Source organism: Treponema sp., assembly GCF_052169735.1.
Lineage (GTDB): Bacteria > Spirochaetota > Spirochaetia > Treponematales > Treponemataceae > Treponema.
Map to the genome: position 1 here is coordinate 1 of NZ_JBQNBW010000016.1, position 41,615 is coordinate 41,615.

Here is a 41,615-nt window from a genome sequence, read left to right on the forward strand (position 1 = left end):
GCAATAATCTGTACAGACCTTCATTTTCCACGTACGGAAATTTTAATACTTCGAATTGGTTACTTTCGTGACATCCCCGACGAGTTTAAAATTAAGTCTTTATACAGCAATGACTTAATTTTAAACATCACATCTAAATCTAAGGGAACTGCCCAAAACTGAAGTTTTTGGACAGCCCCTATGTAATCGTATCAAGGAAATGAAAGCAACGATTGGTCTGCTGCTAGAGCTTAGAACGGGCGGTCAGCAAGGTATTTATACTCTTGCCAGCGCCGTTTTGCCTTTGCAACAGCCTTATCAAGCAGCATTTGTGCACGTTCCGGATTTGCATTCTTTAATGACTTGAAGCGTACTTCTTTGTACATAAAGTCTGCAAGGTTAAAGTCCGGCTCTTTGCTGTCAAGCTGGAAGGGGTTTTTGCCCTGTTCAACCAACCGCGGATCATAGCGGTACAGCGGCCATAGACCGCAAGAGACAACCTCTTTCTGGTTGCTCATACCCTTGGTCATATTGATACCATGGTTGATACAATGGCTGTATGCAATGATAATCGAAGGGCCGTCATAGCATTCCGCTTCACGGAATGCCTTAATAACCTGCGACATATTTGCACCCATAGAAACTTGCGCAACATAGACATAGCCGTAGCTCATCGCCATCATACCGAGGTCTTTTTTGCTGATTTCCTTACCGGATGCTGCAAACTTCGCAATAGCACCGATCTGAGTTGCCTTTGACATCTGTCCGCCGGTATTGGAGTATACTTCCGTATCCAGTACCAATACATTGATATTTCTACCGGATGCTAAGACATGATCCAAACCGCCGTACCCGATATCATAAGCCCATCCGTCACCGCCGAGTATCCATACCGACCGTTTAATGAGGTGATCGGTAAGAGATAACAGCTCTTTTGCAAGCGGATCGGAAGCCTTTTCAAGCTCTTTCTTGAGCTCATCCACAAATTCGCGCTGCTGTTCGATTGCTGCGTCATCAGCTTGAGCATTACCGAGGACTTTTTCGATTGCTGCTGCTGCAATACCTTTTGCTTTGAGCTGGACGGCAACTTCCCGTGCATATTCTGCAAGTTTATCGCTGGTAAGACGCATACCGTAGCCGAATTCCGCTGCATCTTCAAACAGGGAGTTTGACCATACCGGTCCGCGTCCGTCCGCGCGTTTTGCATAAGGGGTAGTGGGGAGGTTTCCGCCGTAGATTGAAGAACAACCAGTTGCGTTTGCAATAACAGCACGGTCGCCGAACAGCTGTGAGAGAATACCGATATAGGGTGTCTCACCGCATCCTGCACAAGCACCGGAGAACTCAAAGAGCGGGCGGCGCATACCAAGCCCTTTCGGCTGGCTTAAATTTACTTTCTTGGTGTCAGGATCGGGTAAGTTCATAAAGAACTTCCAGTTTTCGGATTCTACTGCGCGGTGTTCAACAAAGCTTTCCATATTGATTGCTTTAATCGCAGGATTTTCTTTCGATTTTGCAGGACACTGCTCAACACAAACACCGCATCCAGTACAGTCTTCGGGAGAAACCTGAATCGTAAACAACGAATTATCAAATTCCTTGCCTTTGTACGGGATGGAGCGGAATGCCGACGGTGCATGATCAGCATGGGATTTATCATACGCCTTCATTCTGATAACAGCATGGGGGCATACAACAGTACACTGTCCGCACTGGATACAAAGCTCGCTCTTCCAAATCGGGATGCGCTCTGCAATAGCACGCTTTTCATACTGTGTAGTTGCGGTCGGGAAGGTCCCGTCTGCGGGTATTTCGCTTACCTTGACATCATCGCCTTCGTTAATAGCAATTTTTCCGAGTATCTTACGCACAAATTCCGGCGCATCGGCACTCATTGCTGCGTGCCGCGAAAGTTTGCTGGTCGCTTCTTTCGGATAGGCAACCTGTTCAACGCCTTCAAGCGCCATATCGATGGTCTTGATGTTCTTCTGAACAATTTCTGGTCCCTTCTTTCCATAAGACTTTTCGATGAACTTCTTAATCAGCTGTACTGCTTCCTCTTCGGGTAAAATACCGAAAATTTTGAAGAATGCGGTCTGCATAACAACGTTGATACGGTTGCCCATACCTGCTTTTTCTGCAATTTTCACACCGTCGATAACGTAGAACTTTGCTTCTTTTTCAATCAAGTCCTTTTGAACTTCAACCGGCAAGTGTTCCCATACCTCATCCTTGTTCCAGTGGCTGTTCAAGAGGAAGGTTCCGCCCTTGCGGAGGCTCTTGAGCATATCGTAGGTTTCGAGGAAGGTGAATTTATGACACGCAATAAAGTCAGCCTGTCCGACAAGGTAGGGCTTGCGTATCTTCTTTTTACCGAACCGCAGGTGTGATGTGGTGATTGAACCGGATTTTTTAGAGTCGTATACAAAATACGCCTGTGCGTTATTGTCCGTTGCCTCCCCGATAATTTTGATGGAGTTCTTATTTGCACCAACGGTACCGTCAGAACCGAGACCGTAGAACATTGCCTGGTGCATACCGGTGTCGTCAACATGAAAGTGTTTGTCGTAGGCAAGGCTGATGTGAGTAACATCGTCATCAATACCGATTGCAAAGTTGCTCTTCTTTTCCCCTTCCATATTATCGAACACTGCTTTGACCATTGCCGGGGTAAATTCTTTTGAACCCATGCCGTAGCGTCCGCCGAGAATAACCGGATAACTGGTGAAGGGGCATTTTTTTGCCGCTTGCATTTCGCCGATTGCGGTGCGGACATCTTCGTAAAGTGCTTCACCGAGCGAGCCTGGCTCTTTTGAGCGGTCTAGTACGGTAATATTCTTTACAGATGTAGGCAGTGCTTTTACAAAGGCTTCTGCATTGAAGGGGCGGTACAAGCGTACCTTTAACAAGCCGTATTTCTTGCCTTTGCTGTTCAAATAGTCAACGGTTTCTTCAACAGTGTCTGCGCCGGAACCCATCAGTATAATGACGGATTCTGCATTGGGGTCTCCATAGTAGTCGAAGAGGTGATATGCACGACCTGTCAGGCTTGCATACTTATCCATAACACGCTGAACAATTTCAGGTGTTGCAAGGTAGTATTTATTTACTGCTTCACGTGCTTGGAAGTAAACGTCGGGGTTTTGTGCGGTTCCGCGGATCATCGGTTTTTCCGGAGTTAAACCGCGGAGACGGTGTGCGCGGACAAGCTCGTTGCTTACCATTTGCCGCATTACCTCATGAGATACTTCTTCAATTTTTTGAATTTCATGGGATGTTCTAAATCCGTCAAAGAAGTGAAGGAAGGGTACCCGTGCTTCAAGGGTCGCCGTATGAGCAATAACCGCCATATCCATAACTTCCTGCACGGAGTTTGACGCCAGCATTGCCCAGCCTGTTTGGCGGCATGCCATAACATCCTGATGATCACCGAAAATAGAGAGTGCACTGGTTGCGAGTGCTCGGGCAGCAACGTGGAAAACGGTGCTGGTCAATTCACCGGCAATCTTGTACATATTGGGGATCATTAATAGGAGTCCCTGCGATGCGGTGAATGTTGAAGAAAGCGCTCCTGTTGTCAGTGCACCGTGGACTGCTCCCGAAGCTCCTCCTTCGGATTGGAGCTCAACAACCTGCGGTACGGTTCCCCAAATATTGGTTTTTCCATGAGCGGAATACTCATCGGCAACTTCTCCCATTGGGCTTGATGGCGTAATAGGATAAATTGCGATAACTTCGCTCAAGGCGTGCGCAACGTGACCGGCGGCAGTATTGCCGTCAATCATTACAAGATTTTTTTCAGGCATAACATCGTCCTTCTAAAGTATGGTGTGAATTTGGTGAGTATATTATGCAATATACTTTTTCCGATTTACTACTATATAGAATAATATTTTACTGCAAAAAGTGCAAGAGAGAAAAATATTTTATCGAATTAACGTGAATGGAACGGCTGCGGAAGAAACCGGCATCTGAACTGAGCGGTTAGAGTGGGTAAGTTCAGCACCTGTAAGGCTGCCCTCAAAATATGTTTTGTAGCGTTTTTCGATTGAAAAAAACTGAAATAATGGGAAACCTCTTAAAAACTGATTAGCAGGCGCAAAGCGGACTCGTAATGTATTCCCTTACAGAACAAGCCGATAGGCTTACAGTTAGCGGTTCCTACAAGGATGTAAAGGATGTATATTTTTGACGAGGCTATTGATTTTGTGCTTTTGAAACAAAGCGGGTACAGTCGCTGATAAATTCAAGATTTACCGTAGCGATAGGACCATTACGCTGTTTTGCAACAATCAGCTCTGTGTCAGGATTTTCACGTTGTGCACGGTGCAAAAACATAACGACATCGGCATCTTGCTCAATAGCTCCAGATTCCCGCAAATTGGCGAGTGTTGGAGCAGTTCCTTCAGCATCACGGCCAACCTGAGAAAGTGCTACAACAGGTATGTTGAGCTCACGGGCAAGGCTTTTGAGAGATTGTGATATTTCTGCAAAACGTTCATGCCGCGGAATAAGATTGTTTTCTGAGGAAATCAAGCCAAGATAGTCGATAAAAATGATTTTTACCCCTGCTTGCAAGGAAAGCTGCCGTGCCATTGACCGTAAATCAAGCAGCTTCATATTCGGCATATCAACCATATAAAGCGGCGCTTCATACAGTCTACCCGAAGCATCTTGAATTTTTTCAAAATCTGCATACCGTAAATTGCCGGAGCGTATTTTGGAAGAAGATACTCGTGATTCCAATGAAAGCAAACGCAATACAAGCTGCATATTTGACATTTCAAGCGAAAAAAACGCAACAGGAATTTTTTTTACCACTGCAATATAATCGGCAATAGTCAGCGCTAAGGCTGTTTTTCCAATTGACGGACGTGCACCGATAATAATCAGCTCCGAATTTTGAAAGCCGCTTGTTATGCTATCTAAAAATTCAAAACCGGATGGTATTCCTGCAAATTCATCCCGGTGTTTAGAGCGGGCTTCGATAATTTCAATTGCTTCAGGAATAATAGCTCTTGGCGTATAATAAGTTGCAGTCTGACCGGCATCGGTTAATTCAAAAATATTTTTTTGAGCTTGCTCTAATACCGAAGAATAAGGAACTGTTTCATCAAAGACATCGGCAGAAATTTGATGTGATACTTTCAATAAAGACCTACGAACTGCCGCATCAAGAACAATTTTCGCGTAATAGGCAACGTTAGCGGTACTGGGAACCCTATCAGTCAACGAGGCAATATACGCAGTGCCTCCTACAGAATCAAGAAGCCCTTCTTGCCGTAAATGCTCGCTAATAACAAGCAGGTCAACTCTTTGTCCTGTATTATAAAGATCAACAATCGCTTGAAAAATTTTTTGATGTGCAAGGGAGTAAAAACTTTCAGCCCGGATATATTGTAAGACGGCACCGATAGCGTCAGCTTCAAGGAGCATTGCACCAAGTATTGCCTGTTCAGCTTCCGGATTATTTGGAGGTACTTTATCCTTTAATGAAGACAGCGGTCTTGCCATGTCCGACATTTATCATACTCCTTATAAAAAACAAGAGAGAAGCTCCGAATGAGAACTTCTCTCTTTGTAAGCCGTTATTTTGTAACCAAAAACAATTTTCTGGTAAATAAACACCCCCGACACGGCACGTGGATATCATCCCTTTGCACGAACAAACAATGTCCAAAGATATAAAGGACAGCTCACATCATAGAGCTGTCCTTTAACACTGTTTGCGGACAACTAACTTGTTACGCCTCAGGAGTTGTTTCTGACTTTCCTTCTTCTGTTTCTTCAGCAGCTGACTCTGACGGCTGTTCATCTGCCGCTTGTTCTGTTTCTTCATGGCGGCGGCGTGAACGTTTTTCCGGCTTTGCTTCAGTTGTTTTTTCTGCTTCAGGCTGAGCTTCTACCACTACTGCAACCGACGCAACGGCGGACTCGTATAACTTAAGTGTAGCAGAATAATTACCAACGCTTTTGAAGGTTAAACCGGGCAGTTCAATACGCTTTCGCTCAATTTCAAAACCGAGTTTCTGCAGTTCATCAGAGATAGTCTGATTGGTAACAGCACCATACAGTTTTCCATTGGGACCGGCAGGCATAACAATAGTGATAGTCAAAGCTTCAAGCCGTTCTTTTAAGCCGGCTGCATTCTGCCGCTTGACAGCTTTCTTCTGTTCAATTTCTTCTTTACGGCTTTCAAAATGAGCCAACGTAAAGGGATTGCAGGGAACTGCTAAATTACGGGGAAACAAGTAATTACGTGCATAACCTTTTGCTACGTCTTTTATATCGCCCTCTTCGCCGAGGTGTTTTACATCTTCGTTTAAGATTACTTTCATTTCAAGCTCCTTAGATTAAAAACGATAAAGCCGGGCTATTTCCAGGAGTTGGAATCCGGCTTGCAATAGCGCGATTCCGCTAAAAACACTGTTTCCAGCGGATTGTATCAGTCTACTACGTAAGGCAGCAGCGCAAGTGCACGGGCTCGCTTAATTTCCAGTGCTAATTTGCGTTGATGCTTTGCACAGGTACCGGTAATACGGCGAGGCAATATCTTTCCCCGTTCGGTAATAAACCGGCGCAGTGAATCGGGATCTTTATAGTCAATCTTTGCCTTTTGTGAACAGAACCGGCAAACTTTCTTACGGTAGAACGTTTTACCTTTTTTATTATTCTGCCGTTCTTCGCTGTCCCGCGGATTATCCTGTATATTTGTATCTACTTCAACAGTATTCAATGTTTCTTCAGACATCTTGCATTCTCCTTAAAATGGAATAGTATCAAAATTGGCATTATCAAAGTCAGGATCATATCCATCATCTTGTTGCTGCGGAATATTTTGCCGTGCCTGATATGCCGAGGGAGCATTTGACCGCTGATATGAACCCTGAATGCCGCTCTTTGCCTGCTGACCATTACCGGAACCACTCCCTAAAAGCTGAATATTGTTTGCAACTATTTCTACTTTGCTGCGGGATTGTCCGTCTTGTTCCCAACGATTCTGCCGTAGTTCACCCTCTATCGCTACCTGCTTTCCTTTTATAAGATATTGATTGAGAGCTTCCCCTTGCTTTCCCCAGAGAACTATATCGAAATAGTGAGCCTCTTCACCCCACTCTTCGCCGTTTTTACGCCGCCGATTGATCGCAAGCGAAAATTTACATACAGGGGAACCACCTTGGGTATACTTTAGTTCAGCATCGCGAGTAAGTCTACCGACCAGTACGACATGGTTTATATCTGCCATCAGTATCTCCCTGAATTATTCATCGATCCTGATAAATAAAAAAGTCAAAAGGTTCTGGTTGAGTTTAAACTTACGGTCAATTTCGACAATTTTTTCCGGTTCAGCATGGATGTTAAACAACACGTAGCGTCCCTTTGTCTTTTTTTTGATTTCATACGTCAACTGACGGTCACCGAACGGATCTTCGGAATCGATCTGAACATTGAAGTCTGCGAGAACAGAACGCACTTCTTCAATACCGGATTTGAACTGATCTTCCTCAATAGGGAAAACTGTCATCAATTCATACTTTCTCATGTGCCCTCCTCATGGCCATTATGTCCCATATTTTCTACGGGATGGAGTTGATATCGGTACTACCGATTATTTCTTCATGATTTTATATATAGCGCATATACAAACCGGAAAAAACAATAAGTCAATATAATATAAGCTGACTCGTTAGTCAACATTGCTATTGTTTTTTTCGTTTTTTATGAAAGCTGTAGTCTATCGTGCAAGAAGGGGTGAGTTTCGCATTGTTTAAACCGCAAAGCCGGTATTACTAACGGTAACATTGGCACGAAAGCTGCATAGACAGTTAGTTTCCGCACCAAGGGGGAATTTATGAAAACTGTGTTAGGGAACTCTAAAAATCTATAACCTGAGTTTTCTTAGAGGTTCCCATCTGTATCGTTGTGAGCTATTGTTTTTGATTTATTACAAGAATTTAATAAGAACCAACAAGTCATTACTATAAAAATAAGTGTTTTGCATGTTGCCGTGATTCTACCTCACTCATCTTATTTTCCCCGCTGAACCTCTTCGTCCTGCTGTATTGCTGCCAGCCGCGAAACATAGTGTGCAACATGAGTTTGCACAATGTCTGTGATTGGGGCGGTGTAAAAGCCATCGTTATTACAGTCAGCAGTAAGGATTCTTTCTGCGGCGGCGGAGAGCGGCAGAAACCACACTTCGCCGATAGCGGTGTCGTCATACTTTTCGCCCTTATACACGCCTCGAACAGTCATGCGGTAATTGCCTTTCGGAAGGATGAGCGGGTTTTTCACGGCGTTCAGCGCTATCCATTGGTCTGAAAAATCGTTCATAGTGGCGGGGAAGATGTCTGCAAGTTCGAGCGCAATCGGCTTTTGAAGCGCGGAGGAAGTGAGCATCATCGACTTTACGCGGTTGTTCTCTTGCCATGTAGCCCCCGCATAGCCCGATTTCGTGAAGACGGTAAAATCCGGATCGCCCGAGCCATAATTGCTGTATAGTCTCCCTGCGAATCGGGCGAGTCCGTTTGAGGCGAAAGGACCAAGCGCGGCTTTTGTTAGTGTAAACTCAATCCATTCGCCGATCCCGTCACCTGCACTCCCTTCGACCCAGCCGTTGAAAAGGATTCCATCGAACGAAGTTTCCACACCATAACCTGATGTGCGAAGGTAAGTGTCTTCGTTTTGATAGGAGATGTTGGTATGTTTGCCATCTCCCGCGATTTTGTACGAACCTTTGTAGGCGGAAGATGAGCGGACATCCTTGACGAATGTCTGCCCACCTTCTTGCCCCTCCCACTCTATGGAAGGACCGTCGCGGTACGGCGTTTTGGTTTTGAACACGAGGCGTTCGCCTTTCTGAGGTTTGTAGTTCTCTACTGTATACAGATTAAAGCCACCCCCATTTATCGAAAACTCTCCGAATTCCGTTTCTTCGAAATGTGCTTGAGAGCCGTGCGCAGTCATTGTGCCGTCGGAAAGCACCACAAAGCTTTTCATCGCCCCTTTCCATGTGCCTCCTGTGGAGATGTCGTAGGTCAGCGCATAGGTGTCCCCACGGTAACTTTTCTTTACCGAATCGATGTCATATTTGACCGAAAGTTTTGACCGTGCTGTCGGCGGAAAGTGCAGCTCATGATAGAAGTGAAGCACGAGCGTGAGTGTGTAGAGTTCTTTCACATCATGCCAGTTATCTTCCGAAATATAGTTCGTACCTTCTTCGTCCTTTTCCACCGTTGTTTCGATTCCCACGGTCAGGATCGGAACACTGTTCCCTTCCTGCTCTATGGAGCACGGTCTCATGACTGAATCGAAACGCTCCGTGCGTGAAAGCTCTGCGAGGTAGTCCTTTGCCGAAAGTGTACGAAGTTTTTTGTTGAGCGAGAGAAGTGCCTCCTTTGCAGCGCCCTCGATACCGCTTTTTCCGAATGCTATTGCCATCACCGTCTCATTCGCCATGTAGCCATTTCCTACAGGCACTTCGGCGGAAACAGTACCATCTTTTTTTACGCTGACCTGCGTCTTTACCACCACAGGGAATGCACACGGCACGGTGACGCGCTCCCGCGTGGTGTTCAGAAAATCAAAGCGTGCGGTTACTTCGCGCCCACTGGTTTTATGAAACGTGTCGCTCTCTCTGTCATATTTACCGATAGCCGTATGCTCTACAACCAGAAGCTCTCGCTCCAGCGCGATTTTGTCGTTCGGCTCCTTGACATAGATGTTCCCGTAAGTCCAGTCCTCCGGCTTGTATGAGCCGCCGTCGTCAGTAAATGCCGCAAATGATGCGAACAAAAGTGCTATGATTAAAAGTGATTTTTTCATTTTATCTCCAAGCTGCTCAGTAAGCTATCCGTTGAACGGACACCGAGCATGCGTTCTATAATAGACCGGTTCAGAAACTCTAATATGTCTTGTTGTGGGGTAGAATAATAGGATAGAGTTTTACGTCCTGCTTTTTTGCTGCTTCTATAACCGACTCTTTCGTGATTGAACCTTGCGGGCGCGGGTGGGGAGGGGCATCACCGATGAGGATGATTTTCCGATCGGTTTCCGTATCAGGGCGCCATTCAAGATCAAGACCGGCATCCAAGCCTTCGTATACGGCTTCCGGAATATCTCTTCCTCCGAATACACTAAAGCTGTGGAGAGCTGCAGAGAAACGGTTCAGGTCTGATGTAAAATCACAAGCTGTTTTTGTTAAAAAATCATCATAATAGTCTTTATACAAAACAAGACCAAGCCGGTACGAATCGTATTTAGATAGTACTTTTTTGAGTGAAGGTAGTAAGAGTTCCCGGAGTTTGTGGACATCATCCTTCATACTTTCTGTCGCATCAATAACAAACACTGCGTCAAGGTTTTTATGTTTTTGCCGTGTCAGGATAACCTCAATGGAAGGCATTAACCCGTCTACGCTATCGGAATACATCAGTTTATTGTTGCTTACCTGTGCAAGTTCGGTAAACGCATCAATTGCAGGCTCACTAAATGACGGATCGTGCGTTTCTTTAATTGTTTTTTGCGTAACGCGCAGCACAAAAGGATTGTCGCTAAAGCCGCCGGTATAATCGGCAAAGGGCTTTTCAAATGCCCGTATATTAAAAAAAGTACCGTCCAATACTTCTACTTCGCCATTCCGCGTCCATTCATACCCATAATATATGATATACGGTACCCAAACATGAAAGGCTTCTCCCAGCGGGGTATTTTTTTCCGGCGTAGAGTCTACCAAACTGTAGAGCCGTTTACCGCGGGTATCAAGCTCCTTACCGTTCAAAATCCGCTTTTCATCTCCGTTTATACTATTATACACGCTATCACGGTAGGCAAAATTATCAAGCTTTTTAAGCGGATCCTTTGTGGTTTCCGTCATCAAAATGGATGCTATTTCAGGTTTTTTTCTAATATAGAAGTGATACCCTGCACCTTTTGGGTCTTGAATAACGGCAAGATCACTTTGATCCAGTTCCAAATCCGCTGCAAAAAGGGATGAAAGACAGCCTGCGAGCATAATAACTATAAAGATACCGTTCTTTTTCATATCTTTAATATCGAACGGATTGCCGAGAGCAATGAATCTTTTTCGGCAATTTTATGATTCTTCTGCGATGTAAGGCTCAAACGGTTCCTTTAGCGTGCTGCTTACCGGTTTGATTTTCCTTTTGCAGCAGCCTCTTTCGGCTTTTTACTTTGTTTTACATCCCATTTCACATCGATAAGCCGGTTTTCTAGGTCGGGAATATGCTTTAAATTCCGGCAATCTTTCTTGTGAATGATAATTCCTCTTCCGTTCGCAACATAGCCGCAGATGGCAGCATCAAGTGTAGGCTTGCAGCAGCCCGCAAACCGTACCGGAAAATTGGTGGAGTTGCCGATTCGTATCCGTACTGCGGAATTTCTGGTAGGATCCTTTTGAGCTTGCTCCAGATCGCGGCGTATTTTTTCAGTTTCTTCTGCGGTTTCTTTTGCAGGGCGGACAGGCGCTTCTTCTTGCAACTCTCCCTGCTGTCCTTTTTCTTCTTTTTCGGTGTTCAAAAGATTTTCATGCGCCTGCAGCCATGCCCTGATTTTTTGCCGTGCCCGTGTTGTGTGGGCATTTTCGTAATGGTTATGCGTCGGGTGAGCATTCGGGTTTGTGATGATCTCTACTTTCTGGGTGTTTTTCAAGGGGCGGGACAGCGGAATAATAACACCGTCCGCCTTGGCTGCTACCAGCTTTTCTCCTATGGAAGAATGGATTCTATATGCAAAATCCACCGCTGTAGCACCGGCGGGCAGTTCAATAATATCACCGCCGGGAGTAAAGACAAAGATCGAATCGCTTAAAAGATCGCTTTTGAGTTCTGCAAGGAACTCTTCATTATTAAAGCGTTGCTGTTTGGCAAGCGATTTTACCTGCTGCACAAAGGAAAGCTCTTGCTCATTCGCTGTTTTGTTTTTGCTCCGCTTTTTGTAGAGCCAATGACTTGCAACCCCCCGTTCTGCAATTTCGTGCATCTCGTGCGTACGGATCTGTATTTCCAGGGTTTGTCCTCCCTGACATATCACCGTTGTATGGAGGCTTTTATATCCGTTTGCCTTGGGCATAGCGATATAATCCTTAAAGCGCCCTTCAAGCGGCTTCCATATTGTGTGTACAAGACCCAGAATTGTGTAACACTCGTTGACAGTGTTACATAAAATCCGTACAGCGAGCAAATCAAACAATTCATCCGCTGCCTTGTTCCGCTTTTTCATTTTTTGATAGATAGACCAAAAGTGTTTTGCGCGGCTTTGTACCGTAACTTTGATTCCGGTTTTCTGTATCGCCTCATACAGTGTTTTTTCAGTTTCTTTGAGAAAGGCTTCCCGCTCTTTCTTTTTGGAGGCAACTACTTCCTTAATTTGATCAAAGGCTTCCCGGTTAATGTATTTGAGGCTTAAATCTTCAAGCTCATTTTGTACAGTGGAAATACCCATGCGCTGTGCCAGCGGAGCCCATATTTCGATAATTTCCCCGGCAATGCGGCGCTGCCTCTCTTCAGGATATTCACGGATATAGCGTATCTTGTCGAGCCGGTCTGCAAGCTGAACAATCATAACCCGCAGGTCGCTCACCATAGAAAAAAACATTTTGCAGACGGTGTCGGTGTGTTCCTTACCGGTAATGTAGAGCTTTACATCCGAAAATTTTGCAGCAGCATCAAGAATTTCTGCCGTTGTGTTCCCAAATTCCTTCCGTAGACGGTCTTCCGGGAGTTTGAAACTGCCGTTTTCGCTGTAGAGCAGGGCACAGACAATACTTTCGCTATCCATTTCTAAGGCGGCAAGGCTGTGAGCCATGCGCAGTGAATGGGCTATATCATGCGGTATACCGTCATCCGATGTAATGGGTGCAGCTTGCTGATCTGTAGGTGCATGATCGGAAGCCGGTACGGTTGGTACGTTTTCTGCACTGCCGTTCTGTACCTGCGGCATACGTTCTTTCAGCAGAATGTTCCATGCAGCGCTAATCCGTGCAGCATCCTCTGCATTTTCGGATTCTGCGTAATCAGGATATCGTTCAAAAAAATGCTTTAAACTGGCTAGGTTTTCAACTTTTTGTATCATTGTGTATGTCCTTGTGTTAAACATATCAGGGCATCTTTTAAAAACTCAGGTAGAAGATGCCTCATCAGCATAGCTGATAAAGGGTATTTAAAGGTATGCTGTCTCATTTAACCGTGTAATACGCCTTCAATCAACCGATCGCGGTTTGTCCAATCTTGATGAATGCGTACAGCAGAAAAACCTGTGGTTTCAAAGAGCCGACCGGCAGCTTGGGCATGGTATTCTCCTACCTCGCTTAAAAGGACTCCGCAATCATGTAATACCATAGGAGTATTATTTGTCAAAATCCGTATAAAATCAAGACCATCGGAACCGCCATCAAGGGCTAGAACCGGTTCGCTGCGTCCGTCCTGCAGAAGTTCTTGTGTGAGTGCGGAAGGCACGTAGGGGGGATTTGCTGCGATAAGATCAAAGCGGGTTTGCAATGCGGGCAGTGTACGCATATCACCCTCCCGGATGCAGAGCCGCTCTTGTGCTTCCGGGGAAAGAATGTTTTGAGCATTGGTTCTGGCAATGGTCAATGCTGCGGGAGAAATATCAGCGGCGGTGCAGTACACGTTCTTGATACCCTCCGCATCAAGGGTGTGCAGGATGGAAATAATGATACAGCCGGAGCCGGTACAGGGGTCAAGGATGGAAATAGGGGCTGTTGCGTCAGCTGCCTTTTCTCTGATGATAGTAAGGCTGCGTTCAACCAGCAGCTCCGTATCGGGCTTTGGAATTAGTACGTCCGGGGTTACATGAAAGGGCAGTCCCCAAAATTCCTGTGTGCCGGTGAGATAGGCAATGGGAAGACCGGTACATCGCTGTTCTACTGCTGCGCAAAACAGCTGCCATATATCGGAAATATCGGTAGTATCATGGGCAAAAAGCCATGCCCGCGGCTTGTGCAGGAAGTGCTGCAGCAGCACATCTGCATCGAGCAGCAGTAATGAGCGGTTATGGCTTTTGAGTGCCGCAGACTGCGCAAAGCGGTCAAGTGCAAAGCGGCGGGCATCGGCAACGGAAGGCATTCAGTTAGGCTTGTGCCTTCATCATCTCTTCGCGTGCAGCAATACACAGCGCATCGATAATTTCAGTAAGATCGCCCTGCATAATTGCATCGAGCTTATAGAGCGTGAGGTTGATCCGGTGGTCGGTAACACGGTTTTGCGGATAGTTGTAGGTGCGTATACGCTCCGACCGGTCTCCCGAACCGACTTGGTTTTTCCGGTTTTCTGCCCGCTCCGACTGTTTTTTAGCCTCTTCCATATCATAAAGGCGGCTCCGCAACACGCGCATTGCCTTTGCCTTGTTTTTAATCTGGCTTTTTTCGTCTTGGCAGATAACCACAAGACCGGTCGGAATATGGGTAAGCCGCACGGCAGAGTCGGTAGTGTTGACGCACTGACCGCCCGGTCCTCCTGCACGCATAACATCAATACGGAGGTCTTCCTGCTTAATCACTATTTCCGTTTCTTCTGCTTCCGGTAATACGGCAACCGTTACTGCACTGGTGTGGATGCGTCCTGAGCCTTCCGTTTCCGGTACACGCTGCACCCGGTGTACGCCGGATTCATAGCGGAGACTGCCGTAGACATATTTTCCGGAAATAGAGAGTGTAACCTCCTTGAATCCGCCTAATTCAGTTTCATTAGAGGAAAGCAGCTCATACTTCCAGTTTTTTGCTTCTGCATAGTGGGTATACATTTTGAGCAAATCTGCTGCAAAGAGGGCAGCCTCTTCTCCGCCGGTACCGCCGCGGATTTCCATAATAATATTCTTTTCCTCCAAAGGATCCGGCGGAATCAGCAAAACCTTCAAATTGTTTTCGCTTTGTTCCAACTGAGCTTCCAGCTCATGCAGTTCTTCCCGCGCCATTTCCTTGAGTTCATGGTCTGTTTCATCCTGTATCATCGTACGGGTTTGCATAATCTGCTCTTCTAACCGCGTATATTGTTCGTATTCTTCCATCAATTTTGAAAGATACGAATGTTCCCGCATAACTTCCTTGTAGCGGCTTTGATTTTTAATGAGTGTAGGATCCTGTATTTCTTGTTCCAGTTCCTTCCAGCGGACTGATAAACTTTCAAGTTTTTCTTTCATAATAATTCATCCTTTGCCGAATACAAGCGGCGGATTGTTTGTTTTAGAAAATGATTAAGAGGTAAGCAAGGAAAGGCTTAACATAAACCGGCATTGCATTACCATTGTTTTGTAGTGCAGCACCGGTTCCGTTCCGATACGCTAGGTATCCGGTATAAAGGCGAGGATTCTGCTATTGCGAAAAAGTTTTGCATAAGCGAGGGCAGACATCCCAAGGCTGTCTGCAAGTAGCCAGTCTGCATGGTGTTCGCTCAACAGCTGTACCATCGGGATATCCTGCCTACCCACTGCAAGGATGAGCGCAGTTTGTCCATCCTTGCTTTGTATATTGGTATCAGCATGTTTTTCCAACAACAAAGCTGCTGTTTTCAGGTCACCGAGTTGAGCTGCTTCCATCAACGCAGAATATGAGCGGTCTTCAGCGCAACTGTCAATTGCTGCACCACTCGCAATGAGTAAGGCCGCGACATCGTACTGAGCGTTTCTGATTGCAAGCGAGAGTACCGGTGTGCCGCGTGTATCGCGTAACGAGGCATTAAAGCCTGCAGCAAGAAAAAGCCGCACGATTTCGTATTGCCCGTCTTGCACCGCTGCAACAAAATTAGTATTCACACATGGAAAACCTTTATCCATGAGTTCCTTTCGGGCGAGTTTTTTTTCTTCTATGCATAAAAAGCTTTTTTGCTCATCTATAAAATAATCTTCAAATACATCAAGGGGAAGCGGTGTAACCAGCTGCTTCAGATTGTCAGGCAGTGGAATATTTTTACCTTGCAGCAGCGCTAAAATCGGTACATTCATTCCAATTCCCATTCCTATGAAAAAGAGAAAGGGCGCTGCCGCAGCTACCGCATTTGCATCGAAGATCAAAAGGATATGTGTCGCGTTCTGCAATAAAACCGTTGGCTTGTCATAAGCTGCGTTGTTCCAAACAGCGTCAGTTTGATAACAGGTAACTTTGCAATCATAAGCATCAATAATTGCAGCAATAGTTTCAGCAATAGTTTGTTCTGTTTTCTCATAAAAAATAACAAATTTCATATCTGTCCTGTAGTATAGCTCAAAAATCCAATACGTGCAATTCTTCTTCTGAATTATTCCTGCGTTCTGAAAGTCTGAGCCTTCCCTAATTCGGAAAATTGATGTATGATAGAACTAGTATGCTATCAACAGAGAGATGGAGTATTTACAGTATGAAAAAATATATGTCCGGCATTTTTTTAACAGAAAAAAATGATGTAAAAATATCCGGCAGTCAGATGTCCGTATCTCAATGGGCTGTTATAGCATGTCAGCTGTGCGGACGAACTTCCCGTAAAAAGCATTATTTTACTATAGCATCCATATTGTTGCTATGGATACTGCTTGGCAGTGCAGCGTATGCAAATACTCTGCCAAAGGTTAATAATGCCGTTATTGATTTAAGAAATTGGAACTTTAATACGCAAGGCAAGGTAAATCTGTCAGGCAACTACGGTTTTTTTTGGAATGAACTGCTCGATACATGGAAGGAACCCAATAATTATATTACCGTACCAGGATCGTGGACTAATACCAAGGTAACAAATGGGAAATCATATTCTGCAGACGGCTATGCAACATATAGTTTACGGATACTACTGCCTCAAGACCATGAGCAGCTTTCGCTCTATGTAACAAATCATTTAGTGAGTGTGAGAGTTTTTACTCATGGCAGTGAGCTCATTGGTTATAGGGATAGCAGTAAAAGCACTGCCGGTGTTAAAATACCATGCTTTGCGCTGCCGCAGGGAGAAACGCAGGTAGATGTGCTATTTCAGGTACAGGGGCGGTCGCATAAAGATCAAGGACTCTATAGCGCTATCACCTTAGATAGGACCGTTATTACCGAAGCTGAAATCACACGGCGTGAAATTATCACAGCGATGATCTTCAGTTTTGCATTGGCGTTGGGACTATATCACCTGATTTTGTTTATTTTTAGACCGAAAGAAATGAGTATTTTGTATTTTTCTTTGCTGGTTTTTATCATAATCCTCAGGATTTTATCGACGGATTCCTTACTCGGCTGTGATCTTCTCGGCTTTTCGTGGCTGGTTACGATCCGTTTTGAGTACTTTACCTTTGCAACTATCTCTGTACCTTTGGTTTTGTACTTGCGTGAATTGTACCGTAAATATATCAATAAAATTATTATGATAGTCTGGGTTGGTGAAGGTATTCTTTTCGGATTCGTTACGTTTATTACCAGTCCTGCATTTTTTACCTCTTTAGTGCGGTTTCAGCAAATTGTAAGCCTACTGCAAGCCTGTTATCTGTTTTATATCATTATCATGCTGGTATATAAAAAAGAAAAAGAAGCGTGGTTCATTGCAATCGGCTTTATCGGGTTGATTATTACGGCTGTTATCGACATACTTTCAGGGATGGATATTCTCATGCTTCCCAGTACTATCCCGTTCGGATTGCTGTTCTGTCTGCTGATACAGGCTATTTCTTTTGCACGGATATTCAATTATGAAAAGCGGGAAAGCGATGTAATGCAGGATAAACTCATTGAATCTGCTAACCGGCTTAATACTTTCTTTGAAGGAATAAAGAAAGTGATTAAAGATTTAGCTAGGGAAGATGCCGTGCTTACTTCCAATATGCAAAATGCCCGCTCGTATGTTGATAAAATTTCAAGTTATATTCAGTTTGTGTTGCAGGAAATTGCTTCTCAAAAAACGAGCCTCATTGAAACTGAAGATAATACAACCTATCTGAACAGCTTCCTTGAAAATTTGGATTCTCAGATTACACGGCAAAGTGAAAAGTCTCAGGCGGCAATGGATAAGCTTGCCGAGTTGATTCAAAATACCAAGCTCTTAACGGAAAAGTTCAAGGTTATTCAAGATAACTTTGTGAATATCTTTAAGGCAAACGAAGTAGGAAAGACGAATTTTTCTAAGATGACACGAACCATATCCGACATAACCGCACGCTCTGCCGTATTGCTGGAAACGAACCAGCTCATAACGCAGGTTGCCGAGCAAACGGATATGCTAGCTATGAATGCTGCTATTGAGGCAGCTCATGCAGGGGATGCCGGCAAAGGTTTTGCTGTTGTTGCTGAAGAAATCCGGAACCTTGCAGAAAAAACTTCCTCAGAATCGGATTCTACAGGCAAAATTATTAAGCAGATTACTACGTCGATTGATGAAACCTCCTCTGCTGCGGATATTTTGGCACAGAGCTTTGCCGATATTAGTGAAAAGGTAACGGGTTTTGAACACTTGCTTGCAGAAATTGCTACCTTTATAGGGCATATGAATGCTCATACTACTCGCATGGAAGAAACGCTCGCAGAGGCGCTGCAGGAAATGACCGCTCTCAAAAATGAAAACAGCCGCATTATTGAAACACGGGAGAATACCGTGGCAAGTTTCGGACATCTGACAGCCGCTACGGAAAAAGTAAATGCGGAAATAGATTCGATGGTTGATAATATCACTAATCTTATTCGGCTCTTCCATAAAACGGCAGAATCCCAGGAAGAAACCCGGGAGATAATAGTCAGACTTAATCAATTATCATCTGAAAAAGCTGATGCATAAATTTAAGGGCGCCCTTTCAATCGGGAAACGATGAAAGAGTCCTAGATAGTTATTATAGGAAAAGAATATGGCTCAAAACAGTAAAATTACCCCAGAGGTATTCGACAATTTACTCTATCTTTCGCGGCTTTCTCCGGAAGACCGTGATATAGTGTCTATTGCCGGACAGGTTAGTCAGATTGTCGAGTATTTTGATATTCTGAAGCGGTATGACACTTCTCTTGACACCGGCAGTGCAGCAGTGTTATCTGACCGGTCATTGCGTCAAGATACTATTGTTCCCGGTATTGCGCAATCTGATCTAAAAAAGATGTCAACTGAATATATGGACAGTTATTTTCGGGTTCCGAAAGTATTGGGAAGCGGGGTGTAATGATGAAAGATATTTGTACCGCTACGCTGAACGAATTAAAAGCAATGCTCGAGGAAGGGGCGGTAACTTCTGCCGAAGTGATCCGTGCTTTAAAATCGGCATATCAGGCGGACTCGCAGCAGCCGCTTCCTTTGCAGGGCTTTATCGAATTTTTTGATGATGCGGAAGAGCTTGCAGCAAAGGCTGATGCGATGAGGAAAGAGGGTAAGGCTGCAAATATGCCCTTACTCGGTTTGCCGTTTGCTGTAAAAGACAATATTTCGATGCGCGGAAGGCTCTGCACCTGCTGCAGTAAAATACTGGAGGGCTATGTTGCGCCGTACAACGCAACCGTGATTGACCGACTGATAAGTGCCGGTGCAATCCCCATCGGCAGAACGAATATGGATGAGTTTGCAATGGGGTCTTCCACTGAATACTCGGTGTATGGACCTTCGAGAAACCCGATTGACCGGATGCTGACTCCCGGAGGAAGTTCCGGCGGGTCTGCAGCGGCGGTTGCCGGATTCCAGGTGCCCTTTGCGCTTGGTACTGAAACAGGCGGTTCCGTGCGGCTGCCTGCGTCGTATTGCGGCATCTACGGGCTTAAACCAACGTATGGCGCTATCAGCCGCTATGGTGTTGTCGCGTTCGGCTCTTCGCTGGATCAAGTAGGACTCTTTGCCCGCACGGTCGATGATATAGGGCTGGGGCTTGCCGTAACCGGCGGGCGTGATGCTCATGATGAAACAAGTGCAGACCAATGCTTCAATTCTTGCACTAAACTTGTCCCCTATTCCGATGGGGAACTGAAAAAGATCCGCATCGCACTGCCGGTAGAGTTTACCAAGACACAGGGCTTAGATGCTGATGTTTCTGCAGTGTTTGAAAAGTTCTGTGCATGGTTTTCTGCTCAAGGCATTACGGTTGAACCTGTTTCGATACCGGTGCTTGAATCTGCGATCGCTATGTATTATGTTATTGCCCTTTCAGAGGCAGCAAGCAATCTAGCCCGTTTTGACGGTATCCGCTACGGGTTACGGAAAGATACCGGCAAGGGATACGATGAGCTGTACTGTGCAACCCGTTCCGAGGGATTCGGTAAGGAAGTAAAGCGCCGTATTATCACCGGAAACTATGTGTTGTCTCATCACTTTTCCGGCGATTGCTACGAAAGTGCGCTCCGTGTCCGCAACCGTATGGAAAAGGAAGTGGGTGAAGTGCTTGGGCAGTATGATTTTATTTTCTGTCCTACTGCTCCGACACCGGCATTTAAGCTTGGCGAGCGTGTTGATAATCCCATGGCAATGTATCTTTCAGACTTATTTACCACATTTGTCAACCTTGCTCATATTCCTGCATTATCGGTTCCTGCCGGCACGGCACAGGATGGCCGCCCGATTGGAATGCAGATAGTGGGAGCAAAGTTCTCCGAAGAGAAAATTTTACGTTTAGCAAAAACACTGGAGGCAGTACGGGTATGAGTTCCGAATTATCATACGAGGTCATTATCGGTTGTGAAATCCACTGCCAGCTTTTAACAAAAACCAAGGCTTTTTGTTCCTGTGAAAACCGCTATGGCGGTATGCCTAATTCCCATGTTTGTCCGGTATGTCTTGGACTGCCGGGGGCTTTGCCGGTTATCGGTTCTGAGTATGTACGCTTAGGTATTAAAGCAGGCTTTGCACTTGGCTGTACCATAAATGCATTCAGTAAATTTGACCGTAAGCATTATTTTTATCCCGATCTTGTAAAGGGGTATCAAATTACCCAATACGACAAGCCGATATGTGAAAACGGTGCTGTTGAAATCAACATGGCTCCGCCGAATGAGCCTCCCCGTATGCGTACCATACGGATAGAGCGCATTCACCTGGAAGAAGATGCGGGAAAGAGCCTCCATATTGAAGGTGCACATAGCTATATTGATTATAACCGCTGCGGTGTTCCGCTGATCGAAATTGTTTCCAAGCCCGATATGAAAAGTCCGGAAGAAGCCGCGCAATATATGCAGACTGTCCGTGAAATTTTGAAGTTTATCGGGGTTACCGATGGTAATTTGGAAGAAGGAGCGATGCGCTGCGATGCCAATATCAACCTAAAAGTATTTGAGAATGGCAAAGAGTACCGGACACCTATTTCCGAAATTAAGAATATGAACTCGTTTAGGACAGTGCGTGATGCCTGTGCCTATGAGGTACAGCGGCAGCTGGAAGAATTTAAAACGGATCGGCAAGAGTATTCGCCTGATTTTAAACGCACAATGGGATGGGATGAACCGAGCGGAAAGACGGTTATTCAGCGGACGAAAAACTCTGCGATTGATTACCGCTTTATGCCGGAGCCGGATCTTTTACCCCTTATGCTGTCACAGGAGTATATCGATTCTGTGCGTGAAACGGTTGGAGAATTACCGGCTGCAAAGCGCGCCCGGTTTAAAAAAGACTATGGGCTTTCCGATTTTGATGTAGAGACCTTAACCGCTGAACGGAGTTTAGCAGAATGGTTCGAAGCTGCTGCTGTTAAAGCAAAAGATGCAAAGAAAGTTGCTAACTGGGTGCTTGCTGAGCTGCTTGCTGTCTTAAATGACAAGCACATTGGACTGGATCAGCTGCCTATTACTCCTGAGCATATTGCAGAATTAGTCAATGCCCTTGAAGCTCAAACGATTACGAGTAAACAGGCAAAGGATGTGTTTGCCGAGATGATGGAAAACGGAAAGACTCCGCAGGAAATTATTAAAGAAAAAGGGCTGACACAGGTAAGCGATGCGAGTGCTATTGAAAAGCTAGTTGATGAGGTGTTTGCTGCCAATCCGCAAGCTATTGCCGACTGGAAAAAAGGAAAAACCAATGTTGCCGGTTGGCTGATGGGGCAGGTGATGAAAAAGTCACAAGGAAAGGCAAATCCTAATCAGACAACGGAGTTGGTGCAGAAAAAACTTGCAGCATTATAAAAGCGGTTGTTCTACGCAGTAGCAATGGTGTGACAGAGCTGCACCATTGCAGTCAAAACTATACACGGATGTATAGTTTTGACGAACGCCCGCGTTGGGGTTGTTGATTGGAAAAGTCCAATACAAAAATCAGTTTTCCTTCCGAATTTCTTTAATCCGTTCCCAATAAAAATCCAGTTCATCAGCTTTTAAAAGCGGCTCAGGCGGTTTTCGTCTAAGACTATTGTGTTTTTTTACTTCGCTCTGCAAGTTTGTTACTGCCGACCGTGTTAAAAAAGGAGTTCCAAATGCAAATATAGTGCCGTCTGTCTCGCAGTGGAACGGGAGGTCTTTAATCTGCGGATATTGATGATGTGGATAGGTATCTCCAACAGCATGGGACCCAGGGCCTCCGCCTTCCGGCACTATGCTTAAACGGTACACAGCGGTATCTGTTTTAAGAGTAACGGTACCCTGTTCATAATTTTTCAGCTTTGAGCCGTTATCGGTGATGCAGCGGTACACCGTATCTGCGTACTTGATCATTTTGGGAACAGCTATCTGCTGTCCGTCTCCGGCGGTAAACCGGGCTTGCTGCTCCTTGTAGGCAAACTCACCCTTCCAGTATCGAAATTTGATATAGCGGCTGCCGAGGAAAAAAAAGGCGTCAAAAAATTCAGGCGTTTCTTGCGGATAGATGAGAATACCGTTACGGAATCCCTGCTCAATCCAGAAACCCTCTATAAGCTGTGCTGTATCCGAATGTGTGTATTCAGTACCGCCATCAGAAGACACAGTTTGAGCTGTTTCCTGGCTCTCGGTATTGGTTTGGGCGCTTTCTGCCGCAGCTGAGCTACGCTTCTCTGCCCCAACCGTATACGGTATTCTCCGATAGAACGAGGTAAAAAGGCTATCCTTGTAGACCCATACAGCGGTTTTTGCAGGCTGTTTGCAATGCGGATACCATATAGCACAGTCATAGACATTGGGGTGTCCTTCTTGCGGTACAACCGTTACGGGATAGCTGCCCATGTCCTCATAGACAAAGCGGTAATACGTTTTCAGCGCCATATTGAAAACACCGGTCTCTGTACCGCTCTTTTCCTCCTGATTCTCCATGTCTTCAGCATATTCGATAAACCGTTCTGTATTTTCCCAGATGCCGGATAACGATTGCGCAGAGCAGGGGAGGGTAAATGCAAAAAATAAGGTGCAATAATAGATAATATACTTCACAACGGGAGTGAGTGTAGCATATTTTCTGATCTTTGTTTAGCCAGTCATTATTCGTGCAGAGGGATAATACTCACAAGCCGCGTCGGGGGTGTTGATTGTGTATTAGAAAAAACGGATGGGTACTTCTAAAAATCTATCGAGTTTTTTAAAGATGCCCGAATATAATCAGAGCCGCTGGCTGCAAGAGGGGGCTAGTCCTGTTTATCCGCATCCCCCTTGTTGCAGCTTGAATTCTATAGACTATTTTTAGATCGTGGTGTTGTTCGGAATAATTGCGTTTTTCGTGATAACGTATATTTGATCAACGATATGATAGAAGCCGTAATCTCCATCCGGAGGAATTTCTCCCATACCGATTGAAACGTTATCACCAATACGAGCATTCTTGTCGATAATTGCTTTTCTAATATGGCAATTTTTTCCTATTCCTACGCAGGGAATATCAGCTTGTTTATCGCCTTGCTTGTTGCTGTCGGATTCATAATAGTCTGCCCCCATACAGACTACTCCTTCCAGCACGCTGCCCGATTCGATGATAGTTCTAACACCGATAACTGATCGTGTAATATCAGCGTAGGTAATAACACAGCCTTCGCTACACGTTACGCGGTCAAGTTTCGCTCCGTTAATCTTTGACGCAGGCAGGTTTCGGTAGTGGGTATAAATCGGAGCTTCTGCATCGTAGAAGTCAAATTGCGGTGTAATTTCCGTCAAATTGAGGTTTGCTTCGTAGAAACTGCGAATAGTTCCGATGTCTTCCCAATAGCCGTTATGGACAAATGCGGTAACCTTGTATTTTGTAATTGCTTCCGGAATAATTTCTTTCCCAAAGTCTGTCATGTTGTTATCCAAACATTCTTCCATCGCTTTGGCATTGAAAATATAAATACCCATCGATGCAAGGTATTCTTTGCTTGGATCAGCAACCTGACTATCAGACTGAGCAGGGATTTTCCATTCGTCAATATTTTTATCTGGTCCCGGTTTTTCCATAAATGCAGTGATATTGGATTGTTTATCAATCTGCATAATACCGAAGCCCGAAGCATCACGGCGGTTTACGGCGGTACAGGCAATGGTTATATCAGCGCCGGATGCTTCATGCTTTGCTAAGAACTCTTTTAAGTTCATGCGGTATAGCTGATCACCTGATAGGATGATATAATATTTCGGTTCCTGTGTTTTAAAATGAGGAAAGTTTTTCCGTACTGCGTCTGCCGTACCTTCATACCAGCCGGAATGCTCGAATGTTTGTTCTGCCGCAAGAATTTCAACAAATCCGTTGGAAAAACTGTCAAAACGGTATGCCCGTGCAATATGCAGGTGCAATGAGGCAGAGTTAAACTGCGTTAATACATATATTTGCCGTAGCCCGGAGTTAATACAATTAGAAATCGGGATATCTACAATACGGTGCTTTCCGCCGAACGGAACAGCAGGCTTTGAGCGGGATTGCGTAAGCGGGTATAAGCGGGTTCCCTTTCCGCCGCCCAAGATAATTGATAATACTTTTGGCATATCTCCTCCTATTTTGAGACTTTTTGAGAAAAACAGTAGTTCATCTGAACTCAGTCCTGCTTTAATTACTCTCTCTTTCAGTATAAACGAGGTTTTTATTTTTTTCCAGAAAAAAATAAAAATAAATTACAAAAATATATGAGTTGTACAAAATCCTTTACTTCATAGCTACATTGATTGAAACATTTTATAAACAGTGTATTTTATCTCATTTGCATTTTGCAAAAAAACTCTTTGTCGGTTATACTATAGTAAACCTGTTTGGAAACTTCTTTTTCAGGACAGGTTATCTTGAAATGCAATGTTCAAAAGTTGTACTATTTGTGTGATTTTGAACTCGTTGATCAGTTCGAAAGCGAAGGTACCGAACTGGTCTCGTATATGCAGCGTATTATGCCCTGCATACGTGCCGAATTGCGTACAGTGATATATGTGGTATTTGGGACGAATCTATTTTGGAGGAAGAACATGCAGTTGAATAGTGTGGTTATCAGAACCGAAAACATGGAACAGTCGCTTGAATTTTATGAGAAGATTCTCGGTTTAACATTTGAAACAATGATGTCTGCCGCGCCGGGAAAGCAAATCGCTTTTTTGTATGATGCTCAATCGAACGGCAGGCTGGAACTTATTCATAACGACCTTTCAAAAGTAAAAAAAGAAAATTCTATTTCGCTTACCTTTATCGTAGATCAGATCAGCGAAACGGAAAAGTATCTCCGTTCTAAAAATGTCCGTATTATTATGCAGCCCCGCACTGTAAAAGACGGAAAGAAAATGCTGACAGCAGTTGATCCCAATGGTATCGAAATAGACTTTATTGAGTTATAGTAACGTTAAATGTACAGGAGAATAAAATCCATCCGGCAACATGATCGGAGGATAAATATTCCTCACTAATCAATAAGCCCGCATAAATCGAAGAATAGTTTGTGTGGGCATTCAGTGTTACGCATCCGGGGCTAATGTGAATATTTTCAACTGCTCCGTTTTTGTATACCACAGGGCATCTGTAAAAAACTCGGTTAGATTTTTACAGATGCCCTGTGAGTATTTTTATAAATTTTTATACTGCAATATTAGGAATATCGAATATTTTACTTCTTCTGATCCGAATTTCCGTTTACATTTGAAATATTGCGCATTACTTCATGAGCGCGGGTTCTAACAGGCGTTACATAGCTGTAGTTGTTTGCAATACGCATGATAGTTTCAAACATATCTTTTTTGTTTGCGATTGAACCGGACATCTTTTCAAATGTATTGAGAATTTCAAGTGCGAGTGAACTCGTGGGATTAACAGTATCGAATTTACGTGCAATCCAGTTAATCATCGTGAATACTTCGTCATTATCGTTCTTTCCGATTGTTCCGAGCGATTTAACGGCTGCGGTAATAACCGACGGTTCATTGTCGGTGTACATAACGGTAACGAGTACATCCTTCGCTTGGTCAGTACCCATCTGTCCCAGCAGTTCGCAGGCTTTGCGTCTGATTTCAGGGTAATTGTTGATTACTCTGCCATCCTCACGCACAACAGTCGAAAGACCTGTTGTTGCCAACGAGCTTAACGCTGTTTGCATTTCTTCGGTTTTACGGCCTTCGTTTAAGGCTTCTTCAATGTATTGCAATGCCACGAGCTTTGAATCGCGTCCTTCTGCTGCAACCATCTCTTTAATCATAACCCCTTCGATAGAATTAAGGTATGCCTGCTCAACAGTAATCATGCTGTCAGATTCGCCGCTCTTACTGCCTTTGTTTGCTGCGTCTTTATTTTGAGCGCAGATAAACGGAGCAGTCAGTAAACCGAAAGCCAGTGAGAGTAGTAATAATTTGTGCCGCATGGTAACGACCCCCTTTCATTGTCTAAAGTTGGGAACCTCTAAAAACTCCTGTTTTCAGTGATGCCCTGTTTGTGTGTATCCATTAAGACGGCTTCATTTTTAGCTATTTTTCTGTAAGTGTCAAGAGCCTGAATTGTTTCAGGGGTATGCTTTCAGTTTTTTTGATAGGCATATTTGCTTTGCGAGAGAAGTTTAAGGCAGTATCCGAGACGGTGCATGTTCATTTTTCTCCTTTGACCAAGACAGCTATTTGTAGTATAATCATAATCTATGGCTGAATGTTCATTTACAGTAAAAGAACGGGTAGTATATCCCGGGCAAGGCGTTGGCGAGATTGTCGAAATAACTGAGAAAAAGTTTAAAGATGAACTGCTCACCTATTATGTGATTTATTTCGAAGAATCGGATATGACAGTATTGGTTCCTGCTCAAAAATCTCAAGAGCTGGGTATTAGAACCATTGTTTCTGCTGAAGAGGCTGAAACGGCTCTCTCTTTTTTATCTGAAAAGTATGATCCTATTCCAACCGATTGGAAAATGCGCTATCAGATGAATCTTGATCTTTTTAAGACCGGAAGTATATTGGATAATGCGTCTATCGTACGTTCCTTGTATCATCGCAGCAAGATAAAAGAACTGCCTATTCAGGAACGGAAGCTCTATGATTCTGCGTACCGGATTTTTCATGATGAACTTTCCTATGCACTGCAAAAAACAAAATCGGAAATTGAAGCAATGATTCATTCCTATTTAGAGGTACTCAGTAAAAATGTGCCGATAGGGAAGCAAGAAACGATGAATGATGAAATGTACGGCGCTGATATGGGAGACATGGAAGAAGAAGAGTTTGATGACGATGAATAATGCTGTTTTGATAACAGCTGCCGGCAGCTCTCAGCGGTTTGGGGAAAAGAAGGAATATCTGAAGTTACCGGAGTATACGGAAACACAAACTACGGTGCTTTCTGCCAGTGTGTATGCCTTTGCTGTATCCGGGCTGTTCCGATCCTTTGTTATCACTGTTCCTGACGGGGATGAAGCTGTTGCGAACGCTGTGCTTTCACAAGACAGCAGATTAAGCGAGGTTTTACGCGGTATTCAACAGCATTTCTTTATTGTGAACGGCGGTACAACCCGGCAGGAATCCGTATACAAAGGGCTAACTGTATTAGCAGAAAAGGTTCCGGAGCCTCTTTCTTTTGTGCTGGTACATGACGGAGCACGCCCATGGGTTTCTCCTTACGTGATCGAACGTGTACTCAAGACAGCCGAACAGCGCGGTGCAGCCGTACCGGTAATCCCGGTTGTTGATACACAGAAAGAAGTGGATGCTGACGGCAGAATTATCCGTCATTTAGCCAGAGAACAGATTGCCGCGGTGCAGACACCGCAAGCCTTTCCGTTTGACCGGCTGCTTGCTGCACACCGCAAGGCTGAGCATGACGGCTGCACCTACACCGATGATAGTGAAATTTATGCAAAATACTGCGCAGCGGTATATACCTGTCCGGGGGCGCGGGAAAACAAAAAAATAACCTACCGAGAAGATTTGAAGAGGACTAGATGATACGAATAGGCTTAGGCTATGATCTCCATACACTGGTACCGGGTAGACCGCTCATGCTGGGTGGTGTCCATATTCCATTTGAAAAGGGCGAAGCGGGACATTCTGATGGAGATGTGCTGCTCCATGCGCTTGCAGATGCACTTTTAGGAGCTGCCTGTCTTGGGGACATTGGAGAGCTCTTTCCCCCGAATGATCCTCAGTGGAAGGATATGGCTTCCTCATTTTTACTCAAGACGGTCTGGGATAAGGTACGGGCTGCAGGCTGGACACTAGAGAACGCAGACTGTGTTATTACAATTCAGCAACCTAAAATCCTCCCGTACCGCCAAGCAATCCGCACTTCAATAGCTGACATTCTTGGTGTGCATATCGATCAAATCTTTGTAAAAGCCAAAACCGGCGAAGGCGTTGGCATAATCGGGAGCGGTGCGGCTGCCGCAGTGTGGTGTACCTGCCTTCTTTCCCGACCATAAAATAAAACGATAACTATAACGGAGCGGCGGAAGCACTACGAGGCGACGATCGCTACCTTGTGCTGTTCAACTTCGCAGCGGAAGCCCTGAATGCTGTCAAGTGCGTTGTGCCGCTCAGCTTTCATATCAAGACACCAGCGGTGAAACTCAAGGAACTCAAAAACCTTGCAGTGTTTGAGTTCCTTGCATTGTACTCCGTTGCCCGTTATCAGGCTGCCCGTGTTTATTTTTCCGCAAGTTCCAGAATCAGCTGTACTTCTCCCTGCGAAAGATTAAGGGCATTGGCAATAGCGTCCTGCGTCCATCCGCTCCTGAAGAGCTTGAGGACATTTTCACGGGTGCCGATTGCGGGCGCTCCATCTCCTTTGTTCATCGGGCGTTCCGCTTTTACCAGATCGGCAAGCAGTTTGAGTTGGTTTTCCGAATTTTTTGATATATCTTGCAAGCGTGTTTCAGTGCCGGCGAGCCACTCGCGTGCTGTATGGAGCTTTTCAATACGTACTTCCAATTCACCTAACAATTCGTCAATGGTATCAAGCTGCTGCCGTGCTTTTTCTGCTTTCTCCTGATTTGCTACGAGGTAATCAACCTTTTCCTGTATGGTTTGCAGCTCCGGCGGAAGCGCATAGAGCTTGCCCTGGACTGATTTAATATCTTTTTCCAAGGTTTTGAGGTCTTCAAATGCGGTGTCGATACTCTGAACGGTTTGATCCAGCACAACCCCTTTTTTCTCTAGCCGGTCATACCGGGTGTTTACATCCCCGATACTTTCTTCAATCCTCCGTATCTGCACTTGATAATGCTGTAAATCATCATTAACGGAAGCAAGCTCAATGATTTTTTTGTCCATAGAGTCGGAAAGGACGGTGAGCTTTGCAAAGTCGTTTTCCAGTATCTCGATATTTTTCCGCTCACCCATAAATCGTGCAATTTTTTGAGTCGCCTCTTCTTCCATGTGTGTAACTTTTTCGTACTTGAGATTCAGATCATCCATGGTGTTGCGGTAAATTTCGAAGCGGGTGATTTCGGCTTTGAGCTTTTCAATATTCTGTTCCAGATCGGCTTTCAGCTCATCCGCCCGGTCAAAAACACGTGTTTGTGCGATAAAGGCATTCTGACGCTTATCGATTTCTTCGATTGTTTCGGTCAACTGATCGGAATCGCGGCGTATTTTTTCAAAGAGATCATGCTGTGTTTCTTCGACTTCAGTACGCAGTCCATGTACCAGCTCCCTGATGCTGTCAAGGGAATGATTTGCTTCCCCGGTTGCATTATTGATCCGCTTATCCAATTCATTGGACAGCTGATCGGCATTACGTGTAAGGTTGTCGGTAATGGTATGTACCTGCGCAGCAAAATCGTTTTCCGCACCCTGCATCTTTTCCGCTAAATCATTGATTTTTTGCTGAATCTCTTTAAACGATTCATCATTTTTTACGCTGAAATCCTTATATGAGGAGGCATATTTTGCACTGATTCCTTCGATTGCTTGTTTTGTATGTGCGGTGAAATTTCCAAGTTTTTCATCGAGCATTGCCCGTGTATCAGAAAGCTGCTGATCAATCCGGGTCTTCCATGCTTCAAAATCGGATTTTGCCGTTTCAACCTGCGTGCTGGAATCCTGCTTGATAGTATCCATCCAATTTTTTATATCCTTGGTTGCCGTGTCTACCTCTGCATTTTGCTGCCGCACCGCTTCTTGCAGCTCCAGTTTCAGTTCGGCAAGTTCAGTGCGCATATAGGTTTGAGATTTTTCTTTGGTTTGATCCATCATGGTTTTAAACTGATTGCTATAAGCAACAAGGGCATCGTCGCTGGCTGCAAGCCGTTTTTGAATATTCTGTTCCAAACTTGCAATGTCGTCTTTGAACTTTGCGAAAATTCCCTTATATTCATCGGCTGTCTGTGCAAGCCGTACTTTTAGATCTTGCTTATAGGCATCTTCCAGGTCTTTGCGTGCAGATTCGCTTTCTGAGCCCATCAGTGTAAGCCGTTCCGTTACATCATTGCGTAACTTTTGAATATCACTGCTCAAAGCATCACTCTTGCGGGTCAGCTCGCTCGAAAAATCAGTTTCAAACAGACGGAGTTTTTCGGTAAGGGCTGTTTGCGCATCTTCACGTAACGCAGTCAGCTGTCCGGTTATCTCCTGCAGTCTGCCTGACAGTGCATTCGCCCGCTCGGAAAAATGCTTTTCAAATCCGTTATACTTTTCTTGCATTGTATAGGTATACTTACCGAAGTCCTGCAATATGCGGTCTTTCACCGACTCATGCGCCTTATCCATTTCTACGGAAAGCTTATCAATATCTGCAATAGATTTGTCAAACTTTTCGTAGTAGTATGTTGCTTGCTTCTTATACTCAGTAAATTTTGCATCGGCTGCTTGAGAAAGTGTTGTAATACTCTGTGCTGCCTTTACCGCTGTTTTTTCAAGGCGGGTGTTTAAGCCTGATTCAAACTCGGTAAGCCGGTTGTCAAGCTGCCTGTTAGTATGCTGTATATCCGATTCGGTACGGGCAAGCTCTTTTTCAAGGTTGCTGATCCGTTGGGTAAAGGCGATTTCTGCAGCGCTGAACTGAGAATGGAGGGCATCCTCAAGCTTTTTCGATTCATCCTGCCAATTCTGCCTAAATTTTTGCACGAGTGTTCTGCTTTCAGTCATAGAAGCAGTAATTTCTGAGCTGAGTGCTGCAGAGCGTTCTTCCAGTACCGCTTTATATTGCTGCAGCCGCGCTTCCGTCTGCGCTTGCAATTTGCTGAATGCCTCTTCATCTAGGTTTTGCGCCTTTTTTGTGGCTTCTGCAAAGGCTTTTTTATAGAGGTCATTGAGCTGAATAGACGTTACTTCAAGCAGTTCTTCGCTCTTTTTTTGCGCAGTAGAAACACGGTTCTCAAATGCGGCAATGGTATTGTTAAATCCTGCTGTAAGCTGCTCGCTGACGGATTGCAGCCGCTCTCTATTTTGCTTGTAGAAATTATCTTGAATTTCCGGTATGAGCTTTGAGATATTTCCTAATTCCGACCGAGCATCGGTGATTTTTTTTGCAAGAGAGTCCACAAAATCCGATTCTTTGCTGACACGTGCGAGGTTTTTTTCCGCTAAGGCTGTCATATCCATAACGGTTTTAATCGTTTGCTCGGCTCCGGCAACTGTTTTTTCTATCGCGTCGATTGAAGATGAACGGGAAGTCAGTACATCTGACTTTTTCATAAAGTCATTATAAATCGAATCGAGCTTGTTGACGGCTGCAATCGCCTGTGAAAGTTTTGCGTCTAGTTCTATTGCGGCATCGCGGAGATTCTGTGTCCGTTCGTTAACAAAGCCTTCTATTTCGTCCTTAACCCGATCCCCGTATTTTTTAGCTTTTTCAATTGACCGGTTATTTTTGTCGGTTTGTCTAAAAAAAAGAATCAGCATCAGCGATATAACAAGCGTTACCGCAGAGGTTAGCAGTTGCATTGACATTCTAAGTTCCACCCTTACTTAAAATTGAATTTGATTGTTGGGCATCTTCAAAAACGGCCGTTTTTAAAAATATCCTGTGATAACTGCGAGACTACCGGTACATCAGCATACGGGAGTGTCAGTCTTTGCTATTATAGCACATAGTGCAAAAATTGACGATAGTTTGAAAAGGAAATATCGGCATCTATTGTGTTTTTCTTAAGCGGAAAAAAGCGTGAAGTAAGACTATTTTGGATATATGCAGTCTTCATACCTACTGCAGCAGCGCCTGCAACATCGTATGCAACACTGTTTCCCACGTACAGGATCCGGTTACAGGAGGTGCCTAAGGCTTCGGCAAGCCTTAGAAAAGGAATATGCGAGGGTTTTAAAGCTCCAGTTGCTTCGGAATTGAGAGCTGCATCGCAGAGCGGCAGAATCCCCCATACATCCCCCTTTTGCTCCGGAGGAAAATCAGAGAGAATACCGATTTTAAATCCCGCTGCTTTAAGCTGTTTAACCGCTTCATACGCAAAAGGGTAGGGGTGTATTTTACTGAAAATGCGCTGCCAGCCGGTGTATACTTCTTCATCTAAAAATGCTCTCATAGCGCTGGGGTTGGTGTTAAGGTAGCTTGCAAGCAATTCGCTTTGCAGCGCAAAAAAATCCGGCAATGCTGTATTGGGATCCATCGTGCTGTGTTTATGTAAAAGACGGCGGGCTTTTCTAAAAGCTTCCATAAAACGGATATTACGCAGAAAAAACGGAATCAAGTGTACCGTCAATTTCCAGGAGGGATACAAGGTTCCGTCTATGTCAAAAGCGACTGCCTCTATATCCGGTATCTTACTCATAGTCATTTTTATAGTATACTATATCAAAAAGCTGCTGTCTATTAAAAATCTACGCCTGTTTGTAATGTCCGCTTGCAGTTTTCGTATGTTTCGCATATACTCCTAGACATTATGGATGAAAAAGAAACACAAATAATTACCTATGACGATTTTGCAAAATTGCAGTTAAAAACGGGTAAAGTTTTGGAGTGTGTGAAAGCTGAAAATGCTGAAAAGCTGTATATTTTGCAGGTTGATCTTGGAGAAGAAAAGCCGAGGCAAATTGTTTCAAGCTTAGTTGATTACTATAGCGCTGAGGCTTTAGTCGGAAAGGAAATTGTAGTCCTTGCAAACTTAAAGCCGGCAAAAATGCGCGGGCATCTATCTGAAGGTATGCTCCTTTGTGCGGAAACGCCGGATTCTTCAGTCTGTGTTCTTTTAAAAGCGGAAACATCAGTGCCATCCGGTACTTCAATTACTTAACAAATATGCAGTGCTGCCGATGCACGAAATTGAATTAAAGGCGCGGTTGGTGCAGCCGGAACAAACGGAACTGCTCTTGTCCCGGTTTGCAGATTTTGCTTTCTGCTGCAGAAAGTCAGACCAGTATTGGAGACTCGGCGGAAAAACGCTGAGGATTCGGTATGAGTACAAAGCCGGTGAAGAAAAGGTGTTGATAACGCACAAGCAAAAACGGTATACCGGTATGATAGAAACCAATAACGAACTTGAGTTTGAACTTGCCTCTTCTTCCGTACCGATTTTTACTGCAATGCTGGAGAGCATCGGCTTTACTCTGTCTGCTGAAAAACAAAAAGACACCAAGATTTTTATTCCCCATGCTGATCTCTTTACTGCAGAACTGCTCACTGATGTTCAAACTCTTTCCGTCGAGTTTTCTGTGATCAAGCCTATTGGAACCTTTTTAGAAATCGAAGTGCTGTATGCCGACGAAGAAGATGAAACACTGCAGAGTGTGCATATCCGTAATGCTCAGCTCATTTTTGATACGCTGCTAGCCGCCCTTGAAATCCCGCAGTCGGCTATTGAAACTCGTCCTTATAATGAACTACTCAAGTCTGCTCTGTAAACGTTCAAAGCAGCAAACGTATTTCTCCTGAATCGTTTTACTTTTTCTATTGTATTTTTCATTTTTTTTCTATATGGTAGTGGTGTCTTGAGAAAGGAGAGAGGTATAACGCATGGCTTCCGGAAAGAAACTGATCAAATACAACAGCGAGCTTATTCATGATCTGCCGCCATGGGCGCAGGAATTGGCAACAAAATACTGCACTGAAACGGTCAACCTCTATTTTGTACACGGTAATATTCGAGATTTTTTACCGCATAATAATAGAGCAAGCGCTCACTTTGTGTTTGTAAAAATTTGGGATTATATTTCGGAAGTTATTTTCGGTAATCAAGATATTATCGTATTTTATGATAAATCAAGCGGCGTGTCTTTTTGTCTCAAGGAGATGGAAGAGGCATATATTACAACTATGCACAGCCGCTATCCCGACATTCCTATCGAAGACTTTTATTCCCGGGATCCGGTAAAGGCTTTTGCCTATCTTGAACGGTATTTTGCCCTCAATATGGGGAATAAGCTGAGGATGGTACTGATTATCGATTATGCGGAAACGGTTATTCCGGCAGAGGAAATCGGTAATCTCGGTGATGTCGACCGGTACTGTCTTGTTACCTTAAACCGCTGGTCGCACGATCCGCAATTTACCAACGAAGATATTTCTATCGTGATGTTGACGGAAAACCTTGCCGATGTTAATTCCCGGCTCGTTGCTTCGCCCTCCACAGTCAAAGTTACTATTCCGCTACCGTCGGAAGCTATCCGTATTCATTTTTTAACCTACTTACAGAATAAGGGTGAGTTATTGCTGGAGCGCACACTGAATGCCGAACGGGTAGGGAAGTTGACATCGGGGCTTAACCTGTTGAATCTTAATCAGCTTGCAAAAGAATCATATAATGAGGATATTCCGATCAGTCAGGAATATCTGCGGAAGAAAAAGCAGGAAATTATCGAAAATGAAGCGGGCGGTTTATTGGAATTTTTGGAAACCGAGCATGATCTTTCATTTATTGCAGGACATGATTTTGTTAAAAAACGCTTTAAGCTTATGGCTAAGGCGCTGAAGCAGGGGCGTACTGATGTATTGCCGATGGGCTATCTTATTTCCGGTCCGATCGGTACGGGAAAATCCTTTTTAGTCTCTGCTTTTGCCAGTGAAATCGGAATTCCGATGGTACGGCTTAAAAATTTTCATACGCAGTGGCAGGGAACAACCGAATCAAACTTGGAAAAAGTACTCAATATTCTGCGGGCGATGGCACCTGTTGCTGTGATGATTGATGAAGCTGATGCTGTACTGGGAAACCGCAAGCTGCAAGATTCTGCCGGAACGTCGCGTGTATTTGCCCAAATTGCAAATTTTATGGGGAATACCGACTACCGCGGGAAGATCATTTGGTTCTTAATCACAAGCCGTCCTGATTTTTTACCGACAGACTTAAAACGGCAGGGACGTGCGGAAGAACACTTAGCGCTTTTCTATCCTGATTCCCTTGCAGAAAAGATCGAACTTTTTGAAACGCTGCAGCGTAAGCTCAAGATAAAAACAAAGGATGTTTCTTTTTCTTCCATTATTAACAAAAAATTAAAGTTTCCCATATCGGGAGCAGATATAGAAGCTATTCTTGTGCGTGCAAAAATGAGTGCTAGTATTGATAACCGCATGATGCTGACCACAGAAGATATTGAGCAAACTATTGATGATTTTATTTCGCCCTCCTATCCTTACGAGATAGAGTTACAAAATTTAGTTGCGGTGCTGGAATGCACCAGCAAAGAAATGCTGCCTAAGCAGTATCAGAATATGCAGCGTTCCAAACTGGTGAGTGAAATTCAGGAGCTTAAACAGCTTCTTGGTGAAAGCGTTTAGCAGTGATATCCTAGTTCCGTTCTTCAAGTGCAGGCCATGTCAGGACTTTTGAGCCAAGTTCTGCAATTTGCTTTGCAGCAATTTTTGAATCGCGGAGAGGAACTCCTGCTTCTTTATTTAAGGTTTGCTGAAAGAATAGTTCCATCGAGGCAAAAACATCCGGCAGCGGGTAAAACAGGAAGGCAAAGTTTACGCCGGTTGGTTTTACAACAGTGAAGGCGGATAAAGCTTCTTGCGGTTCTTTGCTAAAGATAATTTTAGACTGGTTTTTAGCAACAATGATATTGGAGTCTTTAAATCGGAGCGGTACTTGAAAATCCCGTTCGCGGCAATATGGTTCTACCGATTTGTGTGGATAATTTTCCGGCTCAACAAACAAAAAAATTTTTTTCCCATTTGTCTGAAAGGTGAGTCCATTACCGCCGAGATAAATATCTTTTAAGGTGGCATAGGATACAATCTCGTAGATACTATATGCAGAATCATCTCTAAAAAAAGACGACACAATATAGCCTTGATCCATTGGAAGTTTTTGCTTTGAATATGCTTCAAATAGATCCATTGCTCTCAGTACAGCCATACTATTCCTCCAAATAACAGATTTTCTGTCAAAGTCTGTAGAGTCGACCTGTTCGATAACTTCGTTTTCGAACAGGTCGACAAGTTCAAAATCGTACAAATGCACGATGCGTGAACATCGCATTTCAACGTAACCTAGTCAGAAACGAAAGTTTCCGACCAGGTTTAGTCTCTGCTTTACACGGGGAACTCTACAGTTTTGCTTTCAGTCGTTCATTTTATTGTAAACGCTTTTCCAGTGTTTCTAACGCTTCAGTAAGTTCTTTTGGTAACTTATTGCCGAACTTCGGATAATGATTTTCGCGGATATCCGCAATTTCTTTCTTCCATCCTTCAACATCTACCGAAAGGATTTCCTTCATTTGTTCTTTTGACACATCGAGCCCGTCGGTATTGATTGCCCCTTCTTTCGGCATCCATCCGATAGCTGTTTCAATAGCGTTGTCTTTACCATCGCAGCGGTCGAATATCCATGCGAGTACGCGGCTGTTATCTCCGTAGCCCGGCCAAATAAAGTTATCATCGGCATCCTTGCGGAACCAGTTGACATAGAAAATTTTTGGTAATTTATCAGCTGATGTTTTTTTCCCGATGTTGATCCAGTGCTGGAAATAGTCACCCATGTGGTAACCGCAGAAGGGAAGCATTGCAAACGGATCACGGCGGATGCTGCCTACTTTGAGGTCAAGGGCTGCTGCAGTAATTTCAGAGCCGACGATTGAACCGAGGAAGACCCCATGGTTCCAGTCACGGGATTGGTGAACAAGCGGGATGGTGCTAGGCCGCCGTCCGCCGAATAAGAATGCAGAAATCGGTACGCCGTTCGGGTCTTCCCACTCATTTGCGATTGCAGGGCACTGCTTTGCCGGAGCGGTAAAGCGTGCGTTCGGGTGAGCAAATTCTTCACCTTTCGGACTCTTATCTTTAGGCAGTGCATCCCGTGTTTTGCCTTTCCAATCTACCAGCTTACCCTTCGCAGGATATCCGATCTGTTCCCACCAAATATCTCCGTCTTCGGTTAGGGCGCAGTTTGTAAAGATAGTATTTTCTTTGACGGATTCCATTGCATTCTTATTTGAATGTTCTGAAGTACCCGGCGCTACACCGAAAAAACCTGCTTCCGGGTTAATAGCATAGAGCCGTCCGTCTTTACCGAACTTCATCCATGCAATGTCATCGCCAACGGTTTCAACCTTCCAGCCGGGAATGGTGGGGATAAGCATAGCAAGGTTTGTTTTACCGCACGCTGATGGGAATGCACCGGTGATATATTTCGATTTACCTTCAGGATTGGTGATCTTTAAGATAAGCATATGTTCTGCCAGCCAGCCTTCATCCCGTGCAAGGACGGAAGCAATGCGCAGTGCAAAACATTTTTTACCGAGCAGGGCATTTCCGCCGTACCCTGAGCCGTATGACCAGATGAGCCGTTCTTCAGGGAAGTGGGAAATATACTTGTGCTCAAGCGGGGCGCATGGCCAAACACCGTTATCGCTTTCTCCGGCAGCAAGAGGTTTTCCTACTGAATGGAGACAGGGAACAAAGACTCCATCGGTGCCGAGTACTTCCAAAACTTTGGTGCCGACACGGGTCATAATGTGCATGTTACAGACAACATATTCCGAGTCAGTAATTTCAATACCGATCTTTGCAATATCTGAACCAACCGGCCCCATTGAGAACGGAATGACGTAGAGGGTGCGCCCTTTCATACATCCCTTGTATAAATCTCCCATTGTTTTTTTCAGTTCGACGGGATCTGTCCAGTGGTTTGTAGGACCTGCATCTTCTTCTTTTTTAGACGCAATAAATGTCCGGCTTTCTACCCGGGCGACGTCGGAAGGATCGGAGCGGAACAAAAAACTGTTCCTTCGTTTTTTTAACGGAGTAGCCTGCTTGCTATCAACTAATTTTTTCATCAGTTGATCATATTCTGCTGTTGAACCATCACACACATACACCGCATCCGGGGTGCATAGAGCTGCTACTTCGTTCACCCAATTAAGGGCTTTTGTATGCTTGAGAGCATCTAATGTCATATTTTTCCTCCAAATATGCACGGCAGATACTTTATCGTAAAAGCGGTTCCATACCTGTCGTTATATCGTCTATTTAGTATCGATTTTATCATGGAACAGATCGAAACACAACGGAACTCGGTTCTTTCATAAACCTCCCATAAAATAGAAATAGTAGAAATTTTCTGAAAGAACTCCTCCATCACCTCCTGCTTTTTAACGTTTTGTTTTTTTTGCAGGCGGTAGTTTTTCGTATATTTCCCCCGGATCATACATACCGCTTCGTTTTTCACCGCGGATGCTGGGAATAGTCAATATTATATCCGGCTCAACCCAGTCAGGATTATTTGGATCGGGGAATTTATGTTTATTAGCTTCGTAGAGTTTCCGCCATTGATACGGATCATCATAAATAGCTCTATCTTTTGCAATATTCCATAAACAATCCCGTTCGCCGCGCCATGTACGGATACGGTATTGTGCAGGTAAGGTTGCAAACGAAGATTCATCCCCAGTTACTTCAGTTAAGGCATCCAATACTTTTTTAGCACATACAACGGCAACATCAAAGTCTTCGTTTTCAAATGCCGTATTTCCTGCTTGCAGCGCCTCTGTTGCAGACTTAAAGGCGTCAGGATATTTTGTTTCCGCCTTATTCTTTTTTGCCCATTTATAGCGGGTACGCGCCTTATTCATTGCCTGCTCGGCTTCAATACGGGCAAGCATGTATTGAATATAATCGGCTGATTTTTGGGCATATTCTTCTGCAAGCCGGGAATACTCGATTGAAGCATCATAGTCGCCTTCATCATAGGCACGCGTGGCTAATGACGAATAGGCGCGGCTCTTGCGCTGAAACTCATTATTGTCATACGACACTGCAAAAAGAGCTGCAGTACCCATTAAGAAAAATGCAATACAGAGGATAGCTGTTTTTTTCATTCTTGATCTCCTGTTACCGGTTGAGCGGGTGCTGTTTGTACAGGCACTTTCTCTACAGCTGTTTCAGTGTTTTGTTCGGCAGCGGCTGAATGAGCTGAGGATGCTGACCGCACTACAGTTTCTGTCCCCTGAGGTGCTTCCTCGGAAGTTTTAATAGGCTCAATGATCACTGCAGGCTGCGCGCTTACCGGAGCAGCAGACTCAGAAGAATCTGCTGGCGGCTCGGTATCGACCGGTTGACTATTCGTTGCATCCGGGTTCACTGCCGGGGTCTCCGACCTCTGAGTGTTCTGTGCCTCCGGTATCTGCTGTACGGTCGGAGTGTTTTGTTGTGGCGCTTCAGAGTCTGACTGTTTCTGCGATTGAGCGGGTGCGGGTGTTTGCACCGGTTCCGCCGGAGTATTGTGCTGCGAACTTTGTCCCGTCGGTTCTCTTTGAGCCGACGCTGCCGGAATAGCGCCGCTTTTGCGTGCGGCTGGCAGCTGTAAGGGTTCTACTTCAATCGGCTCTTCGGAAAATCCTTCGGCATTTTCCGGCAGCGGAGCTTCACGGTCGGCATCTTTTGCCAACTGACTGCTTGCTTCCTGCTGAGCTTTTGCCCGCTCCATTGCGTTCGTCGCTTGTTCCCGCTTAATCTTTACCTTTTCGTAAATATCGTCAAATTCCTGGGCTGCAGTCATGTAGCTGAGATATGCTTGTTCATATTTTTGACTACCCACCAACACACCTGCCTGACGGTAGCGGGTAAAGGTTTTGTTATAAGCATCTTTCATTGCATTTGCAGCTTTGAGCGAATCACACCGCTCTTTTGCTTCGTCAGCTTTTTTCTTTGCATCAGTTACAAGCGCTGCAAAACCGGCATTTGTAACTGATTCGTAACACCGGAGCGCTTCTTCTGAAGCCATAAAGGCAGCATTAGGATCGGTTTCATAGAGTTGCTTTATTTTTGTATCTAGCTCTTGAGCTTTATGATAGGTTTCAGCATCGTATGCGGATAAATCATGCTTATTGATTTTTGCTTTCAATGCATCAATTTGCGTTCTATTGATTAATGTCCGGTATTGAAGAATTGCCCGCTGTGCTTTTTCTTGAGCACCGTTGAAATCCTTTGCCTCATAACAGCTTCGCGCTTCGTCAGCAGCAGTATCAGCGGATTGAAATTCCGCAGGGTAGGCTTTATCGGCATTGACTTCTACAGCTTGTGCCCGCACTTTTGTCAGCTCATCTAATAATTTGACGGCATTTTCTTGCTCCGGAGTTATTTCCGGTTCTGCAGGCTGTACCGGTTGAGGTTCAGGCTGAGGTTCCGGTTGTGATTTACAAGCGCCGAACACCGCTAACACGGAACAAATACAGAGTATATACGCTATTTTCTTTAGTATTTTATTCATTAACAATATCCTCCTTAGTTCTTGCTTCTTCCCGAAGGCAGCCGGGACAAAGTCCAAAAAAATCAAACCGGTGCGAACTGATGCGGTATCCGCTTGCTGCTTCTGCTGCTTGCTCGCAGTGGGCATCAGCCGGCATAAAAGCATCGTCAACTCTGCCGCACCGGGTACAAATCACATGGTTATGCGCACGCATATCAGCATCAAAATGAGCAAATGTACCGTCAACAGTGATAACCTTAATCCTTTTTTGTTCAGCTAAAATATTCAGGTTGCGGTAGACAGTTCCTTGGCTGAGATGAGGAAAATCTTTTTTTAGCTTATCATAAAGCCATGCTGCCGTAGGATGCGTTTTTGTAGAACATAAAAGAGCAAAGAGCGCTTCCCGCTGTTTTGAATATTTATACGACAGTTTTTTTTCCATACCACCCTCTCATTTATCAAGCAACGGATACCGAAGCCCTCACCTATAGATCGGCTTTATGCGGTTCTTTCTTGATAGCGCTGTATCCGTTGCTTGTCGATATTACTATGTTAAAACCGATACTGTCAAGATTAAGAGTGATTACGGATAGGGATTCAGTATGAATAGACCTGTTTCAGAACCGAAAGTTTCCGAACAGGTTTAATGAAAAACAAGAAAGAATTAACTATACCTTACAAAACTCAAATTATATGCTATATTGTTATGCAGGTATGATCATGCAGCTCTGTTGTCTAATTTTTCGGAACACCTGCATGTATATGCATTGAAACATTTATGTCAAGAAGGAGTTGACAGTTATGAA

General features: G+C 44.5%; 33 protein-coding genes. 11 read left to right on the forward strand and 22 right to left on the reverse strand.

Features of this window, described 5'->3' with window-relative positions; genetic code table 11:
• Positions 1-230: 230 nt before the first annotated feature.
• From nifJ to ACTTJ8_RS04100, 12 genes are all read right to left on the reverse strand, one after another.
• Positions 231-3,785 (reverse strand): pyruvate:ferredoxin (flavodoxin) oxidoreductase, encoded by a 3,555-nt coding sequence (nifJ, locus tag ACTTJ8_RS04045; RefSeq protein ID WP_442720378.1) that lies wholly within the window; start codon positions 3,783-3,785, stop codon positions 231-233.
• A gap of 391 nt (positions 3,786-4,176) precedes the next feature.
• On the reverse strand, positions 4,177-5,502 hold the full coding sequence (gene dnaB / locus ACTTJ8_RS04050; RefSeq protein ID WP_442720379.1) for a replicative DNA helicase: 1,326 nt from the start codon (positions 5,500-5,502) through the stop codon (positions 4,177-4,179).
• Between the two features lie 221 nt (positions 5,503-5,723).
• On the reverse strand, positions 5,724-6,317 hold the full coding sequence (gene rplI / locus ACTTJ8_RS04055) for a 50S ribosomal protein L9 (protein ID WP_442715638.1): 594 nt from the start codon (positions 6,315-6,317) through the stop codon (positions 5,724-5,726).
• Positions 6,318-6,424: 107 nt separating this feature from the next.
• Positions 6,425-6,730, reverse strand: coding sequence for a 30S ribosomal protein S18 (gene rpsR / locus ACTTJ8_RS04060; RefSeq protein ID WP_442720380.1), 306 nt, complete (start codon positions 6,728-6,730; stop codon positions 6,425-6,427).
• Between the two features lie 12 nt (positions 6,731-6,742).
• A complete protein-coding gene (locus ACTTJ8_RS04065) occupies positions 6,743-7,225 on the reverse strand; it encodes a single-stranded DNA-binding protein (protein ID WP_442715636.1) in 483 nt (160 codons plus the stop codon).
• Between the two features lie 15 nt (positions 7,226-7,240).
• Positions 7,241-7,522 carry a 30S ribosomal protein S6 gene (gene rpsF / locus ACTTJ8_RS04070; RefSeq protein ID WP_442715635.1) on the reverse strand — a complete coding sequence of 94 codons (282 nt, stop codon included), beginning with the start codon at positions 7,520-7,522 and terminating at the stop codon, positions 7,241-7,243.
• Positions 7,523-8,007: 485 nt separating this feature from the next.
• On the reverse strand, positions 8,008-9,804 hold the full coding sequence (locus ACTTJ8_RS04075; protein ID WP_442720381.1) for a hypothetical protein: 1,797 nt from the start codon (positions 9,802-9,804) through the stop codon (positions 8,008-8,010).
• Between the two features lie 79 nt (positions 9,805-9,883).
• Positions 9,884-11,023 (reverse strand): vWA domain-containing protein, encoded by a 1,140-nt coding sequence (locus ACTTJ8_RS04080; RefSeq protein WP_442715633.1) that lies wholly within the window; start codon positions 11,021-11,023, stop codon positions 9,884-9,886.
• Between the two features lie 101 nt (positions 11,024-11,124).
• Positions 11,125-13,071 carry a RelA/SpoT family protein gene (locus ACTTJ8_RS04085; RefSeq protein WP_442720382.1) on the reverse strand — a complete coding sequence of 649 codons (1,947 nt, stop codon included), beginning with the start codon at positions 13,069-13,071 and terminating at the stop codon, positions 11,125-11,127.
• Positions 13,072-13,178: 107 nt separating this feature from the next.
• Entirely contained in the window at positions 13,179-14,084 is a 906-nt protein-coding gene (gene prmC / locus ACTTJ8_RS04090; protein WP_442720383.1) for a peptide chain release factor N(5)-glutamine methyltransferase, read from the reverse strand.
• Positions 14,085-14,088: 4 nt separating this feature from the next.
• Positions 14,089-15,156: a peptide chain release factor 1 gene (gene prfA, locus ACTTJ8_RS04095; protein WP_442720384.1), complete on the reverse strand. Its 1,068-nt coding sequence runs from the start codon at positions 15,154-15,156 to the stop codon at positions 14,089-14,091.
• 141 nt (positions 15,157-15,297) lie between these two features.
• Positions 15,298-16,197: an ankyrin repeat domain-containing protein gene (locus tag ACTTJ8_RS04100; RefSeq protein WP_442715629.1), complete on the reverse strand. Its 900-nt coding sequence runs from the start codon at positions 16,195-16,197 to the stop codon at positions 15,298-15,300.
• A gap of 152 nt (positions 16,198-16,349) precedes the next feature.
• On the opposite strand from ACTTJ8_RS04100, the gene ACTTJ8_RS04105 reads away from it, so the two are divergent.
• From ACTTJ8_RS04105 to gatB, 4 genes are all read left to right on the forward strand, one after another.
• Complete coding sequence (locus ACTTJ8_RS04105) at positions 16,350-18,731, forward strand: methyl-accepting chemotaxis protein (RefSeq protein ID WP_442720385.1); 2,382 nt, start codon at positions 16,350-16,352, stop codon at positions 18,729-18,731.
• A gap of 67 nt (positions 18,732-18,798) precedes the next feature.
• On the forward strand, positions 18,799-19,104 hold the full coding sequence (locus ACTTJ8_RS04110; RefSeq protein WP_442715627.1) for an Asp-tRNA(Asn)/Glu-tRNA(Gln) amidotransferase subunit GatC: 306 nt from the start codon (positions 18,799-18,801) through the stop codon (positions 19,102-19,104).
• A gap of 2 nt (positions 19,105-19,106) precedes the next feature.
• Positions 19,107-20,567: an Asp-tRNA(Asn)/Glu-tRNA(Gln) amidotransferase subunit GatA gene (gatA, locus tag ACTTJ8_RS04115; RefSeq protein ID WP_442720395.1), complete on the forward strand. Its 1,461-nt coding sequence runs from the start codon at positions 19,107-19,109 to the stop codon at positions 20,565-20,567.
• Positions 20,564-22,039 (forward strand): Asp-tRNA(Asn)/Glu-tRNA(Gln) amidotransferase subunit GatB, encoded by a 1,476-nt coding sequence (gene gatB, locus ACTTJ8_RS04120; protein ID WP_442720386.1) that lies wholly within the window; start codon positions 20,564-20,566, stop codon positions 22,037-22,039. Before gatA ends, gatB begins: the two co-directional genes overlap by 4 nt.
• A 129-nt stretch (positions 22,040-22,168) precedes the next feature.
• On the opposite strand, the gene ACTTJ8_RS04125 is transcribed toward gatB, so the two are convergent.
• Together ACTTJ8_RS04125 and ACTTJ8_RS04130 are read right to left on the reverse strand one after the other, a co-directional pair.
• Entirely contained in the window at positions 22,169-23,254 is a 1,086-nt protein-coding gene (locus tag ACTTJ8_RS04125) for a hypothetical protein (protein WP_442720387.1), read from the reverse strand.
• Between the two features lie 246 nt (positions 23,255-23,500).
• A complete protein-coding gene (locus tag ACTTJ8_RS04130) occupies positions 23,501-24,772 on the reverse strand; it encodes a glucose-1-phosphate adenylyltransferase (RefSeq protein ID WP_442720388.1) in 1,272 nt (423 codons plus the stop codon).
• 468 nt (positions 24,773-25,240) lie between these two features.
• On the opposite strand from ACTTJ8_RS04130, the gene ACTTJ8_RS04135 reads away from it, so the two are divergent.
• A complete protein-coding gene (locus tag ACTTJ8_RS04135; RefSeq protein WP_442715623.1) occupies positions 25,241-25,603 on the forward strand; it encodes a VOC family protein in 363 nt (120 codons plus the stop codon).
• A 266-nt stretch (positions 25,604-25,869) separates the two neighbouring features.
• Here the strand turns inward: ACTTJ8_RS04135 and ACTTJ8_RS04140 are convergent, their stop codons facing one another.
• Complete coding sequence (locus ACTTJ8_RS04140) at positions 25,870-26,616, reverse strand: HEAT repeat domain-containing protein (RefSeq protein ID WP_442715622.1); 747 nt, start codon at positions 26,614-26,616, stop codon at positions 25,870-25,872.
• Between the two features lie 270 nt (positions 26,617-26,886).
• Between ACTTJ8_RS04140 and ACTTJ8_RS04145 the strand changes: the two genes are divergently transcribed.
• The 3 genes from ACTTJ8_RS04145 to ispF are packed head-to-tail and all read left to right on the forward strand — an operon-like array spanning position 26,887 to position 28,656.
• The gene (locus tag ACTTJ8_RS04145; protein ID WP_442715621.1) at positions 26,887-27,480 is read left to right on the forward strand and encodes a CarD family transcriptional regulator; all 594 of its coding nucleotides are present in this window, start codon (positions 26,887-26,889) and stop codon (positions 27,478-27,480) included.
• Positions 27,416-28,183, forward strand: a complete 768-nt coding sequence (locus tag ACTTJ8_RS04150; protein ID WP_442720389.1) for an IspD/TarI family cytidylyltransferase — start codon at positions 27,416-27,418, stop codon at positions 28,181-28,183. The genes ACTTJ8_RS04145 and ACTTJ8_RS04150 overlap by 65 nt, the downstream gene beginning before the upstream one ends.
• Positions 28,180-28,656 (forward strand): 2-C-methyl-D-erythritol 2,4-cyclodiphosphate synthase, encoded by a 477-nt coding sequence (gene ispF, locus ACTTJ8_RS04155; RefSeq protein WP_442720390.1) that lies wholly within the window; start codon positions 28,180-28,182, stop codon positions 28,654-28,656. The genes ACTTJ8_RS04150 and ispF overlap by 4 nt, the downstream gene beginning before the upstream one ends.
• 223 nt (positions 28,657-28,879) lie before the next feature.
• Here ispF and ACTTJ8_RS04160 read toward each other — a convergent pair whose 3' ends face one another.
• Together ACTTJ8_RS04160 and ACTTJ8_RS04165 are read right to left on the reverse strand one after the other, a co-directional pair.
• Entirely contained in the window at positions 28,880-32,119 is a 3,240-nt protein-coding gene (locus ACTTJ8_RS04160; RefSeq protein WP_442720391.1) for a SpiroCoCo family coiled-coil protein, read from the reverse strand.
• A 137-nt stretch (positions 32,120-32,256) separates the two neighbouring features.
• Complete coding sequence (locus ACTTJ8_RS04165) at positions 32,257-32,964, reverse strand: HAD family hydrolase (protein ID WP_442718899.1); 708 nt, start codon at positions 32,962-32,964, stop codon at positions 32,257-32,259.
• 105 nt (positions 32,965-33,069) lie between these two features.
• Between ACTTJ8_RS04165 and metG the strand changes: the two genes are divergently transcribed.
• From metG to ACTTJ8_RS04180, 3 genes are all read left to right on the forward strand, one after another.
• Entirely contained in the window at positions 33,070-33,420 is a 351-nt protein-coding gene (metG, locus tag ACTTJ8_RS04170; protein ID WP_442715616.1) for a methionine--tRNA ligase subunit beta, read from the forward strand.
• Positions 33,421-33,439: 19 nt separating this feature from the next.
• Entirely contained in the window at positions 33,440-34,027 is a 588-nt protein-coding gene (locus ACTTJ8_RS04175; RefSeq protein WP_442720392.1) for an adenylate cyclase, read from the forward strand.
• Positions 34,028-34,139: 112 nt separating this feature from the next.
• Positions 34,140-35,900 (forward strand): ATP-binding protein, encoded by a 1,761-nt coding sequence (locus tag ACTTJ8_RS04180; protein ID WP_442715614.1) that lies wholly within the window; start codon positions 34,140-34,142, stop codon positions 35,898-35,900.
• A gap of 10 nt (positions 35,901-35,910) precedes the next feature.
• Here the strand turns inward: ACTTJ8_RS04180 and ACTTJ8_RS04185 are convergent, their stop codons facing one another.
• From ACTTJ8_RS04185 to ACTTJ8_RS04205, 5 genes are all read right to left on the reverse strand, one after another.
• Positions 35,911-36,480: a hypothetical protein gene (locus ACTTJ8_RS04185; protein WP_442715613.1), complete on the reverse strand. Its 570-nt coding sequence runs from the start codon at positions 36,478-36,480 to the stop codon at positions 35,911-35,913.
• 217 nt (positions 36,481-36,697) lie between these two features.
• The gene (locus ACTTJ8_RS04190; protein ID WP_442720393.1) at positions 36,698-38,518 is read right to left on the reverse strand and encodes a phosphoenolpyruvate carboxykinase (GTP); all 1,821 of its coding nucleotides are present in this window, start codon (positions 38,516-38,518) and stop codon (positions 36,698-36,700) included.
• Positions 38,519-38,713: 195 nt separating this feature from the next.
• A complete protein-coding gene (locus tag ACTTJ8_RS04195; RefSeq protein WP_442719503.1) occupies positions 38,714-39,439 on the reverse strand; it encodes a LysM peptidoglycan-binding domain-containing protein in 726 nt (241 codons plus the stop codon).
• Positions 39,436-40,830, reverse strand: coding sequence for a prolipoprotein diacylglyceryl transferase (locus ACTTJ8_RS04200; RefSeq protein WP_442720394.1), 1,395 nt, complete (start codon positions 40,828-40,830; stop codon positions 39,436-39,438). Before ACTTJ8_RS04200 ends, ACTTJ8_RS04195 begins: the two co-directional genes overlap by 4 nt.
• The gene (locus ACTTJ8_RS04205) at positions 40,823-41,251 is read right to left on the reverse strand and encodes a Fur family transcriptional regulator (protein ID WP_442715609.1); all 429 of its coding nucleotides are present in this window, start codon (positions 41,249-41,251) and stop codon (positions 40,823-40,825) included. The genes ACTTJ8_RS04200 and ACTTJ8_RS04205 overlap by 8 nt, the downstream gene beginning before the upstream one ends.
• Positions 41,252-41,615 lie beyond the last annotated feature (364 nt).

Coding starts and splice junctions, on each gene's coding strand:
- nifJ (WP_442720378.1), bottom strand. CDS start 3,785: ATGCCTGAAAAAAATCTTGTAATGATTGACGGCAATACTGCCGCCGGT.
- dnaB (WP_442720379.1), bottom strand. CDS start 5,502: ATGTCGGACATGGCAAGACCGCTGTCTTCATTAAAGGATAAAGTACCT.
- rplI (WP_442715638.1), bottom strand. CDS start 6,317: ATGAAAGTAATCTTAAACGAAGATGTAAAACACCTCGGCGAAGAGGGC.
- rpsR (WP_442720380.1), bottom strand. CDS start 6,730: ATGTCTGAAGAAACATTGAATACTGTTGAAGTAGATACAAATATACAG.
- ACTTJ8_RS04065 (WP_442715636.1), bottom strand. CDS start 7,225: ATGGCAGATATAAACCATGTCGTACTGGTCGGTAGACTTACTCGCGAT.
- rpsF (WP_442715635.1), bottom strand. CDS start 7,522: ATGAGAAAGTATGAATTGATGACAGTTTTCCCTATTGAGGAAGATCAG.
- ACTTJ8_RS04075 (WP_442720381.1), bottom strand. CDS start 9,804: ATGAAAAAATCACTTTTAATCATAGCACTTTTGTTCGCATCATTTGCG.
- ACTTJ8_RS04080 (WP_442715633.1), bottom strand. CDS start 11,023: ATGAAAAAGAACGGTATCTTTATAGTTATTATGCTCGCAGGCTGTCTT.
- ACTTJ8_RS04085 (WP_442720382.1), bottom strand. CDS start 13,071: ATGATACAAAAAGTTGAAAACCTAGCCAGTTTAAAGCATTTTTTTGAA.
- prmC (WP_442720383.1), bottom strand. CDS start 14,084: ATGCCTTCCGTTGCCGATGCCCGCCGCTTTGCACTTGACCGCTTTGCG.
- prfA (WP_442720384.1), bottom strand. CDS start 15,156: ATGAAAGAAAAACTTGAAAGTTTATCAGTCCGCTGGAAGGAACTGGAA.
- ACTTJ8_RS04100 (WP_442715629.1), bottom strand. CDS start 16,197: ATGAAATTTGTTATTTTTTATGAGAAAACAGAACAAACTATTGCTGAA.
- ACTTJ8_RS04105 (WP_442720385.1), top strand. CDS start 16,350: ATGAAAAAATATATGTCCGGCATTTTTTTAACAGAAAAAAATGATGTA.
- ACTTJ8_RS04110 (WP_442715627.1), top strand. CDS start 18,799: ATGGCTCAAAACAGTAAAATTACCCCAGAGGTATTCGACAATTTACTC.
- gatA (WP_442720395.1), top strand. CDS start 19,107: ATGAAAGATATTTGTACCGCTACGCTGAACGAATTAAAAGCAATGCTC.
- gatB (WP_442720386.1), top strand. CDS start 20,564: ATGAGTTCCGAATTATCATACGAGGTCATTATCGGTTGTGAAATCCAC.
- ACTTJ8_RS04130 (WP_442720388.1), bottom strand. CDS start 24,772: ATGCCAAAAGTATTATCAATTATCTTGGGCGGCGGAAAGGGAACCCGC.
- ACTTJ8_RS04135 (WP_442715623.1), top strand. CDS start 25,241: ATGCAGTTGAATAGTGTGGTTATCAGAACCGAAAACATGGAACAGTCG.
- ACTTJ8_RS04140 (WP_442715622.1), bottom strand. CDS start 26,616: ATGCGGCACAAATTATTACTACTCTCACTGGCTTTCGGTTTACTGACT.
- ACTTJ8_RS04145 (WP_442715621.1), top strand. CDS start 26,887: ATGGCTGAATGTTCATTTACAGTAAAAGAACGGGTAGTATATCCCGGG.
- ACTTJ8_RS04150 (WP_442720389.1), top strand. CDS start 27,416: ATGATGAAATGTACGGCGCTGATATGGGAGACATGGAAGAAGAAGAGT.
- ispF (WP_442720390.1), top strand. CDS start 28,180: ATGATACGAATAGGCTTAGGCTATGATCTCCATACACTGGTACCGGGT.
- ACTTJ8_RS04160 (WP_442720391.1), bottom strand. CDS start 32,119: ATGCAACTGCTAACCTCTGCGGTAACGCTTGTTATATCGCTGATGCTG.
- ACTTJ8_RS04165 (WP_442718899.1), bottom strand. CDS start 32,964: ATGACTATGAGTAAGATACCGGATATAGAGGCAGTCGCTTTTGACATA.
- metG (WP_442715616.1), top strand. CDS start 33,070: ATGGATGAAAAAGAAACACAAATAATTACCTATGACGATTTTGCAAAA.
- ACTTJ8_RS04175 (WP_442720392.1), top strand. CDS start 33,440: ATGCACGAAATTGAATTAAAGGCGCGGTTGGTGCAGCCGGAACAAACG.
- ACTTJ8_RS04180 (WP_442715614.1), top strand. CDS start 34,140: ATGGCTTCCGGAAAGAAACTGATCAAATACAACAGCGAGCTTATTCAT.
- ACTTJ8_RS04185 (WP_442715613.1), bottom strand. CDS start 36,480: ATGGCTGTACTGAGAGCAATGGATCTATTTGAAGCATATTCAAAGCAA.
- ACTTJ8_RS04190 (WP_442720393.1), bottom strand. CDS start 38,518: ATGACATTAGATGCTCTCAAGCATACAAAAGCCCTTAATTGGGTGAAC.
- ACTTJ8_RS04195 (WP_442719503.1), bottom strand. CDS start 39,439: ATGAAAAAAACAGCTATCCTCTGTATTGCATTTTTCTTAATGGGTACT.
- ACTTJ8_RS04200 (WP_442720394.1), bottom strand. CDS start 40,830: ATGAATAAAATACTAAAGAAAATAGCGTATATACTCTGTATTTGTTCC.
- ACTTJ8_RS04205 (WP_442715609.1), bottom strand. CDS start 41,251: ATGGAAAAAAAACTGTCGTATAAATATTCAAAACAGCGGGAAGCGCTC.